At 60.6% G+C, this 56050-nt stretch carries 53 protein-coding genes and 1 tRNA gene (1 of these 54 cut by a window edge); 25 read left to right on the top strand and 29 right to left on the bottom strand.

Annotation, left to right across the window (positions count from 1 at the left end; all coding sequences use genetic code 11):
- Positions 1 to 148, bottom strand: partial view of a lipopolysaccharide biosynthesis protein gene (locus tag H621_RS0104255; RefSeq protein ID WP_319801981.1) — the 5' end (the start) only. It extends 701 nt beyond the left edge of the window; only the first 148 of its 849 coding nucleotides appear in the window; it begins with the start codon at positions 146 to 148; its stop codon lies beyond the left edge, outside the window.
- Positions 149 to 348: 200 nt separating this feature from the next.
- On the opposite strand from H621_RS0104255, the gene H621_RS0104250 reads away from it, so the two are divergent.
- Positions 349 to 1002 carry a glycosyltransferase family 25 protein gene (locus tag H621_RS0104250; protein ID WP_028942166.1) on the top strand — a complete coding sequence of 218 codons (654 nt, stop codon included), beginning with the start codon at positions 349 to 351 and terminating at the stop codon, positions 1000 to 1002.
- A gap of 72 nt (positions 1003 to 1074) precedes the next feature.
- The gene (locus H621_RS28440) at positions 1075 to 1236 is read left to right on the top strand and encodes a hypothetical protein (protein ID WP_156905598.1); all 162 of its coding nucleotides are present in this window, start codon (positions 1075 to 1077) and stop codon (positions 1234 to 1236) included.
- Positions 1237 to 1299: 63 nt separating this feature from the next.
- Here the strand turns inward: H621_RS28440 and H621_RS0104240 are convergent.
- The 5 genes from H621_RS0104240 to rpsU all read right to left on the bottom strand — a co-directional run bounded on the left by H621_RS0104240 (position 1300) and on the right by rpsU (position 9669).
- Positions 1300 to 1376 (bottom strand) — tRNA-Ile (locus H621_RS0104240).
- Positions 1377 to 1389: 13 nt separating this feature from the next.
- Positions 1390 to 5133 carry a bifunctional diguanylate cyclase/phosphodiesterase gene (locus H621_RS0104235; RefSeq protein ID WP_028942165.1) on the bottom strand — a complete coding sequence of 1248 codons (3744 nt, stop codon included), beginning with the start codon at positions 5131 to 5133 and terminating at the stop codon, positions 1390 to 1392.
- Between the two features lie 128 nt (positions 5134 to 5261).
- Positions 5262 to 7112: an RNA polymerase sigma factor RpoD gene (gene rpoD / locus H621_RS0104230; protein ID WP_028942164.1), complete on the bottom strand. Its 1851-nt coding sequence runs from the start codon at positions 7110 to 7112 to the stop codon at positions 5262 to 5264.
- A 67-nt stretch (positions 7113 to 7179) separates the two neighbouring features.
- Entirely contained in the window at positions 7180 to 9150 is a 1971-nt protein-coding gene (gene dnaG, locus H621_RS0104225; RefSeq protein WP_028942163.1) for a DNA primase, read from the bottom strand.
- A 303-nt stretch (positions 9151 to 9453) separates the two neighbouring features.
- Positions 9454 to 9669, bottom strand: coding sequence for a 30S ribosomal protein S21 (rpsU, locus tag H621_RS0104220; protein WP_002551877.1), 216 nt, complete (start codon positions 9667 to 9669; stop codon positions 9454 to 9456).
- A 202-nt stretch (positions 9670 to 9871) separates the two neighbouring features.
- On the opposite strand from rpsU, the gene tsaD reads away from it, so the two are divergent.
- Positions 9872 to 10897, top strand: coding sequence for a tRNA (adenosine(37)-N6)-threonylcarbamoyltransferase complex transferase subunit TsaD (gene tsaD, locus H621_RS0104215; RefSeq protein WP_028942162.1), 1026 nt, complete (start codon positions 9872 to 9874; stop codon positions 10895 to 10897).
- A 23-nt stretch (positions 10898 to 10920) separates the two neighbouring features.
- On the opposite strand, the gene plsY is transcribed toward tsaD, so the two are convergent.
- Entirely contained in the window at positions 10921 to 11490 is a 570-nt protein-coding gene (plsY, locus tag H621_RS0104210) for a glycerol-3-phosphate 1-O-acyltransferase PlsY (protein ID WP_028942161.1), read from the bottom strand.
- A 74-nt stretch (positions 11491 to 11564) separates the two neighbouring features.
- Between plsY and folB the strand changes: the two genes are divergently transcribed.
- Together folB and folK are read left to right on the top strand one after the other, a co-directional pair.
- Positions 11565 to 11918 carry a dihydroneopterin aldolase gene (gene folB / locus H621_RS0104205; RefSeq protein ID WP_028942160.1) on the top strand — a complete coding sequence of 118 codons (354 nt, stop codon included), beginning with the start codon at positions 11565 to 11567 and terminating at the stop codon, positions 11916 to 11918.
- Positions 11909 to 12418 (top strand): 2-amino-4-hydroxy-6-hydroxymethyldihydropteridine diphosphokinase, encoded by a 510-nt coding sequence (gene folK, locus H621_RS0104200; RefSeq protein ID WP_028942159.1) that lies wholly within the window; start codon positions 11909 to 11911, stop codon positions 12416 to 12418. The genes folB and folK overlap by 10 nt, the downstream gene beginning before the upstream one ends.
- 52 nt (positions 12419 to 12470) lie before the next feature.
- Here folK and H621_RS0104195 read toward each other — a convergent pair whose 3' ends face one another.
- The 11 genes from H621_RS0104195 to H621_RS0104145 form a co-directional block, all read right to left on the bottom strand.
- Entirely contained in the window at positions 12471 to 13688 is a 1218-nt protein-coding gene (locus tag H621_RS0104195; RefSeq protein WP_028942158.1) for a multifunctional CCA addition/repair protein, read from the bottom strand.
- 59 nt (positions 13689 to 13747) lie between these two features.
- Positions 13748 to 15310: a SpoVR family protein gene (locus H621_RS0104190; protein WP_028942157.1), complete on the bottom strand. Its 1563-nt coding sequence runs from the start codon at positions 15308 to 15310 to the stop codon at positions 13748 to 13750.
- Positions 15307 to 16578 carry a YeaH/YhbH family protein gene (locus tag H621_RS0104185; protein ID WP_028942156.1) on the bottom strand — a complete coding sequence of 424 codons (1272 nt, stop codon included), beginning with the start codon at positions 16576 to 16578 and terminating at the stop codon, positions 15307 to 15309. Before H621_RS0104185 ends, H621_RS0104190 begins: the two co-directional genes overlap by 4 nt.
- Before the next feature lie 103 nt (positions 16579 to 16681).
- Positions 16682 to 18604 carry a PrkA family serine protein kinase gene (locus H621_RS0104180; protein WP_028942155.1) on the bottom strand — a complete coding sequence of 641 codons (1923 nt, stop codon included), beginning with the start codon at positions 18602 to 18604 and terminating at the stop codon, positions 16682 to 16684.
- A 282-nt stretch (positions 18605 to 18886) separates the two neighbouring features.
- Positions 18887 to 19216, bottom strand: coding sequence for a thiosulfate sulfurtransferase GlpE (glpE, locus tag H621_RS0104175; RefSeq protein ID WP_028942154.1), 330 nt, complete (start codon positions 19214 to 19216; stop codon positions 18887 to 18889).
- Between the two features lie 14 nt (positions 19217 to 19230).
- Positions 19231 to 20106, bottom strand: coding sequence for a symmetrical bis(5'-nucleosyl)-tetraphosphatase (locus H621_RS0104170; protein WP_028942153.1), 876 nt, complete (start codon positions 20104 to 20106; stop codon positions 19231 to 19233).
- Positions 20106 to 20486, bottom strand: coding sequence for a Co2+/Mg2+ efflux protein ApaG (apaG, locus tag H621_RS0104165; RefSeq protein WP_028942152.1), 381 nt, complete (start codon positions 20484 to 20486; stop codon positions 20106 to 20108). Before apaG ends, H621_RS0104170 begins: the two co-directional genes overlap by 1 nt.
- A gap of 103 nt (positions 20487 to 20589) precedes the next feature.
- The gene (rsmA, locus tag H621_RS0104160) at positions 20590 to 21396 is read right to left on the bottom strand and encodes a 16S rRNA (adenine(1518)-N(6)/adenine(1519)-N(6))-dimethyltransferase RsmA (protein WP_028942151.1); all 807 of its coding nucleotides are present in this window, start codon (positions 21394 to 21396) and stop codon (positions 20590 to 20592) included.
- Entirely contained in the window at positions 21393 to 22382 is a 990-nt protein-coding gene (gene pdxA / locus H621_RS0104155) for a 4-hydroxythreonine-4-phosphate dehydrogenase PdxA (protein WP_028942150.1), read from the bottom strand. The genes rsmA and pdxA overlap by 4 nt, the downstream gene beginning before the upstream one ends.
- Positions 22379 to 23695, bottom strand: coding sequence for a peptidylprolyl isomerase (locus H621_RS0104150; protein ID WP_028942149.1), 1317 nt, complete (start codon positions 23693 to 23695; stop codon positions 22379 to 22381). Before H621_RS0104150 ends, pdxA begins: the two co-directional genes overlap by 4 nt.
- Complete coding sequence (locus H621_RS0104145; RefSeq protein ID WP_028942148.1) at positions 23676 to 26498, bottom strand: LPS-assembly protein LptD; 2823 nt, start codon at positions 26496 to 26498, stop codon at positions 23676 to 23678. Before H621_RS0104145 ends, H621_RS0104150 begins: the two co-directional genes overlap by 20 nt.
- A gap of 130 nt (positions 26499 to 26628) precedes the next feature.
- Between H621_RS0104145 and H621_RS0104140 the strand changes: the two genes are divergently transcribed.
- Genes H621_RS0104140 through H621_RS0104130 form a run of 3 tightly spaced genes read left to right on the top strand, consistent with a single transcriptional unit; the run spans position 26629 to position 29088 of the window.
- Entirely contained in the window at positions 26629 to 27654 is a 1026-nt protein-coding gene (locus tag H621_RS0104140; RefSeq protein WP_028942147.1) for an aminoglycoside phosphotransferase family protein, read from the top strand.
- Positions 27651 to 28322 (top strand): N-acetylmuramate alpha-1-phosphate uridylyltransferase MurU, encoded by a 672-nt coding sequence (murU, locus tag H621_RS0104135; protein ID WP_028942146.1) that lies wholly within the window; start codon positions 27651 to 27653, stop codon positions 28320 to 28322. The genes H621_RS0104140 and murU overlap by 4 nt, the downstream gene beginning before the upstream one ends.
- A 1-nt stretch (position 28323) precedes the next feature.
- The gene (locus H621_RS0104130) at positions 28324 to 29088 is read left to right on the top strand and encodes a TerB family tellurite resistance protein (protein ID WP_028942145.1); all 765 of its coding nucleotides are present in this window, start codon (positions 28324 to 28326) and stop codon (positions 29086 to 29088) included.
- Here H621_RS0104130 and H621_RS0104125 read toward each other — a convergent pair.
- Complete coding sequence (locus tag H621_RS0104125; protein WP_028942144.1) at positions 29085 to 30089, bottom strand: alpha/beta hydrolase family protein; 1005 nt, start codon at positions 30087 to 30089, stop codon at positions 29085 to 29087. The genes H621_RS0104130 and H621_RS0104125 overlap by 4 nt on opposite strands.
- A gap of 94 nt (positions 30090 to 30183) precedes the next feature.
- Here H621_RS0104125 and H621_RS0104120 point away from each other — a divergent pair, with 94 nt between their 5' ends.
- From H621_RS0104120 to H621_RS0104060, 13 genes are all read left to right on the top strand, one after another.
- Complete coding sequence (locus tag H621_RS0104120; RefSeq protein ID WP_028942143.1) at positions 30184 to 32574, top strand: PAS domain-containing sensor histidine kinase; 2391 nt, start codon at positions 30184 to 30186, stop codon at positions 32572 to 32574.
- A gap of 10 nt (positions 32575 to 32584) precedes the next feature.
- Positions 32585 to 33214, top strand: a complete 630-nt coding sequence (locus H621_RS0104115) for a response regulator (RefSeq protein ID WP_028942142.1) — start codon at positions 32585 to 32587, stop codon at positions 33212 to 33214.
- Positions 33215 to 33440: 226 nt separating this feature from the next.
- Entirely contained in the window at positions 33441 to 34565 is a 1125-nt protein-coding gene (locus H621_RS0104110) for an ABC transporter ATP-binding protein (protein ID WP_028942141.1), read from the top strand.
- A 40-nt stretch (positions 34566 to 34605) separates the two neighbouring features.
- Entirely contained in the window at positions 34606 to 35637 is a 1032-nt protein-coding gene (locus tag H621_RS0104105; protein ID WP_028942140.1) for an ABC transporter substrate-binding protein, read from the top strand.
- Between the two features lie 64 nt (positions 35638 to 35701).
- Positions 35702 to 36949 carry an ABC transporter permease gene (locus H621_RS0104100; protein WP_028942139.1) on the top strand — a complete coding sequence of 416 codons (1248 nt, stop codon included), beginning with the start codon at positions 35702 to 35704 and terminating at the stop codon, positions 36947 to 36949.
- 11 nt (positions 36950 to 36960) lie between these two features.
- Positions 36961 to 37788 (top strand): ABC transporter permease, encoded by an 828-nt coding sequence (locus tag H621_RS0104095; protein ID WP_028942138.1) that lies wholly within the window; start codon positions 36961 to 36963, stop codon positions 37786 to 37788.
- Between the two features lie 139 nt (positions 37789 to 37927).
- Positions 37928 to 38602 carry a ribulose-phosphate 3-epimerase gene (gene rpe, locus H621_RS0104090; RefSeq protein WP_028942137.1) on the top strand — a complete coding sequence of 225 codons (675 nt, stop codon included), beginning with the start codon at positions 37928 to 37930 and terminating at the stop codon, positions 38600 to 38602.
- Positions 38599 to 39417, top strand: a complete 819-nt coding sequence (locus H621_RS0104085; RefSeq protein WP_028942136.1) for a phosphoglycolate phosphatase — start codon at positions 38599 to 38601, stop codon at positions 39415 to 39417. Before rpe ends, H621_RS0104085 begins: the two co-directional genes overlap by 4 nt.
- 69 nt (positions 39418 to 39486) lie before the next feature.
- The gene (gene trpE / locus H621_RS0104080) at positions 39487 to 40968 is read left to right on the top strand and encodes an anthranilate synthase component I (protein ID WP_028942135.1); all 1482 of its coding nucleotides are present in this window, start codon (positions 39487 to 39489) and stop codon (positions 40966 to 40968) included.
- Between the two features lie 52 nt (positions 40969 to 41020).
- The gene (locus H621_RS0104075; protein WP_028942134.1) at positions 41021 to 41614 is read left to right on the top strand and encodes an aminodeoxychorismate/anthranilate synthase component II; all 594 of its coding nucleotides are present in this window, start codon (positions 41021 to 41023) and stop codon (positions 41612 to 41614) included.
- A 9-nt stretch (positions 41615 to 41623) separates the two neighbouring features.
- Positions 41624 to 42673 (top strand): anthranilate phosphoribosyltransferase, encoded by a 1050-nt coding sequence (gene trpD, locus H621_RS0104070; protein ID WP_028942133.1) that lies wholly within the window; start codon positions 41624 to 41626, stop codon positions 42671 to 42673.
- On the top strand, positions 42670 to 43506 hold the full coding sequence (gene trpC / locus H621_RS0104065; RefSeq protein WP_028942132.1) for an indole-3-glycerol phosphate synthase TrpC: 837 nt from the start codon (positions 42670 to 42672) through the stop codon (positions 43504 to 43506). The genes trpD and trpC overlap by 4 nt, the downstream gene beginning before the upstream one ends.
- A 53-nt stretch (positions 43507 to 43559) precedes the next feature.
- A complete protein-coding gene (locus H621_RS0104060) occupies positions 43560 to 44264 on the top strand; it encodes a lipoate--protein ligase family protein (protein ID WP_028942131.1) in 705 nt (234 codons plus the stop codon).
- On the opposite strand, the gene crp is transcribed toward H621_RS0104060, so the two are convergent.
- On the bottom strand, positions 44261 to 44905 hold the full coding sequence (gene crp / locus H621_RS0104055) for a cAMP-activated global transcriptional regulator CRP (RefSeq protein ID WP_028942130.1): 645 nt from the start codon (positions 44903 to 44905) through the stop codon (positions 44261 to 44263). The two genes, H621_RS0104060 and crp, sit on opposite strands and share 4 nt — an antisense overlap.
- Positions 44906 to 45095: 190 nt before the next feature.
- Here crp and H621_RS0104050 point away from each other — a divergent pair, with 190 nt between their 5' ends.
- Positions 45096 to 45518 carry an OsmC family protein gene (locus H621_RS0104050; RefSeq protein WP_028942129.1) on the top strand — a complete coding sequence of 141 codons (423 nt, stop codon included), beginning with the start codon at positions 45096 to 45098 and terminating at the stop codon, positions 45516 to 45518.
- Between the two features lie 63 nt (positions 45519 to 45581).
- On the opposite strand, the gene H621_RS0104045 is transcribed toward H621_RS0104050, so the two are convergent.
- The 6 genes from H621_RS0104045 to hemJ form a co-directional block, all read right to left on the bottom strand.
- Positions 45582 to 46622: a hypothetical protein gene (locus H621_RS0104045; protein ID WP_028942128.1), complete on the bottom strand. Its 1041-nt coding sequence runs from the start codon at positions 46620 to 46622 to the stop codon at positions 45582 to 45584.
- Positions 46623 to 46630: 8 nt separating this feature from the next.
- Positions 46631 to 47278, bottom strand: a complete 648-nt coding sequence (coq7, locus tag H621_RS0104040) for a 2-polyprenyl-3-methyl-6-methoxy-1,4-benzoquinone monooxygenase (protein WP_028942127.1) — start codon at positions 47276 to 47278, stop codon at positions 46631 to 46633.
- A gap of 65 nt (positions 47279 to 47343) precedes the next feature.
- Positions 47344 to 47682, bottom strand: coding sequence for a histidine triad nucleotide-binding protein (locus tag H621_RS0104035; RefSeq protein WP_028942126.1), 339 nt, complete (start codon positions 47680 to 47682; stop codon positions 47344 to 47346).
- 72 nt (positions 47683 to 47754) lie between these two features.
- Entirely contained in the window at positions 47755 to 48528 is a 774-nt protein-coding gene (locus H621_RS0104030; protein ID WP_028942125.1) for an SDR family NAD(P)-dependent oxidoreductase, read from the bottom strand.
- 45 nt (positions 48529 to 48573) lie between these two features.
- Positions 48574 to 49530: an NAD(P)H-dependent flavin oxidoreductase gene (locus tag H621_RS0104025; RefSeq protein WP_028942124.1), complete on the bottom strand. Its 957-nt coding sequence runs from the start codon at positions 49528 to 49530 to the stop codon at positions 48574 to 48576.
- A gap of 31 nt (positions 49531 to 49561) precedes the next feature.
- Complete coding sequence (gene hemJ, locus H621_RS0104020; RefSeq protein WP_028942123.1) at positions 49562 to 49987, bottom strand: protoporphyrinogen oxidase HemJ; 426 nt, start codon at positions 49985 to 49987, stop codon at positions 49562 to 49564.
- Positions 49988 to 50130: 143 nt separating this feature from the next.
- Here hemJ and argC point away from each other — a divergent pair, with 143 nt between their 5' ends.
- Together argC and erpA are read left to right on the top strand one after the other, a co-directional pair.
- A complete protein-coding gene (gene argC, locus H621_RS0104015) occupies positions 50131 to 51165 on the top strand; it encodes an N-acetyl-gamma-glutamyl-phosphate reductase (protein WP_028942122.1) in 1035 nt (344 codons plus the stop codon).
- A gap of 156 nt (positions 51166 to 51321) precedes the next feature.
- Positions 51322 to 51672 carry an iron-sulfur cluster insertion protein ErpA gene (gene erpA / locus H621_RS0104010; RefSeq protein ID WP_028942121.1) on the top strand — a complete coding sequence of 117 codons (351 nt, stop codon included), beginning with the start codon at positions 51322 to 51324 and terminating at the stop codon, positions 51670 to 51672.
- A 66-nt stretch (positions 51673 to 51738) separates the two neighbouring features.
- Here erpA and H621_RS0104005 read toward each other — a convergent pair whose 3' ends face one another.
- Positions 51739 to 52830: an anhydro-N-acetylmuramic acid kinase gene (locus H621_RS0104005; RefSeq protein ID WP_028942120.1), complete on the bottom strand. Its 1092-nt coding sequence runs from the start codon at positions 52828 to 52830 to the stop codon at positions 51739 to 51741.
- 3 nt (positions 52831 to 52833) lie between these two features.
- Complete coding sequence (locus tag H621_RS0104000; protein ID WP_028942119.1) at positions 52834 to 54267, bottom strand: peptidoglycan DD-metalloendopeptidase family protein; 1434 nt, start codon at positions 54265 to 54267, stop codon at positions 52834 to 52836.
- 210 nt (positions 54268 to 54477) lie between these two features.
- On the opposite strand from H621_RS0104000, the gene tyrS reads away from it, so the two are divergent.
- On the top strand, positions 54478 to 55677 hold the full coding sequence (gene tyrS, locus H621_RS0103995) for a tyrosine--tRNA ligase (RefSeq protein ID WP_028942118.1): 1200 nt from the start codon (positions 54478 to 54480) through the stop codon (positions 55675 to 55677).
- Between the two features lie 56 nt (positions 55678 to 55733).
- Here the strand turns inward: tyrS and H621_RS28850 are convergent.
- On the bottom strand, positions 55734 to 56050 hold a 317-nt coding region (locus H621_RS28850; protein WP_209420930.1), incomplete at its 5' end, for a hypothetical protein.

Raw genomic sequence — 56050 nt, 5'->3', positions numbered from 1 at the left:
TAAAGGCTGCACCTGAGCGGATATTCCGACAATCCTCGAAGTTGTGCGCAGTGAACCCCGCGTCAACGTTCAGTGGTGCTGTAGAGGTGCCCATTGTTGAAATCCTTAGAAGGCGTCTTCGATGAAGCAATGGCTCGGAACTCGCCAAAGTCCTCATGAAAAGTAGCCCCATTTTTTATTAGATTGTAATCAATTGTTAAAAAGTTTGACCCCGATCGCATAAAAACGGTTCCGCCAAGCAGTAGGGCGCTGACTAGTGGCTTTGTAATGGCAGTTGGTACGCGTAGAATCGCGACCTTTTCGGCTATGCCACACGGGAGAGCGGTTGGTGTTCAAAGGAAGTGCGTGGTGAGCAAGATCGAGTTCGACGTAGATGCCGTTTATTGCATTTCCCTCAACGAGCGACACGACAGACGGAAACTGTTCAGCCAGACCGTTGGCAGCCTGATTGGTAATCCGGTGACCTTTCACTTGGCCGAACGCTGCGGTGACCCGGTAAAGGGTTGTTATGAGTCGCACCAGGCGCTGGCGAAACTGGCACTGGATCAAGGCTTGCAGCGCGTGCTGATTTTCGAGGATGACGTCAAAGCCTATGAGCTCAAAGCGACACCGGTCCGTTGGATCAACCGCTTTATTCGCACGCGCAAGTTCGAGGCCTTGCACTTGGGCTACAGCATGGGCAAGACCTGGCTTACCTGGTTCCCGTACATCGCCCGCGGCCGCGTGGTAGCGCTTCACGCCTACATACTTTCACCCGAAGGCTGCCGGATCCTGGCCCAGACGCCTTACGACGGCACACCCGTGGATGTCGTGTTCAAGCAGCGGATCAAGCAGCATTGCGCATTCCCGATGCTGTTTCGCCAGCATGCGGCCTCAGCCACGGGCAGCGATATCGAAAGCGTGGTCCGAAACGAAGACGCGTTCTGGCAGCGCAACTGGGACAAACATCGCCTTTCGCCACTGAAGAACTTCTGGCGCACCGTATTGCGAGTGCGTTTCTGAGGGAATCGAACTAGAGTCTGGACATTGCCGGCGCAAGGAATGCCGTGCGGGCACCAACCCTCTGGAGTCGAGATGAGTCAGGAAAAGGCCGTTCGCGTTCTTCAATCAGTGAAAACCGTCGTGCTGAGCGCACTGGCAGCGCTCAGCCTGGTGCTGGTGCCGCTGGTATGGGTGCCGCTGATTGTGGGGGATTGGGTCTTGGAAAAGCTCAAGCGCCAGGGCCCGCATCGCTGATAGAAGCCGGGCACCTGGCCCTGATACAGGCAAAAAAAACCGCGCATAGCGCGGTTTTTAATTTGGTGGGCCCACACGGACTTGAACCGTGGACCAAAGGATTATGAGTCCTCTGCTCTAACCAACTGAGCTATAGGCCCCAGTGGTCGCGGATTATAACGAGGGTTTCCTGGCTGTGCCATCCGAAAGATCTGAAAGTGCTATGCGAAGAAATGTTGCGGCAAATTCCTCGGCCGACACCGGCAGGCTGACGATGTAGCCCTGGATCTGCTCGCATCCTTCGGCAGCCAGGAAGCGTTGCTGGGCCTGGGTTTCCACACCTTCGGCAATGATGGTCAATTGCATACTGCGCCCCAGGGCAATAATCGCCCTGGCAATGGCAACATCATGGGGGTCATCCGGCAGCCCGCGGATGAAGGACTGGTCGATCTTGAGAATGTCCAGGGGCAGGCGCTTGAGGTAGCTCAGTGACGAATAGCCGGTGCCAAAGTCGTCTATCGCCAGTTGCACGCCCAGTTGCTTGAGTTGGTGAAGAATGGCCAGGGCTTCTTCTGCCTGGCTCATGATGAAGTTCTCGGTGATTTCCAGTTGCAGGTCGCCGGCTTTCAAGTGGTGAGTCTTGAGCAGTTGTTCGATGCGCTTGACCAGGCTGGTCTGGCGCAGTTGAGCGCCGGCGAGGTTGACGGAGAGAGGGCCGAAGGCCAGGTAGTTTTTCTTCCAGTCCTGCATCTGCCGGCAGGCCTGTTCCAGTACCCAGTCGCCCAGTTGCAGGATCATGCCGTTTTCTTCGGCCAGGCCGATGAAGTGTTCTGGCGGTACTTCGCCAAGCAGTGGGTGTTTCCAGCGGATCAGCGCTTCGGCACCCACCAGGCTCTGAGTTTTAAGGCTGAATTTTGGCTGGTAGCTCAGGCTCAGCTCGTTGCGTTCTATGGCGCGCCGCAGCTCATGCTCCAGGGCGATGCGTTCGCTGGCCTGGGCGGTCAGGTCGCGGGTGTAGCACTCGACCCGGTTGCGGCCCTTGGCCTTGGAGCGGTACATCGCGGCATCGGCGTTGCGGATCAGCGAGGCGACATCGGTGCCGTCCTGTGGGTACAGGCTGGTACCGATACTGGCACTGGTGAAGAACTCATGCTCTCCCGCCTGGAACGGGGCGCTGAAGCACGCCAGCAGCTTGTTGGCGATAAGGCTGGCATCGCCGGGTTGGTGCAGGCCGGGCAGCAGAATGATGAACTCGTCACCCCCCAGGCGCGCCACGGTGTCTATGTCGCGCACCTGTTCCTTGAGGCGCTGGGCGATACCTTTGAGCAGCAAGTCGCCCACCGGGTGGCCAAGACTGTCGTTGATATGTTTGAAGCGGTCCAGGTCCAGGAACAGTACCGCCCCCTGGCGCCGGGAGGCCTGGGTACAGGTGAGTGCCGCCTGCAGGCGATTCTCGAACAGGGTGCGGTTGGGCAGGCCGGTGAGCGGGTCGTGATGGGCCTGGTAGTCCAGTTTGGCCTGGGCGTGCTTGAGGCTGGAAATGTCGGCGAACACCGCGACGAAGTGGGTAATGATCCGGTCGCTGTTGCGCACCGCACTGATGGTCAACCAGCTGGGGTAGAGCTCGCCGTTTTTGCGTCGGTTGTAGATTTCGCCTTGCCAATGGCCCTCCGCGGTCAGCTGGTGCCACATGGCGGCGAAGAACGCGCTGTCGTGCTGGCCGGAGGCAAGCAGGCGCGGTGTCTGGCCCAGGGCTTCAAATTCGTTGTAGCCGGTGATTTCGCTGAAAGCGCGGTTGACTGCGCTGATGCGTTGGTCGGTGTCAGTGATCAGTACGCCTTCCGCGGTATTCTCGAACACCGTTGCGGCCAGCTGCAGTTTTTCCTGCATCAGGTGGCGTTCGGTAATGTCCCGGGCAATGGTCAGCATGCAGTCGACACCGGCAATCGGCAGGGGGCGGGCCGACAGTTCACACAGACGGATCTGCCCGTCACTGCGGCGGATATGGCAACTGAAGTCGCGCACGAAACCATCTTTTTTGATCATCTGCAGCAGGCGTCGCCGCTCGTTGAGGTCGACCCACATCCCCAGGTCCAGTGAGGTCTGGTCCAGCGATGTGTGGCTGTCGAACCCGGTCAGGCGGCAGAAGCCCTCGTTGACTTCGATCAGCAGGCCATCGCTTTGCCGGGACAGCAGCAAGCCATCGGGAGAGGCATGGAAAGCCTTGGCAAACTTCTCTTCCGAGGTGCGCAGCTGTTCCTGGGTTTCCTTCAATTGACTGATGTCGCGTACCGCCACTACCAGCGCTGGGGTGCTGTCGAGCTCTATGGTCCCGGCTGAGATGAGGCCGGTGAACAGTTGGCCGTTACTGCGCTGGAAGAGTGTCTCCAGGTTGCGGATGCTGCCGGACTGCAACCGCTCAAGCAGTGTTGGACCAATACCGTCGATTCCCCAGATATTCAATTCGGTAGTGGTGCGGCCAACGACGCTGTCGGCGTCCAGGCCAATCTGTTCCTCGAAGGCTTCGTTGACTTCCAGCAAGCAACCATCGCTGAGGCGGGCGATCAGCAGGATGTCCGGGCATTGCTGGAAAACCGAGACGAACTTCTGTTCCGACAGGCGCAGGGCCTCTTCGGCATTCTTGGTTTCGCTGATGTCGATCATCAGGCCGCGCATCACAGGTTTGTGCCCGTGCTCGATCAGGCTGACGATGTCACGCACCCAGAGGCTGCGACCATCGGCGCAGATCACCCGGTAATCGAGACTGTGATCGCGCCCGGCGGCGGTTTCGCTGTCACAGTAGGCCTGGGCCCAAAGGGCATCGTCGGGGTGGATGATGCTGCGCCAGAAGCCTGGACGCAGCCAGTGGCTCAAGGGGTAGCCCAGCAGGTCTTCTGCATGGGGAGATACGTAGTTGTAGGTGAAGTCGTTGGCGTCTGCTTCCCAGGCAATCGCCGACAGACTCTCGACCAGGCCACGGTAGTGGTATTCGCTGCTGCGCAGTTCTTGTTCCAGGGCGACGCGGCGAGAAATCTCCGAGCTCAGGCGTCGATTGACCCGCATCACTGCCGCCAGGATCGTCACCAGCAGTAGTACCGCGGGAAGCCCATAGATGAGCAGGTCGTACCAGACCGTGCGATGGTCCAATACCTTGCCGACCCAGCGCTCCTGAATATCGCTGATCTCAGCGGGGCTCATGTCGGCCATGACCTTGTCGAGGATGCCGACGAGGATCTTCTGTTCTTGTGGTACCGCCATGGCCAGTTGATAGCGATAGGGCGTTTCGCCGCTGACATACATGCCTTCAAGCTTGAGCTGGCGCAGGCTCCAGATGCTCGACGCGAGATCGCCGACCACGGCGTCGACTTCATCGGTGGCCAACGCCTGCAGGGTCGAGCTGACATTGCGCATGGCGACCAGGTTCAAGTCGGGGTGGTGGGTGCGCAGCAGTTCGTGAGGCGCGTAGTTTTCCACCACGGCAATCTTCAGCCCGTAGAGGTCCTTGATGTTGCGAGGCTGTGCGCCACCCTTGTGGGCGAGGATGACAATCGGAAAGTCCAGGTAGGGGCGAGTGAAGGCAAGGAAGCCCTGGCGTTCGGGGGTCGACATGATCCCAGGCAGCACGTCCAGTTTGTTCTGGCGTGCCTGCTCCAGGACGGCTGTCCAACTGCTCGGTTCGACCGGCTTGAACGTAATGCCCAGTCGGTCCTGCATCAGGGCAATGTAATCGGCGGCCAATCCCTGGTAGCGGCCCTCCTGGTCACGGTACTCGAACGGTGGCCAGGATGCGTCGACGCCCACGCGCAGCTGCGGGTGGGCGCTGAGCCAGGCTTGTTCTTCGTCTGTCAGGGTCAAGGCGCCGGCCGCTGCGCTCCAGAGTGCCAGGAGCAGCAACAGAAGGGCCGGCAGTCTGGGCATAGCGGCCTCGTCACACATGTGGGTTGCATTCGAGTGTAGACGGGCAATTCGCCACCGGGGTAGTGGCGAAAGTCTTAAAGTTTTCGAGGGCACAAAAGAAAAACCCCGGCCTGGGCCGGGGTTCGTCATCACTCGTCGAGGAAGGAGCGCAGATGCTCGCTTCGCGTCGGGTGGCGCAGCTTGCGCAGCGCCTTGGCTTCGATCTGACGGATCCGTTCACGGGTCACGTCGAACTGTTTGCCGACCTCTTCGAGGGTGTGATCGGTGTTCATGTCGATACCGAATCGCATGCGCAGCACCTTGGCTTCGCGAGCGGTCAGACCGGAGAGCACGTCACGGGTCGCTTCCTTGAGGCTTTCGACCGTGGCGACATCGATTGGCGACTGCATGGTCGAGTCTTCGATGAAGTCACCCAGGTGCGAGTCTTCGTCATCACCGATCGGGGTTTCCATGGAGATCGGCTCTTTGGCGATCTTCAGTACCTTGCGGATCTTGTCCTCAGGCATTTCCATGCGTTCACCCAGCTCTTCCGGGGTCGGTTCGCGACCCATTTCCTGCAGCATCTGCCGGGAAATGCGGTTGAGCTTGTTGATCGTCTCGATCATGTGCACCGGGATACGGATGGTACGAGCCTGGTCGGCGATCGAGCGGGTGATCGCCTGACGAATCCACCAGGTGGCATAGGTCGAGAACTTGTAGCCGCGACGGTATTCGAACTTGTCCACCGCCTTCATCAGGCCTATGTTGCCTTCCTGGATCAGGTCGAGGAACTGCAGGCCGCGGTTGGTGTACTTCTTGGCGATCGAGATAACCAGACGCAGGTTGGCCTCGACCATTTCCTTCTTGGCGCGACGAGCCTTGGCTTCACCGATCGACATGCGACGGTTGATGTCCTTGATCTCGGCGATGGTCAGACCGGTTTCGCTTTCGAGGTCGATCAGCTTTTGCTGGCAGGCCACGATGGCGTCGCTCTTCTCACCCAGGGCGGCGGCCCATTTGGTGCTGCGCTTGGCCAGGTCGCTGGCCCAGGTCTGGTCGATCTCGTTGCTCGGGAACAGACGCAGGAAATCGGCGCGTGGCATACGTGCATCACGTACGCACAATTGCATGATCGCGCGCTCTTGCTGGCGCAAGCGGTCCAGGGCGCTACGAACACGCTCCACCAGGCCTTCGAACTGCTTGGGCACCAGCTTGATCGGCATGAACAGCTCAGCCAGGTCGAGCATCGCCTTGATGCTGTCCTTGTGGCTGCGGCCGTTCTTCTTCAAGAGTTTGAGGGTGGCGTTCAGTTGATCCTGAACGGCACCGAAGCGCTGACGAGCGACTTCAGGATCGGGACCGCTTTCGGTCTCTTCCTCTTCCTCGGCGCCTTCTTTCTCCTCGTCTTCATCCTCGTCGGCATCGGCCTTGGCCGGGGCTTTCGGGTCGATCGGCGGCGGCACTTCGGCAGGTGGCGCAATACCGTCGTCCGGGTCGATATAACCGCTCAGGACGTCGGACAGGCGGCCACCTTCGGTGGTGACGCGATCGTACTCGGAGAGAATGTGTTCGACGGTACCGGGGAAATGGGCGATAGCGCCCATGACTTCACGGATACCTTCTTCGATACGCTTGGCGATTTCGATCTCGCCTTCGCGGGTCAACAGCTCGACGGTACCCATTTCACGCATGTACATGCGCACCGGGTCTGTCGTGCGACCGATATCGGTTTCCACAGCCGCCAACGCTGCTGCGGCTTCTTCAGCTGCGGCTTCGTCGGTGTCGGCTTCGGCCAACAAAAGGGCATCCGCATCCGGAGCACTCTCGAATACGTTGATCCCCATGTCGTTGATCATGCGGATGATGTCTTCCACCTGCTCCGGATCTGAAATATCCTCTGGCAGGTGGTCGTTGACCTCCGCGTAAGTCAGGTAACCCTGCTCACGACCGCGGGTGATCAACTCTTTGATGCGAGACTGCTGTTGCGCTTTTCCGGACATAACACCCTATCCACTGAAGGTCTTGGCGGGCAAAAAACAAGCCGAGGATTATACCCGAGCTAGGACCTCACGCGCCAGTTGAGGTCGGGGTTTGTGCGGGAACATTCCGGCTTAGCAGGTCGCGCAGCTGATTTTTTTCTTCTGCGCTCAACTCACTTTGACGTGCTTTCCTGAGCAGATGTTCCAGGCTTCGCTCGCGTTGGCGAGCGGACAAGCTAGTTATGGTGTCGAAAAACTGTTGTTCAAGGTTGTCGGCATCGATCAGCCATTCCTTTTCCGCCAATGCCCGCAGCAAACGACCTTGTTCGGTGCCATGCCAGCGGGCGATCAGCTGTAGTGAGCGTAGCTCAGGATTCTTTTGCAGGGCTTCGAGCAGGGCTACCAGCAGTTGAGCGTAGACGTGTTCTTCGGCTGCGAAGTGACCGGCATCCTCGACTTTTTTAGCCAGCTGCGGATGGTGCAGCAGGGTGCGCAAAGCGCTCAAGGTCGGGGGTTCCACTGAAGTGGGTACCCGTGGTGGTGCATCCTGGCGTTGGCCGTTGCGCTCCCAGGGTTTGCCTTTCTTGTCCCACGGCTTGCCTTCCCATTTCTTCTTGCCACCCTTGTTCGGCGACCACGGCTGTTGTGGCGGTGCGTAGTCGGGCTGGTGAAAATCACCGTAGTCCGGGGTGTAGTCGGGGATGGCATCGTAGTCGATGCCCGGGTCATAGCTGGGCGGTGCTTCGGCTGGTGCGCTGTGGCTCAGTTGCTCGACCTGCTGGTTGTCGAGGCCGGTGATTTCCTTGAGCCGGTTGCGCATCAAGGCACGCAGGTTGGCACCCGGCACTTTTTCGATCAACGGTGCTGCGAGGGTGGCCATATGAGCCTTGCCTTCGAGCGATCGAGGATCGGCTTCTTCGGTCAGTTGCTGGAAAAAATAGTCGGCCAGAGGTTGAGCGTGCTGGTTGATGCGCGCGCGGAAGGCATCGGTGCCTTCCGCGCGGATCAAGGTGTCCGGGTCTTCGCCTTCGGGCAGGAACAGAAAGCGCGCCTTGCGGCCGTCCTGCAGGCTCGAAAGCGTGGATTCCAGCGCGCGCCAGGCGGCATTGCGGCCTGCCTGGTCGCCATCGAAGCAGAACAATACGCTGGGCACCACACGAAACAGGCGCTTGAGGTGCTCTTCGCTGGTGGCTGTACCCAGGGTTGCTACCGCATTGCGCAGGCCTTGCTGGGCCAGTGCAATAACGTCCATGTAGCCTTCGACAACGATGATTTCATCGAGATTCCGGTTGAACTTGCGTGCTTCGTACAGCCCGTACAGTTCCTGGCCCTTGTGGAACACCGGAGTTTCCGGAGAGTTCAGGTACTTGGGCTTGTCGTCGCCCAGTACTCGACCTCCAAACGCGATGACGCGACCGCGGCTGTCGCGGATCGGGAACATCACGCGGTCGCGAAAGCGATCGTAGCGTTTGCCGCTTTCGGCGTTCTCGATGAGCAGGCCGGCATCAATCATGGCCTTCTGCTGCAGGGTGTCGCTGCTCAGGTGCTTGAACAGGTTGTCCCACCCCGGCGGGGCGTAGCCCAGGCTGAAATCGCGAGCGATTTCACCGGACAGCCCGCGGCCCTTGAGGTACTCGACGGCCGAACGACGGGTAGGGTGGCTTTTCAGCGCCTGGCGATAATATTCGGCGGCGGCTTCCAGTAGCGGGTAGAGCGGCGAGTCCGTGGGTTGGCGGGGTTTTTGCCCGCGTCCGCCTTCTTCGCGTGGCACTTCCATGCCGGCGGCCTTGGCCAGTTCCTCGACGGCCTGGGGAAAGTCCAGGTTGTCGTGGTCCATGATGAAGCCAAGGGCGTTGCCGCCCGCGCCGCAACCAAAGCAGTAATAGAACTGCTTGTCGGGGCTGACGCTGAAGGACGGGGTTTTTTCTTTGTGGAACGGGCAGCAGGCAGTGAGGTTCTTGCCGGCCTTTTTCAGTTGCACGCGCGAACTCACCACATCGACGATATCGGTACGGTTGAGCAGGTCGTCAATGAAACTTTGGGGAATCAGCCCGGCCATGGCACTCTCATCATCAGGCGATAAACCAGTGTAATCGCTAATGCTGCAGGGACGGCTTCGCGTTCGAGCGATGTCGAATGGCGTAACACAAAAATAGGAAAGACGTGCTCGTCGGTAGCCGGTTAAGGCTCGTCAGTAATGACGTGCACAGCTGGCGTTGAGGCCAGTTCTGACGATTCAGGCAGGTTGTCCGCGTTTTGACAAACGGGACGCCTCAAGCACAAAGGCCAGAGGTTCAAGCAACTACTGCCGGCAGCCCGGCTTTGGGCCGGGCGAGGCAGAAGCTTGCGACGGACGTCTGTATTAGTACAGACGAACGGCGCGGCGCTGTTCGCGCTGAACTTTCTTGGCGTGACGTTTAACAGCGGCTGCTGCTTTGCGCTTACGCTCAGAAGTCGGCTTCTCGTAAAATTCGCGGCTACGAACTTCAGCCAGAACACCGGCTTTTTCGCAGGAGCGCTTGAAACGACGCAGAGCTACGTCGAAGGGTTCATTCTCTTTAACTTTGACGGCTGGCATCCAGAGCTACCTTCATTCATTACCGGGGGTCAACGAACTCGTGGCAAAACTGTGCACTGGAGAACGTCGGTTTTTAAGGGTTGCGGATGTTAACCCTTAGCCAGCCGGAATGCAAAGCCTCTGATCGAAAACCGCTGGTCGGCACCCGGAGTGGGGACTATCATGCGCGGCTTCAAATTCAGCCTCCACAAGGCGCAGACCCATGCTAGTACTGGGATTGGAAACATCCTGCGACGAAACCGGCGTCGCATTATACGACAGTGAACGCGGTCTTTTGGCCGATGCATTGTTCAGTCAGATCGACCTGCACCGCGTCTATGGCGGCGTTGTGCCAGAGCTCGCCTCCCGCGATCACGTCAAGCGCATGCTGCCGTTGATCCGCCAGGTCCTGGCCGAGGCCGACTGCGTGGCTACCGAGATCGACGCCATTGCCTATACCGCTGGCCCCGGGCTGGTGGGTGCGCTGTTGGTAGGTGCCTCGTGCGCCCAGGCGCTGGCCTTTGCCTGGGGCATTCCAGCCTTGGGCGTGCACCATATGGAAGGCCACCTGCTGGCGCCGATGCTTGAGGAGCAGCCTCCAGAGTTCCCGTTCGTCGCCTTGCTGGTATCTGGTGGGCATACCCAGCTGGTACGGGTGGATGGTATCGGTCGCTACGAGCTGCTGGGTGAGTCGCTTGATGATGCCGCTGGCGAAGCCTTCGACAAGACCGCCAAGCTAATGGGGCTCAACTATCCAGGTGGCCCGGAAATCGCCCGCCTGGCGACCCAGGGCGTGCCTGGCCGCTTTGTATTCCCTCGGCCGATGACGGATCGCCCGGGCCTGGACTTCAGCTTCAGCGGCTTGAAAACCTTCGCCCTGAACACCTGGCAGCAGTGCCAGAAAGCTGGAGACGACGGCGAGCAAACTCGTTGCGACGTGTCTCTGGCCTTCCAGCAGGCGGTGGTGGAGACTTTGACCATCAAGTGCAAGCGTGCCCTGAAGCAAACCGGCCTCAAGCGCCTGGTGATCGCTGGTGGTGTCAGTGCCAACACGGCGCTACGCGCTTCGCTGGAAGAAATGCTCGCGGGCATCAAGGGCAATGTGTACTACGCACGGCCACAGTTTTGCACCGACAATGGCGCCATGATCGCTTATGCCGGGTGTCAGCGCCTGGCGGCGGGGCAACAGGAGAGCTTGGCCATCAGTGTGCAGGCGCGCTGGCCGATGGAGCAGTTGTCACCGCTGTAATGAGCGACGCTCATGCAGCGGGTTCAGAAATGTCGTTCGCGGCCGGCAAAGAGGTCGCGTAGATTGCCACGGTGACGCCAGACGATCAGCACGGTCAGCACGCTGATCGGCAGTAGTGCTTCCGGCTCGCGCCAGGCCAGCAATGGCAGGGTCAGCGGTGTGGCGATCAGCGCTGCCAGGGAGCTGGTGCGGGTCAGGTAGAAAGTCAGCAGCCAGGCGCTGATGGCCAGCAGTGCCGCTGGCGGGTACAGCCCCAGCAGCATGCCGGCGGCGGTGGCGACGCCTTTGCCGCCGCGAAAGCAGAAGTAGATCGGGAACAGGTGGCCGATCACTGCGCACAAGCCTATCCAGGCTTGCTGTTGCAGGTCGAGCCCGGCAACACTGGCGACCAGCACGGGAAGAAGACCCTTGCACAGGTCGCCAAGCAAGGTCAGGACCGCCAGTTTGCGGCCGGCCAAGCGCAGCATGTTGGTTGCACCGGCATTGCCTGAACCGCTCATGCGTGGGTCCGGGCTGCCATTGAGGCGGCTCAGGACGATGGCAAAGGACAGCGAGCCGAGCAGGTAGGCGAGCAGTGCCAGTAACCAAAACATGCTAACTATTCCGGGCGAGGACGCCCTGATTCTAACGGCGCCAGTCGCCCTTGTCGTGCAGTGGAGAGAAGTGCTTGGACAGAGTGTTCATCGAAGGCCTGGAAGTTGATACCGTGATCGGTGCCTATGACTGGGAGCGCGGTATTCGCCAGTGCCTGCGTCTGGACCTGCGTTTTGCCTGGGACAACCGACCGGCTGCGGCGGGTGACGACCTCACCCTGGCGCTGGACTATGCCAGTGTGTCTGCACGTATCCAGGCGTTTGCCGAAGAGGCTCAGTACGAGTTGGTGGAAACCTTTGCCGAGCGTTTGGCGGCGGTACTGATGAGTGAGTTCCAGATTCCCTGGCTGCACCTGAAGCTGACCAAGCCCGGCGCCGTGCCGGCAGCCACTGGCGTGGGCGTGGAGATCGAGCGCGGATGTCTCTGAACAGGGTTTACCTTGGTCTTGGCAGCAATGTCGAGCGTGAGCGGCATCTGTGTGCGGGCCTTGATGCGCTGGCCGGGTTTCTTCAGGACATGCGCTGTTCGCCGGTGTTCGAGAGCCAGGCGGTGGGTATCAAGAGCGGTCCATTCTTCAATCTGGTGGTTACAGGGCTGACCGACCTGCCATTGATGGAGCTGGACCGCCGCCTCAAGTTCATCGAGGCGGACAATGGTCGCTATGCGCCCGAGCCCAAGGGCCTGCCGCTGGATATCGATGTGCTGATGTACAACGAACTGTGTGGCAGCTTCGACGGCTTGGTTTTGCCCCGGGCAGAGATTCTCAAGAACGCCTTTGTGCTTTGGCCGCTGTCATTGATTGCGCCGCAGTTGGTCCATTCGGGGGTGGGGAAGACCATGGCCCGGCTGTGGGCTGAGGCTCAGATTGCGCAGGTACTGGCTCCTGTATCGTTCGAGTGGCACGGGCAGCAGTTGACCAATATTTGAGCAAGCGCGGGACAAGCCTCTGCTGCAAGAGCAGGCTTGTCCCGCGATGGTTTTACCCTTTGTAGGTTTTCAAAGCCTTCAGCCGCTCGCCCTTGAGCGCTTCTCCCAATGCCTGGCCGGTCAGCCCTTGCTGCACCAGCGGCTGCACCTGTACGGCCCGCGCAGCTGCCACTGCGCCGCGCAAGTAGTCGGCCTGTGGATATTCTCTTTGTTCCAGACCCTTGCGGCCTCGTGCGTCCATCTCGCAAGCGCAAATGAACTCCTCGAAGCGCTGAGGCCTGCGGTACACATCGAAGCGCTGCAGGAGTTCGAGCAGTGTCGAGGCCTTGAGTTCCAGTGCCCGGTGGCAGTGAGTGTGGAACTCACCCACCAGCATCGCCAGTTCCTGGCAATCCCGCGGCACCTTGAAGCGCTGGTTGACGGCCTCGATCAACTGCAACCCACGATGCTCATGGGCAATGTGTCGTGGCCACTGCGCCTCCGGCGTTGTGCCCTTGCCCAGGTCATGTAGCAGGCAGGCCCAGCGCACCGTCAGGGGTTGTTGATGCCGGGCGGCTTGCTCGAGAACCGAGAGGGTATGGATACCACAGTCGATTTCCGGGTGGTGAGCCGCAGGTTGTGGCACACCGAACAGCGCATCGACTTCCGGTAGCAGCTCCTTGAGCGCGCCACACTCGCGCAGTACCTGGATGAACACCTGGGGGTGATCTTCCATCAGTGCGCGGGCAATTTCCTTCCAGCTGCGTTCGGCGGTGAGTGCCTGGAGTTCTCCTGACTCGCTGAGCTGGCGCATCAAGTCGATGGTTTCCGGAGCTACGCTGAAACCCAGGCTGGCATAGCGCGCGGCAAAGCGGGCAACACGAAGGACACGCAAGGGATCTTCGGTGAACGCCGGGGATACGTGGCGCAAGATGCGAGATTCTAGATCTTTTTGGCCGTGATACGGGTCGCTGACGATGCCTTGCTCATCTTCGGCCATGGCGTTGATGGTCAGGTCGCGGCGAATCAGGTCCTCTTCGAGCGTCACCTCGGGGCTTGCGTGGAAAGTGAAGCCGCCATAGCCGCGCCCGCTCTTGCGTTCGGTGCGGGCCAGGGCATATTCCTCACCGCTTTCAGGATGAAGGAATACCGGGAAATCAGCCCCGACCGGCCTGAAGCCCAGCGCCTGCATTTGTTCAGCCGTGGCACCGACCACGACCCAGTCGATATCACTGACCGGACGGCCGAGCAGGCGATCGCGTACGGCGCCTCCGACTTTGTAGATCTGCATGAAAAACCTCCGTTGATGCCACAGGATAACCTGTCTGGCAGCAACGGAGGGCAGGGGGACTAGAGGTGCACGACCGCGAGGTCCAGGCGACCGTACTCCGCTTCGCTGTGCTCGCCCTTGGGCGGTACGTGATGAGTTTTCATGATCTGGTCGCCCTGCAGCGTTTCCAGGTGGATATCGAAGCCCCAGAGGCGGTGCAGGTGCTTGAGCACTTCCTCGGTGGAGTCGCCCAGCGGTTTGCGGTCGTGTTGCTGGTGACGCAGGGTCAGGGAGCGGTCGCCGCGCCGGTCGATGCTCCAGATCTGCACGTTCGGTTCGCGGTTCCCCAGGTTGTACTGGGCAGCCAGGGTTTCACGGATGATCCGATAGCCGCTTTCGTCATGGATGGCCGGCACCAGCAGATCTTCGCGCTGGTCGTCATCGAGAATACTGAACAGCTTCAGGTCGCGGATCACGGTGGGTGACAGGTACTGCAGGATGAAGCTTTCGTCCTTGAAGCTGCTCATGGCGAACTTGATGGTCGACAGCCAATCGCTGCCGGCGATGTCGGGGAACCAGCGGCGGTCTTCCTCGGTGGGGTGTTCGCACATGCGGCGGATGTCGCGGTACATGGCAAAGCCCAGGGCATACGGGTTGATGCCACTGTAATAAGGGCTGTCGAAACCGGGCTGGAACACTACGCTGGTGTGCGACTGCAGGAACTCCATCATGAAGCCGTCGGTTACCAGGCCCTCGTCGTAGAGGTCGTTCATCAGCGTGTAGTGCCAGAAGGTGGCCCAGCCTTCGTTCATCACCTGGGTTTGGCGTTGCGGATAGAAGTACTGGGCGATCTTGCGCACGATACGCACGATTTCCCGCTGCCAGGGTTCGAGCAAGGGTGCATGCTTTTCGATGAAGTAGAGAATATTTTCCTGAGGTTCGGCGGGGAAGCGCGCATTGTCGCGCTCGCTATTCTTGTCGGCACCCTTGGGAATGGTGCGCCACAGGTCATTGATCTGCTTTTGCAGGTGTTCTTCGCGTTCCTTCTGCCGGCGCCGCTCTTCTTCCGCGGAAATCGGGTACGGCCGCTTGTAGCGGTCAACACCGTAGTTCATCAAGGCATGGCAGGAGTCGAGCAGGTCTTCGACCGCGTCGATGCCATGGCGCTCCTCGCATAGGGTGATGTACTGCTTGGCGAACACCAGGTAGTCGATGATCGAGCTGGCGTCGGTCCAGGTGCGGAACAGGTAATTGCCTTTGAAGAAGCTGTTGTGCCCATAGCAGGCGTGGGCAACCACCAGGGCCTGCATGCAGATGGTGTTTTCTTCCATCAGGTAGGCGATGCAGGGATCGGAGTTGATCACGATTTCGTAGGCAAGGCCCATCTGGCCACGGCTGTAGGATTTCTCGGTACTCAGGAAGTGCTTGCCGTATGACCAGTGGTGGTAGCCAAGGGGCATGCCCACGGACGCATAGGCGTCCATCATCTGCTCAGCCGTAATCACTTCGATCTGGTTGGGGTAGGTGTCCAGGGCATAGCGCTCGGCCAGGCGGCTGATTTCCCGGTCATAGGCCTGGATCAGTTCGAATGTCCATTCGGACCCGGTGGAAATGGGTTGGCGCTTCTGCTCTCTAGCGGTCATGTCACTAACCTGCGCTGGAAGAGTTCACGGAAGACCGGATAGATATCACCGGCCGACACCAGCTGCTGCTGGGCGAACGTATCGGCAAAGGCTTCACCGATGCGTTCATATTCGAACCACAATGCCTGATGTTCGCGGGGAGTGATCTCCACGTAAGTGTAGTACTGGACGAACGGCATGATTTGCTTGGTGAGGATCTCGCGGCAAATCGGCGAGTCGTCATTCCAGTTGTCGCCGTCGGAGGCTTGGGCGGCGTAAATATTCCATTCACTGGCCTGGTAGCGCTCGGCCATGATTTCCTGCATCAGTTTCAAGGCGCTGGAAACGATGGTGCCGCCGGTTTCCCGGGAATAGAAAAACTCCTCCTCGTCGACTTCGCGAGCACTGGTGTGGTGGCGGATGAAGACCACTTCAATCTTGTCGTAATTGCGCTTGAGGAACAGGTACAAAAGGATGAAGAAGCGCTTGGCGATGTCCTTGGTGGCCTGGGTCATGGAGCCAGAGACGTCCATCAGGCAGAACATCACCGCTTTTGAGCTGGGGTTGGGTTGCTTGACCAGCAAGTTGTACTTGAGGTCGAAGGTGTCGAGGAAAGGTACACGGTGAATACGGGCACTCAACCGTTCTATTTCCGCTTCTATTTCCTGAATATCGCCGAAGTTGTCGGGCTCTTCGCGCTTCAGGCGTGCCAGTTCCTCTTGGGCTTCGCGCAGTTTTGCGCGGCTGCTGCCAGACAGGGCGATGCGTCGGGCGTGTGCTGAGCGCAAGGTGCGGATGATGTTGATCCGTGACGGATTGCCTTCGTTGCTGATACCCGCGCGCACGGTCTTGAAGGTATCGGTGCCGGCCAGATGGCGTTTGACCAGGTTGGGCAGTTCGAGGTCTTCGAACATGAACTCAAGAAACTCTTCCTGAGTGATCTGGAAGACGAATTCATCCATGCCTTCACCCGAGTTACCGGCTTTGCCGCGTCCGCCTCCACCGCCTCCACCCTGGGGGCGGGCGATGTGTTCGCCAGCAGTGAACTCCTTGTTGCCGGGGTGGACGACTGTCTGCTTGCCGCCACGACCGTGGTGCAGCACCGGCTCGTCGATATCGCGACCGGGTATGCTGATCTGCTCGCCATGTTCCATATCGGTAATAGAGCGGCGACTTACGGCCTCCTCGACGGCTTTCTTGATGTGGTCACGGTAACGCCGCAGAAAGCGCTGGCGGTTGACCGTGCTCTTGTTCTTGCCGTTCAGGCGTCGGTCGATCACATAGCTCATAGGCCCCTCCGGGAGCTGAAGACTCAAGCTTCAAGCCGCAAGCCCTGCCAGGCAGACAGCAAATGCCTGGGATAGAGCCTGCGGCTTGCCACTTACAGCTCGGTCACTGCGATTTTCTGACGCGCAGGTACCATTCCGAGAGCAGCCGAACTTGTTTGTCTGTGTAACCGCGTTCTACCATCCGGGTGACGAAGTCGTTGTGCTTCTGTTGATCTTCTTTGCTGGCCTTGGCGTTGAAGCTGATGACCGGCAGCAGGTCTTCGGTGTTGGAGAACATTTTCTTCTCGATCACCACGCGCAGCTTTTCGTAGCTTAGCCAGGTCGGGTTCTTGCCATTGTTGTTGGCTCGGGCGCGCAAGACGAAGTTGACGATCTCGTTGCGGAAGTCCTTCGGGTTGCTGATGCCTGCCGGCTTCTCGATTTTCTCCAGTTCCTCGTTGAGGGCGATACGGTTGAGGATCTCTCCGGTTTCCGGGTCGCGGTATTCCTGGTCCTGGATCCAGAAGTCGGCGTACAGCACGTAGCGGTCGAAGATGTTCTGGCCGTACTCGCTGTAGGACTCGAGGTATGCCGTCTGGATTTCCTTGCCGATGAACTCGATGTAGCGCGGTGCCAGGTACTCCTTCAGGTAGCGCAGGTACCGCTCGCGTACCTCGGCCGGGAACTGCTCCTGTTCGATCTGCTGCTCCAGTACATAAAGCAGATGCACCGGGTTGGCAGCAATTTCGTGTGGGTCGAAGTTGAACACCTTGGAAAGGATCTTGAAGGCAAAGCGGGTCGAAAGGCCGTTCATCCCCTCATCCACACCGGCCGCGTCGCGGTACTCCTGGATCGATTTGGCCTTTGGGTCGGTGTCCTTGAGGTTTTCACCATCGTAGACCCGCATTTTCGAGTAGATGTTCGAGTTTTCAGGTTCTTTCAACCGTGACAGCACGGTGAACTGGGCGAGCATCTTCAAGGTGTCAGGCGCGCAATGAGCCTTGGCCAGCGAGCTGTTGAACAGCAACTTGTCGTAGATCTTGATCTCATCGCTGACCCGCAGGCAGTACGGCACCTTGACGATGTAGATACGGTCGATGAACGCCTCGTTGTTCTTGTTGTTGCGGAAGCTGTGCCATTCCGATTCGTTGGAGTGCGCCAGTAAGATGCCGGAGTAGGGGATGGCACCGAGACCTTCGGTACTGTTGTAGTTGCCTTCCTGGGTGGCGGTCAGGAGTGGGTGCAGGACCTTGATGGGCGCCTTGAACATCTCGACGAACTCCATCAGGCCCTGGTTGGCCCGGCACAGTGCGCCCGAGTAGCTGTAGGCATCGGCATCGTTCTGTGGGTATTCCTCGAGCTTGCGGATATCGACTTTACCGACCAGGGCCGAAATGTCCTGGTTGTTCTCGTCACCAGGTTCGGTCTTGGCCACGGCGATCTGGTTGAGGATCGATGGGTACAGCTTGACCACCTTGAACTGGCTGATATCGCCCCCGAATTCAGCCAGGCGCTTGGTCGCCCAGGGCGACATGATGGTATTGAGGTAACGACGCGGAATGCCGAAGTCCTCTTCAAGAATGGCGCCGTCCTCGGTGGCATTGAACAGTCCCAGTGGCGACTCGAACACCGGCGAGCCCTTGATGGCATAGAAGGGCACTTTCTCCATCAGCTGCTTGAGCTTTTCAGCCAGGGAAGACTTGCCGCCACCCACCGGCCCCAGGAGATAGAGGATCTGCTTCTTCTCCTCTAGCCCTTGGGCGGCATGGCGGAAGTAGGAGACGATCTGGTCGATGCATTCTTCCATGCCGTGGAAGTCTTCAAATGCCGGGTAGCGGCGGATCACCTTGTTGGAGAAGATCCGCGACAACCTGGAGTTGTTCGAGGTGTCGACCAGCTCCGGCTCGCCGATAGCCATCAACAGGCGTTCGGCCGCCGAGGCATAAGCGCTGCGATCACTCTTGCAGAGCTCAAGGTACTCTTGCAGCGAAAGTTCTTCCTGACGGGTGGACTCGAAACGTTGTTGGAAGTGGCTAAAAATACTCATGACGTCACCTCGCTCGATACGTGGAGCCGACGCCGGATCAGTCAGCTGATGCTGGCATGCAACCGGGACTACCGATTGCTGTATACCCCCCAGAACACCTGTAAATTCGCTACCGATGACCCGCACGCCGGTGTACCGGCTCTCCCCTTTTTGGATGGCCTGGGCTTAAGGATAGTTCGTTCTCGGGGAGGTCAAGGGCGGTTGGATGAATTGTTGATGGCGACCGTTCGTCAGGTCAGGCGCGAGCCCGCACAGGACGCGGGCTGCAGGAAATGAAAAAAATTATTCGGCAGTGCCCTGGGCGGTTTCCGCAGGGTAGGTGCCGCGCCACAGCTCGAAGCCACCGTCCAGGCTGTAGACGTCGGAAAAGCCCTGGCTGACCAGGTAGGCGGCGGCACTCTGGCTGGAGTTGCCGTGGTAGCAGACCACTACGGTCGGAGCGTCGAGATCTGCGCCACGAATGAAGTCGGCGACCGAATGATTGTCCAGGTGCTTGGAGCCTGCGATGTGCAAGGCGGCGTAGGTTTGCGGGTCGCGAATATCGACCACGACCGCACCTTGCTCCCGCAGGGCCTGGGCCTGCTCGGGAGGGATGCGTTTGAATTCGCTCATGGGAATGGTTTCCTTCAGGACTGGTCGTTCATTCTAGCCGGTTGTTCCAGCGCCGGCTGTGGGCGAGGTGTTCCTTCGTCGGTGCAGTCGCATCGGTGGAACACGCCACTGTCGACGTTGTACAGGGTCATGGCCCCGCCCCAGACGCATCCGGTATCCAGGGGGATGACCCCGGGCTCCTTGCAACGGCCTTCAAGTGCTGCCCAGTGACCGAAGATGATCTTCACGTGGCGTGAGCGGCGTCCCTTATGGGCAAACCAGGGTTTGTAGCCTGGCGGCGCGGTATCGGCGCCTTCCTTGCCCTTGAGGTCGAGCTTGCCTTCACTGGTGCAAAAGCGCATGCGTGTAAAGTAGTTGGTGATCACTCGCAGGCGGGTCACGCCACTGAGGTCCTTGCTCCACTTGTTCGGCTCGTTGCCGTACATGCCGTCAAGGTAGGGCTTGAGGCGATTGTCGTCGCGCAATACTTCTTCGACTTCGCCAGCCAGCTCGAGGGCTTTGCCCAATGTCCACTGGGGGGGGATGCCGGCATGTACCAACGCGACGCTGCGTTGCTCGTCGTAGTGCAAAAGCTTTTGTCGACGAAGCCAGTCGAGAAGTTCACCGGCGTCGGGCGCCTCAAGAATTTCCCGCAGGGTGTCGTGCTTTTTGAGGCGCTCGATGTTGTGCCATGCCGCCAGCAGGTGCAGGTCATGGTTGCCCAGCACGCAGGTCAGCGATTCGCGGATGGAATAGAGAAAACGCAAGGTTTCCAGTGATTCCGGGCCACGGTTGACCAGGTCGCCCACCAGCCACAGGCGGTCGGCTGCCGGGTTGAAATTGACTCGTTCGAGCAGGCACTTGAGAGGTTGCAGGCAACCTTGCAGGTCGCCGACTGCGTATACAGCCATCAGTGCAGGGCTCCTGGAACTGCCAGGCGGAACGGGGCAATGATGGCATCGAAGTGCTTACCGTCTTCGGCGAGCATCTGGTAGGTGCCCTGCATTGTGCCTACCGTGGTGCTGATGACCGCGCCGCTGCTGTAGGTGTGGCTCTTGCCAGGTTCGATCAACGGTTGCTGACCGATGACACCGGCACCACGGACCTCTTCGACCAGGCCGTCGCCGTTGGTGATCAGCCAGTGCCGGGACATCAGCTTGGCTGGCACCGTGCCGTTGTTCACTACGGTAATGGTATAGGCAAAGGCAAAGCGGTCGTTTTCGGAGTCGGATTGTTCTTTGAGAAAGCGGGTCACGACGCTGACGTCGATCTGGTAGCGAGGATCAGACATGCAAGGGGCCTTGGAAGCAGACGCGGATACGGCAATTGCACCAGTCTAGGCCATTGGCGGGGTTGCCGGCCAGTCATGCAACATGACTGGCCGTGTACGACTTTCAGTGGCTACCCTGTTGTTCGGCCAGCTTGTCGGCCAGGCGCACAAATGCCGCCAGGTCCAGCTGTTCCGGGCGCAGGCTGCCATCGACGCCAGCGGCTTCGATAGCGTCGCTGCTGAGTAGCGCCTTGAGGGTGTTGCGCAAGGTCTTGCGGCGCTGGTTGAAGGCTTCGCGGACAATGCGCTCCAGCAGGCGATGATCCTTGGCAGGATGGGGGAGAGTCTCATGGGGCGTCAGCCGGACAATGGCCGAGTCAACCTTCGGCGGCGGGTTGAACGCGCCAGGGCCGACGTTGAAAAGGTGCTCTACTCGGCAGTGGTACTGGACCATGATCGACAGGCGTCCCCAGTCACCACCGCCAGGGCCCGCGGCGAGGCGCTCGACCACTTCCTTTTGCAGCATGAAATGCATGTCGCGAATCAGCTCGGCATTACTGAGCAGGTGGAAGATCAGTGGCGTGGAGATGTTGTACGGCAGATTGCCGACCACGCGCAGGCTGTTTGGCGCAGCGCCCAGGCTGGTGAAATCGAATTTCAGGGCATCGCCCTGGTGCAGGCGGAAGTTGCCACGACCGGCGAACTGCTGGTTCAGGATCGGGACCAGGTCCTTGTCCAGCTCTACAACGTCAAGCTGTGCACCGCTGCCCAGCAGGCCCTCGGTCAGGGCGCCCTGGCCCGGACCGATTTCCAGCATGCGGTCGGTAGACTTGGCGTGAATCGAGCGCAGGATGCGGTCGATGACGCCGGCGTCGTGCAGGAAGTTCTGGCCGAAGCGCTTGCGCGCCCGGTGTTGGTATTGCTCACTCATAGTCGGGTCTCGGCCATCTGATAGGCGGTTTCCAGCGCGACCTGCAGGCTCCCGGTGTCGATCCGGCCGCTGCCGGCCAGATCCAGGGCGGTGCCATGATCGACCGACGTGCGGATGATCGGCAGGCCCAGGGTCACGTTCACTGCAGCGCCAAAACCCTTGTACTTGAGTACGGGAAGGCCCTGGTCGTGGTACATCGCCAGCACTGCATCGCAGTGCTCCAGATATTTGGGGGTAAACAGGGTGTCGGCAGGCAACGGGCCGCGCAGGTCCATGCCTTCGCTTCGCAGGCGTGCCAGTGTGGGTTCGATGGTGTCGATTTCTTCATGGCCCAGGTGCCCCCCTTCACCCGCGTGCGGGTTGAGGCCGCAGACCAGGATGCGCGGATTGGCGATACCGAACTTCTGTTGCAGGTCGGCATGCAGGATCCGCGTCACGCGCTCCAGGCGCTCCGGGGTGATGGCATCGGCAACATCGCGCAGGGGCAGGTGAGTGGTCACCAGGGCAACACGCAGGCCTCGGGTCGCCAGCATCATGACGACTTGTGCGGTGCTGGTCAGGTCGGCCAGGAACTCGGTGTGGCCGGAAAAGGCGATACCGCTCTCGTTGATCACCCCTTTGTGAACGGGGGCGGTGATCATTCCGGCAAAGTGCCCATCCAGGCAGCCTTGGCCGGCGCGGGTCAGGGTTTCCAGCACGAACGCGGCGTTGGCCTTGTCGAGCTGGCCGGCGACTACCGGGTTTTGCAGCGGTGTATCCCACACATACAGGCTGCCGGCAGGGGCTGGCTTGGCTGGGAAGGTCTCGGGGCTCACCGGCAACAATGTGACGGCCACACCTAGCTGCGTGGCCCGCTCGACGAGCAGGTCACGGCTGGTGATGGCAATCAGGGGGTGAGGCTGGGCTTGCGCGGCGAGCAGCAGGCACAGGTCGGGACCTATGCCGGCTGGTTCGCCGGGTGTGAGGGCGAAGCGTCTAGGTTTCACTGGGAGGCCTGATTGGCGCCAGGAAGCTTGATTTCAACGTAGGCTTCATCGCGGATCTGGCGCAGCCAGGTCTGCAGTTCCTCGTCGTATTTGCGATTACGCAGAACGTTCATTGCTTGTTGCTCACGCGCCTGCTCAGTGCTGTCGGTAGCGCGACGGCCGAGGACTTCCAGTACGTGCCAGCCGTATTGGGTCTGGAATGGCTTGGTCACTTCACCTTGGGGTGCATTGGCCATTTGCTCACGGAACTCAGGCACCAGCGCGTTCGGATCAACCCAGTTGAGGTCGCCGCCATTGAGGGCGGAGCCTGGATCTTCCGAGAAGCTTCTGGCCAACTCGCCGAAATCTTCACCGGATTTGATCCGGTCGTAGAGTTTCTCGGCCAGTTGCTTGGTCGCCGCTTCGCTGCGGATTTCGCTTGGCTTGATCAGGATGTGGCGCACGTGGACTTCGTCGCGGACCATGGTCTGGCCGCCGCGCTTTTCTTGCAGCTTGAGGATGATGAAGCCACCCGGGGTGCGGATTGGTTCGGTGACATCACCCACCGACATCGAGCTGAGCAGGCGATCGAAGGGCGGCGGCAATTGCGCGGCTTTACGCCAGCCCATTTCGCCACCTTCCAGGGCTGTTTCGCTGGCCGAACGGGCAATCGCCAGTTGGGCGAAATCGGCGCCTTGCTTGAGTTGCTGATACACCTCGCCCGCTTGTTTGGCGGCTGCCTGGATCGCGGCAGAATCGGCGCGTTCCGGGGTCGGGATGAGGATGTTGGCCAGGCGGAACTCTTCGGACAGCTGCATCTTGCCCAGATCTGATGCGAGGAAGTTCTTTACTTCCTGCTCCGATACCTGAATACGCTCGGCTACCCGGCGTTGACGCACGCGGCTGATGACCATCTCGCGACGGACCTGCTCGCGCGCATCATCAAACGACAGGCCGTCGCGGGCCAGGGCTGCGCGGAATTGCTCCAGGCTCATACCGTTGCGCTGGGCAATGGTACCGATGGCCTGGTTGAGCTCTTCGTCGGTGATGCGGATGCCGGAGCGCTCGCCGATCTGCAGTTGCAGGTTTTCGACGATCAGGCGTTCGAGCACTTGCTGGTCCAGTACGCCTGGGGGTGGCGCAGCGCCACCGCGCTTGGCGATGGTTTGCTCGACCTCGTGTACGCGCTGGTCCAACTGGCTTTTCATGACCACGTCGTTATCGACGATGGCCACGACACTATCCAGAGGCTGAACGGCGGCATGCGCCGCACCGCTCAGCAATACAGCGCCCAGCAATAGCGGGCGCAGACAATCAGTAAGCTTGGTCTTCACGTGTACGATAACCTTGAATGCCCTGGTCGAGGAAAGACTCGACCTTGTTGCCCACTACGCCGCCGAGGCCTTTCAGCACAATCTGCAGGAAGACGCCGTGGTCGCCTTTTTCGTTTTGCGGGGTTGCCTGGCTGAAGTCGTCGTAATCGATCCAGTAACGGTTGATCAGACGCAGCTTCCAGCAGCAGTTGTCGTACTCGAAGCCACCAAAGGCTTCCAGGGTACGGTTGCGGTTGTAGTCGTGCTGCCAGCGAGCGATCGCGGTCCACTGCGGAACGATCGGCCACATGACCGAGAAGTCATGTTGCTGGATCTTGTAGTAGTCCTTGATGTAGTTCGGATCGCCCGGGGTGCCGTAGTCACCGCCGCCGACTTGCCAGCGACCGGTGGTCTGGTCGTAGATGACCATATCGTTGCGGTAGCGGTAGCCGAGGTTGACGACCTTGTTCACGTCATCTTCAGGCTGGTAGTGGAACATCGCGCTGCCCGAGCGGGTGCTGCGGCTGTCTGGGTCCCAGTTGAAGTCGGAATTGAAGCGCCAGTCGCGGTTGAAGCGGTATTCGTATTCCAGCGCATACGGCGAGACGTCCGATTGGGCGTCGGCGCGGGTGCGATAGTCGATACCTGGCAGTTGGACTTTGCGATCTTTGAAATACAAGGCCTGGCCAATGCTGAAGCGCTGGCGCTGGAAGCCGTTTTCTTCGATCCAGCGGTTGGTCACGCCCAGCGAGAGCTTGTTCTCGTCTCCGATGCGGTCCGTGCCGGCGAAGCGGTTGTCACGGAACAGCGAGTTGTAGTCGAACAGTGTCTCGCCACTGTCGAAGATCGGGATGTCGACCTGATCTTCATATGGGACGTAGAGATAGAACAGACGCGGTTCGAGGGTCTGGCGATAGTTCTTGCCAAACCATTGGGTGTTGCGGTCGAAGTACAGGCCGCTGTCGATGCTGAAGATCGGCACGTTGCGGTTCTGGGTGCCACTGAACCGGCCGAGTACGTCCAGACTTTCCGGAGAGGCGCTGGCCAGATCGCTCTCGCCTTTGCTGTCCAAATCCAGATCGTAATGGGTGGTCACGTACTTGATAGAAGGGGTTACATAGCCGTAGGAAGCGGACAGAGGCAGGCTGATCTTGGGTGCAAAATTCAGCCGCGTGCCGTTCGAGCGCGCCACACCGAAAATGTTTTCGTCGAGCCGGCGACCCGGTGCGCCAGCACTGGCGTCAGGGTTGCCGTCTTCGTCCAGGACAAAGTCATCTTTCAGGTCACGGTCAAAGCGCACAGCCTCGGACTCATAACTGAAATCCAGGCCACCCGGATGATACGGCAGCATGCCGTTCAGGGTGAGCTGAGGCAGTCGGTCGTAAGGGGTGATCTGCGAGATGGTTGCGAGTTCATAGGCGTGGGCGTTCAACCGCGCTGTGTAGTTGTCCCCACGGTAGGTCAACGCACCCTGCTGGTTGATGAAGTCCTGGCTCTCGACACCAATCTGATCCGTCTCCAGGTCCTGGAAATAGAATGGGTCGCTGATGTCGGTGTAGTCGACCTCGGTCATCAGGCGAGAATCCAGACCGCCCTTGTGCTGCCAGTTGACCATCCAGCGTTTTTCTTCGTAGTCGGACTGCAGCTTGCGCTCGTCTTCCTTGTCGTTCAGGTAGGCGCCACCGAACTGTCCTTCGCTGGACTTGGTCAGGTAGCGGAACTCACCTTCCATCAACAGGCCGCGTTTGGCCATGTAGCGTGGATACAAGGTGGCGTCGTAGTTCGGCGCCAGGTTGAAGTAGTACGGTGTTACCAGCGTGAAGCCGGTGTCACTGCTGGTGCTGAACGACGGCGGCAGGAAGCCGGACTGGCGACGGTCGTCGATCGGGAAGTAGATGTACGGTGTGTAGAACACCGGGAAATCCTTGACCCGCAGGGTGACGTTGGTCGCAGTACCGAAGCCGGTAGCCGGGTTCAGGGTGATGTTGTTGCCCTTGAGCTGCCAGGCGTTGCTGTTCGGCTCACAGGTGGTGTAAGTACCATCCTTGAGGCGGATGATGGCGTTTTCAGCCCGCTTGGCGTACAGCGCGTTACCGCGGATGCGCGATTTATGCATCACGTATTCGGCGTTATCGACCTTGGCTTCACCGGTGTCGAGCTGGATGTCGGCGTGATCGCCCACGACCAGCGAACCGTTGTCGCGGATCTTGACGTTGCCGCTGAGTTCACCACGGTTCTCGGCCTGGTACAGGTTGGCCTCGTCGGCCTCTACCTGCATGCTGCCCTGACGCATGACTACGTCGCCGGCGAGAGTGGCGATCTGCTGCTCTTGCTGGTAGCGCGAAACCTTGGCGCCGATGAAGGTCGGTGCTTCGTCCTTCGGTGTGGTGTCATCCATGCCGGGACGGGCCGGCTCGATGTAGGCACCGGCGCAGTAAGGCCCGGTTTCGGCGAGCTGGGCGGGGGTGAGCTGATCGCGAGGGACCCAGTCCAGGTGGCTGTAGTCGGTGCTGCGGGTTTTCAGGCCACGGCCTTTGCTCTCGGTGACGAGCATCGGGCCTTTGCCGGCGTCTTCGACGGCTTCACCGGAGGCGTCGGACGTTTCGCCAGTCGAGCTGACAGCCGCACCAGCATGTACCGGGCGAGGAGGCAGGGCGGCAGCGTTGGTCTTGGGCTTGCAGTCCCAGCCTCCGGCAGCGGACACTTGGCAGTCGAATTGCTCTGCGGCGACCACGAATGAAGTGGTCAGAGGTTGCAGCGCCAGCAGACCGCCGGTGACCAGCAACGGGAATTTTTTACGAAACGCGGGGGATTTCAATGCCATCTTATTAGTCCGGGCTTCCTGCGTGCCATCTGCCCGCGTGTGGGGCCGCACGCCTCTCGATGGTCTGAAAAAGATGCTGGATAATAAAGCATGACCCGCTTGACGGCTAGGGCCGTCGGAGACCCTTGTAATGCCCGATCACGATGTACGCCTGCAATACCTTGAAGCCTGGCTCGCCGAACAACTGGCAAATCTGTTCCAGCAACACGGCTGGGGGGCTGTACCGACAGGTACCCTGACTGCCGCGAGCAGTGACGCAAGCTTCCGCCGTTATTTCCGCTGGCAGGCCGAAGGCCGCAGCTTTGTGGTCATGGATGCACCGCCGCCGCAGGAAAACTGCCGGCCTTTCGTCGATATCGCCCATTTGCTGGCCAGTGCGCACGTCAATGTACCGGTGATCCATGCCCAGGACCTGGAGCGTGGTTTCCTGTTGCTCAGCGACCTGGGCACGCAGACCTACCTGGATGTCATCGACGGCGAAAACGCCGATGGCCTGTTCGATGATGCCATCGAGGCGTTGCTGGCCTTCCAGCAACTGCCCGCGGACGCGCCGTTGCCCAGCTACGACGTGGCATTGCTGCGCCGGGAGCTGGAGCTTTTCCCTGAGTGGTATGTGGGCCGGGAACTGGGCCTGGGTTTCACGGACGCGCAGCTGGCCGCCTGGCAGCGCATCAGCACGCTGCTGATCGACAGTGCCTTGGCCCAGCCAAAAGTACTGGTGCACCGCGACTATATGCCACGCAATCTGATGCAGAGTGTGCCTAATCCAGGCGTGCTGGATTTCCAGGATGCGGTCTATGGGCCTGTCACCTATGACATCACCTGCCTGTTCAAGGATGCCTTCCTGAGCTGGCCGCAAGCTCGGGTGGAAGGTTGGTTGAAGGATTATTGGCAGCGCGCGCAGGCCAAGGGTGTTCCGGTCCAGGCGGACTTCGAGGGCTTCTGGCGCGCCAGCGACCTGATGGGGGTGCAGCGCCATCTCAAGGTCATCGGCATCTTTGCCCGCATCTGCCACCGCGACGGCAAGCCTCGCTACCTGACCGATGTGCCGCGTTTCTTCGCCTATATAGATGAAGTGATCGCCCGTCGTCCGGAGCTGGCCGAGCTGGATGAACTGATCGAGAGCCTGCAGGCCAGTGCTGGAGCGCGTCCATGAAGGCGATGATTCTGGCGGCCGGCAAAGGTGAGCGGATGCGTCCGCTCACCCTGCACACGCCCAAGCCCTTGTTGCCGGTAGCTGGTGTGCCATTGATCGAGTACCACCTGCGAGCCCTGGTGGCTGCAGGTTTCAAGGAAGTGGTCATCAACCACGCCTGGCTGGGTGCGCAGATCGAAGCTCACCTGGGAAGTGGCGCGGGCTGGGGGTTGAGCATCCGCTATTCCGCCGAAGGCGAGCCCCTGGAAACCGGTGGCGGGATCTTCAAGGCCTTGCCGTTGCTCGGCAGTGAACCCTTTGTCCTGGTCAATGGCGATGTCTGGAGCGATTACGACTTCACTCGCTTGCCACAAAAGCCCGAGGACCTTGCCCATCTGGTGCTGGTCGACAACCCAGGGCACCACGGCAAGGGTGATTTTTGCCTGCAGCAGGGCCGGGTAAGTGACGCCGAGGAAGGGCAGGCCACCCTGACATACAGTGGTATCGCGGTCATCGACCCACGTCTGTTCGACGGCTGTACCGCCGGTGCCTTCAAACTTGCGCCGCTATTGCGCCAAGCCATGGCGGCCGGCCTGGTTACGGGAGAGCATTACAGCGGGCACTGGGTGGACGTCGGTACGCAGGAGCGCCTGGCGCACGTCGAACAGCTGATCGCCGGGCGTCGCTGAGATGCTGTGGCCGAGCACGGTGATTGGCGCCGGGGCGGGCTTCGCCATCGCCAGTATTCCCGGCGCATTGCTGGGGGCATTGCTGGGTCAGGCGATGGACCGCCGGTTGCAGTTGCACAGTTGGGCGCACCTGCGTGAGCGCCTTGGTGGGCGTTCGGTGTTGCGCGATGACGAGGTGCTGTTCGTGCTGCTCGGGCGCCTGGCCAAGTGTGACGGGCGAGTGGCGGATGGTCATATCCAGCAGGCGCGTCTGGAAATGCAGCGCCTGGAAATGAACGATACCGCACGACGTCGGGCAATTGCCGCCTTCAACCGCGGCAAGAGCGGCAAGGAACGCCTGGGCGGTTACCTGCGCCGGCTGAGCCTGCAACCCCATGCTGCCGAGGGCATGCTGCGCGCGTGCTGGCGCATGGTCTGGGCCGATGGCCGGGCCGGGCGCCAGGAACGCGAATTGCTGCTTGACTGGGGGCAGCAGTTGGGATGGTCAGCAACCAGGGTCCAGGCCCTGGCGCTGGAATACGAGCCGCCAAGGCCAGCGCTGACCAGTACTGGCCTGGGCTACCAACAGGCGCTGCGGATGCTTGGCGTCGCCGCCGAAGCAGAGCCGGGCCAGATCAAACAGGCGTATCGGCGACTGCTCAGCCGTCATCATCCCGACAAGCTGGTCGGCAGTGGTGCCAGCCCGCTCCAGGTGCGCGAAGCTACCGAGCGCACGCGCGAGTTGCATCAGGCGTACGCCATCATCCGCAAGCGTCGCGGGTTCTAATCGGTCCTTTCCGGGCTCAGCCAGCCACGGATCCGGCGGAACAATTGCTCTTGTTCCGCCGCCCCGTTACCGGGCAAGGCAGCCAATCCCACCTGGCGGTAATTGCTGTCCTTGAGCCGTTTGCTGGCTTGCAGGCGAAGCTCGGCTGCCCGTCGGGCCTGGGGTTGGCTGGTGTAGAAAAAGTCGGCGGTGGGCACCTTCAATGCCGTCGCCAGGCTGTCCAGGCTGTGATCGACCTGCGCCGGCGTCTGCGCGGCGACCATGACCAACTTCTGGATCTGGGCAGGATGCCGTTCGCTGATGTACCGGGCGGCCCAGTAAGCGCCGCTGCCGTTGCCGAGCAAGACGATGCTGCGGGCATTGTGTTGCTGGGCGTAGGCAACAGCGGCCTCCAGGCGGTCGAAGATGCGCTCGGCGTCGGCCGTGTCATCGGCACCTGGTCCTTGCAGCGGCGATGGGGCGTCGCTGGTTTCGTTCTCGAGCGAGGTGGCTTTTTCGACGCTGGCATTGGCGTCGTCAGGGGTGTCCTTGGCGGGGGCTGTCTGACCTTGAGCGACGGTTTCACTGGCCGCCGGCGCGGTATCGATCCGCGCTTGCGGGCTGTCGGTCAGCAGGTCGGGCAGGCCCAGGCTGAGGGTATGCCAGCCAACATCAGGAAACTTGCGGCGCAGTGGGCCGACGGTCTTCGGCCAGTCGGCCGTTTCACCGGCACCGGCGAGAATGATCAAAGCGCCCTCAGGTTCGCTGCTATTGGCCGGCTTCCACAAGGCCAGGAAGGTGTCGTTGCCCGCTTGCAGCATCTGCTGTTCGGCCTTGGGAACGTGACGCTCCAGAGCCAGGGCGTCCTCCTGGCTGCGCTCGGCCAGGGGCTGGCGCTGCAAGGCGCGGGGTGGAGTGTCGGCAGAGTTTTCTGGCGTTTCACCAGTGGCCGCTTGTACGGTACAAGGAAGAATCAATGCAAGGCCTAGCGCAGGAAGCGCCGTGCGATAAAGTGCGAACATGGAGTGATCCAGGCCAGAGTATTCCCGGCAGCCTAATAGTATTTTTCCGGGACGGCCATGCTCGGTGGCCATCCATCCTATGAAGAGCGTGTAGATGAAGTCATTGCGCTGCCTGTTGGTTATCGGCTGTATCTGCTTGCCCTTGATGGCGCTGGCGGTACCTGCGGCGTTGCCGAACACCGTTACCCTGGAGCCGGCGCAGCAGCAATGGCTTGAGCAGCACCGCAGCCTGAGGGTGGGACTGGTGCTGCAGGCGCCCTTTGCACAATTCGACCGACGCCTGCAGCAGCTCTACGGTGTCAACGTCGAGCTGATGAACTGGTTGGGGCGCTCATTGGGACTGGACCTGACCTGGCGTAACTTCCCGGACCAGGCCTCGCTGGAGCGGGCGCTGGTCGCGGGTGAGGTCGACTTGGCCCCAGGTTTGACCCAGACGCCCGCGGGGCTGCGTCTGTGGTTGTTCAGTGACCCCTACATGCGCGTGCCGCAATTGATCGTCGGGCCCCGTACCGGTGCGGTGGCGGTAGACCTGGAGAAACTCACCAGCAACGAACGGGTGGCGGTGCGCATGCCCAGTGCGGTGGCCGACTATTTGCGCGCAACCTACTCGAACCTCAACTTGCAGGGCGTTCCCCAGGAGCGCCAGGCGCTGCAACTGGTGCTCAGCGAGCAGGCCCGCTATGCCGTGGTGGATGAAGCACAACTGAGCCGGTTGTCCCGCGAGAGTGAATTCAGCGACCTGGCAGTGGTTGGCGATATCGGCTTGCCCCAGTTGCTGCGTGTTGCTTCGCGGCGTGACTGGCCGCAGTTGGCGGACATTATCGAGCGGGGCCTGCAGGCCATCCCGGCCAAGGACCTGGAGCAACTCCATCAGCGTTGGCTGGAGCCCAAGTACCCACGCTTGAGCGAATCTCCGGGCTTCTGGCAAAACCTGGGACTGCTGCTCGCCGCCTTGTTGTTCAGCAGCATGGCCATCGTGGTCTGGCAGCGGCGGCAGTTGCATCAACTTGAGCACAGCTTGCTGGTGGCACGGGAAACCATCAACCAGCGCCAGGCACGGGAGGAAGCGCTGCGCCTGAGCCAGTTCTCCATCGACCAGAGCACGGTGGGCATTCTCTGGGTCAACTGGGACAGCCATGTGCGTTATGCCAACCGGGCTGCCGAGAGCATGCTGGGGTATGCCGAGGGGGCGGTGGTCGATCGGCCGCTGATCGACTTTGAGCCCAACTTGCACATGGATCGCTGGTTGGAACTGTGGAAGCGTGCCCGGGCCAGCAACGATGGCGCCCAGCATTTTGAAACCCAGTGCCTGCGCGCCGATGGCAGCCTGCTGCCGGTGGATGTGTCACTGAGTTTCCTGCGCTTTCGCGATGCCGAGTACCTGGTGGTATTTCTCACTGACGTCACTGAACGCCGCCGTGCCCTGGCAGCCCTGCGCGAGAGCGAGGCCCGGCTCAAGGGGATCGCCGGTAACGTACCCGGTCTGGTATTCCGGCTTGAGCGCAACCCGGCGGAAGGCGAGCTGGAGTTTCCCTATATCAGCGAGGGCAGCGAGGCGTTGGTCGGCTATTCGCCAGCGGCATTGCAGCGCCCGGACATGGGGCTGCGCAACCTGGTGCACCCCGATGACCGCGCGGACTACCACAAGGTCCAGGACCTGGCCCTGGCCACCGACCAGGACTGGTCCTGGCAGGGACGGATCCTGACCCGCGAAGGCGAACAACGCTGGGCCGATATCAAGGCCAGTACCCGTATGCTGGGCAATGGCCGCGTGGTCTGGGACGGAGTGGTCTGGGACATCACTCAGAGCAAGCGCGCAGAGCTTGCGCTGGAGCGTTCCCAGGAACAATTGCGCGAACTGTCGGCGCACCTGGAAAGCGTGCGGGAAGAGGAAAAGGCCCGCATTGCCCGGGAAGTGCATGATGAACTGGGACAGATGCTCACTGTGCTCAAACTGGAGACGTCCATGTGCGAGCTTGCCTACGCTGATCTTGATCCCGGCCTGAACGAGCGTCTGGCCAGCATGAAGCGCCTGATTGCCCAGTTGTTCCAACTGGTGCGCGATGTCGCTACGGCCTTGCGTCCGCCGATTCTGGATGCCGGCATCGCCTCGGCGATCGAGTGGCAGGCGCGGCGATTCGAGGCGCGCACACAGATTCCCTGCCTGGTACAAGTGCCGGAGAATCTACCGCCCTTGAGCGATGCCAAGGCCATTGGCCTGTTCCGCATCCTGCAGGAGGCACTGACTAACGTCATGCGCCACGCCCAGGCGCATACTGTGCAGATCAGCCTGAGCCTGGATGGCCGGACATTGCGCCTGACGGTTATTGATGATGGCATCGGCTTTGCGTTGGACGAGAACCGACCGACCTCATTCGGGCTGGTCGGGATGCGTGAGCGGGTGTTGATGCTCGGCGGGCAAATGACCCTGGAGAGCGAGCCGGGCGAGGGCACCAGTCTGAGCGTGGGTATTCCCCTGAAATAGGAGCGGCAACGTGATTCGAGTTCTGGTGGCCGAAGACCACACCATCGTCCGTGAAGGCATCAAGCAGTTGATTGGCCTGGCCAAGGACATGCAGGTAGCGGGGGAGGCGGGCAACGGCGAGCAACTGCTGGACACCCTGCGCCATACCGAATGCGAGGTGGTCCTGCTGGATATCTCCATGCCCGGCGTCAATGGCCTGGAGGCCATCCCACGGATTCGCGCGTTGAGCAATCCGCCGGCAATCCTGGTGTTGTCGATGCATGACGAGGCGCAGATGGCGGCGCGGGCCCTGAAGGTCGGCGCAGCGGGTTATGCGACCAAGGACAGCGATCCGGCCTTGTTGCTGACCGCCATTCGGCGGGTGGCTGGCGGTGGCCGATATATCGACCCCGAGCTTGCCGACCGGATGGTCTTTGAAGTCGGTCTGACCGATGCGCGGCCACTGCATTCGCTGCTTTCGGAGCGCGAGTTCTCGGTGTTCGAGCGCCTGGCCCAGGGCGCCAACGTCAACGACATTGCCCAGCAGTTGGCGCTGAGCAACAAGACCATCAGTACCCACAAGGCGCGACTGATGCAGAAGCTCAATGTGAACTCGTTGGCGGAGCTGGTGAAGTACGCCATGGAGCACAAGCTGCTCTGAGTGTTCTGATTGCGACATCAATCGCGGGGCAAGCCCGCTCCTAACCGTAGGAGCGGGCTTGCCCCGCGATTGGCATCCGCATATCCAAAAACGACAGTCCTGTAGGGCAATCCCTACCCCAACCCTTCCACGCGGCTGATATCAATCTCTCTCCACCCCCGATTTGCGTCGGCTTTCACCTTCACTAGGCTGTAAACACGCAGTCATCCAACAAGAAGGTACGGGTATGAGTGAGGTGAATTCGAGCGCTGCAGCCAGCGAAGTGCTGGTCAGCTTCCGTGGTGTGCAGAAGAGCTACGACGGCGAATCGCTGATCGTCAAAGACCTCAATCTGGATATTCGCAAAGGCGAGTTCCTGACCTTGCTCGGCCCCTCCGGCTCCGGCAAGACCACCAGCCTGATGATGCTGGCCGGCTTCGAGACGCCGACTGCCGGCGAGATCCAGTTGGCGGGCCGCTCCATCAACAACGTGCCACCCCACAAGCGCGACATCGGCATGGTGTTCCAGAACTATGCGCTGTTTCCGCACATGACCGTGGCCGAGAACCTGGCCTTCCCCTTGAGCGTACGCAACCTGAGCAAGACCGACATCAGCGAGCGCGTAAAGCGCGTGCTGAACATGGTCCAGCTCGATGCCTTCGCCAAGCGCTACCCCGGCCAGCTGTCCGGCGGCCAGCAGCAGCGGGTGGCCCTGGCCCGGGCATTGGTGTTCGAGCCGCAGTTGGTGCTGATGGACGAACCGCTGGGTGCCCTCGACAAACAGCTGCGTGAACACATGCAGATGGAAATCAAACACCTTCACCAGCGCCTTGGCGTCACCGTGGTGTATGTGACCCATGACCAGGGCGAAGCGCTGACCATGTCCGATCGGGTGGCGGTGTTCCATCAGGGCGAAATCCAGCAGATCGCCGACCCGCGCACCCTGTACGAAGAGCCGAAAAACACATTCGTCGCCAACTTCATTGGTGAAAACAACCGGATCAATGGTCGCCTGATCAGCCAGGACGGTGAGCGCTGCCAGGTGCAACTGGCGCGCGGCGAGAAAGTCGAGGCGCTGGCGGTGAATGTTGGCCAGACCGGCGACCCGGTGACCTTGTCGATCCGTCCCGAGCGCGTGCGCCTCAACGGCCACAGTGAAAGCTGCGTCAACCGCTTCTCTGGCCGCGTAGCCGAATTCATCTATCTGGGCGACCACGTACGGGTTCGCCTGGAAGTCTGCGGCAAGGCCGATTTCTTCGTGAAGCAGCCGATTGCCGAACTCGACCCGGCCCTGGCCGTGGGCGATGTGGTACCGCTTGGCTGGGAGGTTCAGCACGCCCGCGCGCTCGATCCGATCCTGGAAGCCAATTGAAGGTTTGCTTCACCAACCCTGCACTGTGGAGAGAATAACAATGCTCAAACACTTGAAGTTGACCGCCCTGACAGTGGGTATGTTTGCAGCGGCCCAGGCCATGGCCGCCGACCTCACCGTGATTTCCTTCGGTGGTGCCAACAAGGCCGCCCAGGTCAAAGCGTTTTACGAGCCATGGGAAAAGGCAGGTAACGGCAAGATCGTCGCCGGCGAGTACAACGGTGAAATGGCCAAGGTCAAGGCGATGGTCGACACCAAGAGCGTGTCGTGGAACCTGGTCGAGGTCGAGTCGCCAGAGCTGGCCCGTGGTTGTGATGAAGGTATGTTCGAGGAGCTCGATCCTGCGCTGTTCGGCAACGAAGCTGATTATGTTCCGGGTGCTATCCAGCCTTGCGGTGTTGGCTTCTTCGTCTGGTCCACGGTCATGGCCTACAACGCCGACAAACTGAAAACCGCGCCGACCAGTTGGGCTGACTTCTGGGACACCAAGCAGTTCCCGGGCAAGCGGGGCCTGCGCAAGGGTGCCAAATACACCCTCGAATTCGCCCTGATGGCCGACGGCGTAGCGCCCAAGGATGTGTACAAGGTGCTGGGCACCAAGGAAGGCCAGGACCGCGCCTTCAAGAAGCTCGACGAACTCAAGCCGAGCATCCAGTGGTGGGAAGCCGGCGCCCAGCCGCCGCAGTACCTGGCTTCGGGTGACGTGGTCATGAGCTCGGCCTACAACGGTCGGATCGCTGCGGTGCAGAAAGAAAGCAACCTGAAGGTGGTCTGGAACGGTGGCATCTACGACTTCGATGCCTGGGCCATTCCAAAAGGTGCGAAGAATGCCGAAGAGGCCAAGAAGTTCATCGCCTTCTCGGTCAAGCCTGAGCAGCAGAAGATCTACTCGGAAAACATTGCTTACGGACCGGCCAACGCCACCGCGGTGAACCTGCTCTCGGCCGAGGTCAAGAAGGACATGCCGACCACCCCGGAAAACATTGCCAACCAGGTGCAGATCGACGTTGCTTTCTGGGCTGACAACAGCGAACAGCTGGAACAACGCTTCAACGCCTGGGCTGCCAAGTAAGGTCGGCTGATGGAGCGTCGGCGCATAGCCGACGCTTCCTGTTCTCAAGATTTCGGAGTTCGCTATGGCCATCGCAGTGCCCCTCAAAGAAGGCGCCGGTTCCAACCTCAAGCAGCGTCTTGCGCGAGCAGAGCGGGTCAACCGCTGGAAAGCCCAGGCCTTGATCGCGCCGTTGGCGCTGTTCCTGTTGCTGGTTTTCCTCGTGCCCATTGCCGCGCTGTTGTACAAGAGCGTCGGTAACCCGGAGGTCGTGACCGGCCTGCCGCAGACCGTGACCGCCGTGGCCGCTTGGGATGGCAAGGGCCTGCCAGGTGAGTCGGTGTACAAGGCACTGAGTGAAGACCTGGGCCAGGCGCGCAAGAACCAGACCCTGGGCGACACGTCCAAGCGTTTGAACATGGAACTGGCAGGCTACCGCAGCCTGTTGGCCAAGACTGCCCGAGCCCTGCCGTTCAAGACCGAGCCGGCTTCATATAAAGAAGCGTTGCAGGAACTGGATGAGCGCTGGGGCGATCCGGCGTACTGGCAGGCGATTCGCCGTAACACCAGTAGCGTCACCCCGTTCTACCTGCTGGCAGCCCTGGACCATCGTATCGATGACCTGGGCGAGGTGGCCAAGGCCACCCCGGACCAGGCGATCTACCTGGACATCTTCACCCGCACCTTGTGGATGGGTTTTGTCATCACCGCGATCTGCCTGGTGCTGGCTTATCCGTTGGCCTACCTGCTGGCCAATCTGCCGACCCGCCAGAGCAATCTGCTGATGATTCTGGTGCTGCTGCCGTTCTGGACGTCGATCCTGGTGCGGGTCGCTGCCTGGATCGTGCTGCTGCAATCGGGCGGATTGATCAACAGTGCGCTGATGGCGGTGGGGATCATCGACAAACCGCTGGAGCTGGTTTTCAACCGCACCGGTGTGTACATCTCCATGGTTCACATCCTGCTGCCGTTCATGATCCTGCCGATCTACAGCGTGATGAAGGGCATTTCGCCGACCTACATGCGTGCAGCCATTTCCCTCGGCTGCCATCCATTCGCCAGTTTCTGGCGGGTGTACTTCCCGCAGACCTACGCCGGTGTGGGCGCAGGTTGTCTGCTGGTATTCATCCTGGCCATCGGCTACTACATCACTCCGGCACTGCTGGGCAGCCCGAATGATCAGATGGTCAGCTACTTCGTGGCGTTCTACACCAACACCAGCATCAACTGGGGCATGGCGACCGCGTTGGGCGGCTTGCTGTTGCTGGCGACCGTGCTGTTGTACTTGATCTATAGCTGGCTGGTCGGCGCCAGCCGCCTGCGTCTGAGCTGAGGAGCGTTGTCATGCTGAGCCCCTACATGTCGCCCGTCGAGCGGGTCTGGTTCTACAGCTTGCGCATCCTTTGCGGGCTGATTCTGTTGTTCCTGGTGTTGCCGGTGCTGGTGATCATTCCGCTGTCGTTCAACTCGGGCAGCTTCCTGGTCTACCCGCTGCAGGGTTTCTCGCTGCAGTGGTACCAGGACTTCTTCGCCTCGGCCGAGTGGATGCGGGCCCTGAAGAACAGCATCATCGTTGCCCCAGCGGCAACGGTGCTGGCGATGATCTTCGGCACCCTGGCTTCGATCGGCCTGACTCGTGGCGACTTCCCCGGCAAGTCGCTGATCATGGCACTGGTAATTTCGCCCATGGTGGTGCCGGTGGTGATCATCGGTGTGGCCAGTTACCTGTTCTTTGCACCCCTGGGCCTGGGTAACAGCTTCATTTCGCTGATCCTGGTCCATGCAGTGCTGGGCGTGCCGTTCGTCATCATCACTGTGTCGGCAACCCTGCAGGGCTTCAACCACAACCTTGTGCGGGCGGCGGCAAGCCTTGGCGCCTCGCCACTGACGACCTTCCGTCGGGTGACGTTGCCGCTGATTGCGCCCGGGGTGATTTCAGGTGCCTTGTTCGCCTTTGCTACCTCGTTCGACGAAGTGGTAGTGACCCTGTTTCTGGCGGGCCCTGAGCAGGCCACCTTGCCACGGCAGATGTTCAGCGGCATCCGCGAGAACCTCAGCCCGACCATTGCGGCGGCAGCGACATTGCTGATCGCGTTCTCGGTGGTGCTGTTGCTGACCCTGGAATGGTTGCGCGGGCGTAGTGAGAAATTGCGCACCCAGCAGCCAGGTTGATGTTCGTGGGGCAAGCCCGTTCCTGGTGTAGGAGCGGGCTTGCCCCACGATCCCGTCGCCGGATTTGATACCGGTCAGCGCCAGACCGATTCACTGAGGTACAATGCGCGCCACCGTGATTCTGCCCTACAGGTGCGCCATGCAGCCCTACGCTATTGCCCCCTCCATTCTCTCTGCCGATTTCGCTCGCCTGGGCGAGGAAGTCGACAACGTCCTGGCCGCTGGTGCCGACATCGTCCACTTCGACGTGATGGACAACCACTACGTACCCAACCTGACCATTGGCCCGATGGTGTGCACCGCGCTGCGCAAGTACGGCATCACCGCGCCGATCGACGTGCACCTGATGGTCAGCCCGGTCGACCGTATCATCGGCGACTTCATCGAAGCGGGCGCCAGCTACATTACCTTCCATCCGGAAGCCAGCCTGCACATCGATCGTTCGCTACAGTTGATTCGCGACGGTGGTTGCAAAGCGGGCCTGGTGTTCAACCCGGCAACCCCGCTCGACACCCTCAAGTACGTGATGGACAAGGTCGACATGATCCTGTTGATGAGCGTCAACCCAGGCTTTGGTGGCCAGAAGTTCATCCCCGGAACCCTCGACAAGCTGCGTGAAGCGCGTGCGCTGATCGACGCCAGTGGTCGTGATATCCGCCTGGAAATCGACGGTGGCGTGAACGTGAACAACATTCGCGAAATCGCCGCTGCTGGCGCCGATACCTTTGTGGCTGGCTCGGCGATCTTCAATACGCCGGACTACAAGGAAGTCATCGCCAAGATGCATGCCGAACTGGCCCTGGCCCGCGCATGAGTGGCTTCGAGCAGCTGTTCCCCGGCGCTCTGCCCAGGCTGGTGATGTTCGATCTGGACGGTACCCTGATCGATTCGGTACCAGACCTGGCCGCGGCGGTGGATCACATGCTGCTCGAATTGGGTCGCAAGCCCGCAGGCCTTGAGGCGGTTCGCCACTGGGTCGGCAATGGTGCCCCGGTATTGGTGCGCCGGGCGCTGGCGGGCGGCCTGGACCACGCCGATGTCGATGACGACGAGGCAGAAAAGGCCCTGGAGCTGTTCATGCAGGCTTACGCCAGCAGCCATGAGCTGACCGTGGTCTACCCCGGTGTGCGCGATACCCTCAAGTGGCTGCACAAGCAGGGTGTCGAAATGGCCCTGATTACCAATAAGCCAGAGCGCTTTGTCGGCCCCTTGCTCGACCAGTTGAAGATTGGTCGATATTTTCGCTGGATCATCGGTGGCGATACCCTGCCACAGAAAAAGCCCGATCCGGCCGCCCTGTTGTTCGTGATGAAGATGGCGGGTGTACCGGCCGAGCAGGCGCTGTTCGTCGGCGACTCGCGCAGTGATGTGCTGGCGGCCAAGGCAGCTGGCGTCAAGTGCGTGGGCCTGACCTATGGCTACAACCACGGTCGCCCCATCAGTGAAGAAACACCGTGCCTGGTCATTGATGACCTGCGTGCGCTGTTGCCTGGTTGCTTAGATCCGGCCACTGGGATAACGTTGGCTGACGTTAAATCCCCCTCAGATCGAGATTCCATCGTGGCGGTTACCGGCAAACTCTGGATGAAAGTCATCAAGGCCTTGGCCCGTTGGCGTTGGCGCGCCTGACTTTTATCTGCCGGCCGTTGCCGGCCCGTTTGCCTGTTCGACCCTATTGCTGCTTGCCACGAGGCTATCATGACCCGCGAAGAATTCCTGCGCCTGGCCGCTGAAGGCTACAACCGCATTCCCCTGGCCTGCGAGACCCTGGCCGACTTCGACACGCCGCTGTCGATCTACCTGAAACTGGCTGATCAACCCAACTCCTACCTGCTCGAATCGGTGCAGGGCGGCGAAAAGTGGGGGCGTTACTCGATCATTGGCCTGCCATGCCGCACGGTCATGCGCGTACATGATCACCAGGTGCGGATCACCCACGACGGTGTGCAGATCGAACAGCACGAAGTCGAAGATCCGCTGGCGTTCGTCGAAAGCTTCAAGGAACGCTACAAAGTGCCGACCATTGCCGGTCTGCCGCGTTTCAACGGTGGTCTGGTCGGCTACTTCGGTTATGACTGCGTGCGTTATGTGGAGCGGCGCCTGGGCAAGTGCCCGAACCCGGACCCGCTGGGCGTACCGGATATCCTACTGATGGTCTCGGATGCGGTGGTGGTGTTCGACAACCTGGCGGGCAAGATGCACGCCATCGTGCTCGTCGACCCGGCTCAGGAAGGCGCCTACGAAAACGGTCTGGCACGGCTGGAAGGCCTGCTTGAGCAACTGCGCCAACCGATCACCCCGCGTCGCGGCCTGGAACTGGGTGGCCCGCCTGCACCGGAGCCGACGTTCCGCTCAAGCTTTACCCAGAGCGACTACGAGCGTGCGGTCGATACCATCAAGGAGTACATCCTCGCCGGTGACTGCATGCAGGTGGTGCCGTCCCAGCGTATGTCGATCGACTTCAAGGCCGCGCCCATCGATCTGTACCGGGCGCTGCGCTGCTTCAACCCGACGCCGTACATGTACTTCTTCAACTTCGGCGACTTCCATGTGGTCGGCAGCTCGCCTGAGGTGCTGGTACGGGTCGAAGACAATCTGGTCACCGTTCGCCCAATTGCAGGTACCCGTCCACGTGGTGCCACGGAAGAAGCTGACCGGGCACTGGAAGAAGACCTGCTGTCGGACGACAAGGAAATCGCCGAGCACCTGATGCTGATCGACCTGGGGCGCAACGATGCCGGTCGCGTGTCGGCGACGGGTACCGTCAAAGTCACTGAGAAGATGGTGATCGAGCGCTACTCCAATGTCATGCACATCGTTTCCAACGTCACCGGTGAATTGAAGGAAGGCCTGAGCGCGATGGATGCGCTGCGCGCCATCCTGCCGGCTGGGACCTTGTCCGGGGCGCCGAAGATTCGCGCCATGGAGATCATCGACGAGTTGGAGCCGGTCAAGCGCGGAGTCTATGGTGGCGCCGTCGGCTATTTTGCCTGGAACGGCAATATGGACACCGCCATCGCAATCCGTACTGCGGTCATCAAGGATGGCGAGCTGCACGTACAGGCCGGTGGGGGTATCGTCGCCGACTCGGTACCTGCACTGGAGTGGGAAGAAACCATCAACAAGCGCCGGGCGATGTTCCGGGCGGTAGCGTTGGCTGAACAAACGCCACGCAGCTGATCGAAACCACGCCTGTCCACCCGGCGAAATTGATTCTAGAGGTTGAACCCAGATGCTACTGATGATCGACAACTACGACTCCTTCACCTACAACGTCGTGCAGTACCTCGGCGAGTTGGGTGCAGAGGTCAAGGTCATTCGCAACGACGAGCTGACCATCGCCCAGATCGAAGCCCTGAACCCCGAGCGCATTGTGGTTTCTCCCGGCCCTTGCACGCCGACCGAAGCGGGTGTTTCCATCGAGGCCATCCTGCACTTCGCCGGCAAACTGCCGATTCTTGGCGTGTGCCTGGGCCACCAGTCCATCGGCCAGGCCTTTGGCGGCGATGTGGTGCGTGCCCGCCAAGTGATGCACGGCAAGACCAGCCCGGTTTTCCATAAGGACCTGGGCGTGTTTGCCGGCCTGAACAACCCGCTGACCGTGACCCGCTACCATTCGTTGGTGGTCAAGCGCGAAACCCTGCCCGAGTGCCTGGAGCTGACCGCCTGGACCGCACTTGAAGACGGTTCGGTGGATGAAATCATGGGCCTTCGCCATAAAGAACTGAACATCGAGGGGGTGCAGTTCCACCCCGAGTCGATCCTCACCGAGCAGGGCCACGAGCTGTTCGCCAATTTCCTCAAGCAGACCGGCGGCCGCCGTTAAGGATTGATCATGGATATCAAGAGTGCGCTCAACCGCATCGTCGGCCACCTGGACCTGAGCACCGAAGAAATGCGCGACGTGATGCGCGAGATCATGACCGGCCAATGCAGTGAAGCGCAGATTGGTGCGTTCATGATGGGCATGCGCATGAAGAGCGAAAGCATCGACGAGATCGTCGGTGCGGTTTCGGTGATGCGCGAGCTGGCCGACAAAGTCGAACTCGACACCCTCGATCAAGTGGTCGATGTGGTCGGCACCGGTGGTGACGGTGCCAACATCTTCAACGTGTCCACTGCTTCTGCCTTCGTCGTTGCCGCCGCTGGCTGCACCGTGGCCAAGCACGGCAACCGTGCGGTCTCGGGCAAGAGCGGTAGCGCCGACCTGCTGGAAGCGGCCGGCATCTACCTGAACCTGACCCCTGTGCAGGTGGCGCGTTGCATCGACAGCGTCGGCATTGGCTTCATGTTCGCCCAGACCCACCACAAAGCGATGAAATACGCCGCTGGCCCACGCCGTGACCTGGGGCTGCGTACCCTGTTCAACATGCTTGGCCCGCTTACGAATCCGGCCGGTGTGAAGCACCAGGTGGTCGGCGTATTCACCCAGGCCCTGTGCCGCCCATTGGCCGAAGTGCTGCAGCGCCTGGGCAGCAAGCATGTGCTGGTGGTGCACTCCAAGGATGGTCTGGACGAGTTCAGCCTGGCTGCGCCTACCTTTGTCGCCGAACTCAAGAATGACCAGATCACCGAATACTGGGTCGAGCCAGAAGACCTCGGCATGAAGAGCCAGAGCCTGCACGGCCTGGCGGTGGAAAGCCCAGCCAAGTCCCTTGAGCTGATCCGCGATGCCCTGGGCCGGCGCATGACCGAAAACGGCCAGAAAGCGGCCGAGATGATTGTGCTCAACGCCGGTGCAGCGCTGTATGCCGCAGATCATGCGATGACTCTCAAGCAAGGTGTCGAGCTTGCACACGATGCCCTGCACACCGGCCTTGCCCGGGAAAAACTCGAAGAACTGGGCGCGTTCACCGCCGTATTCAAGCAGGAGAATGAAGGATGAGTGTGCCAACGGTTCTGGAAAATATCCTGGCGCGCAAGGTTCAGGAAGTTGCCGAGCGCAGCGCCCGGGTCAGCTTGGCCGAACTGGAGCGCCTGGCCGCTGGTGCCGATGCGCCACGTGGCTTTGCCAAGGCACTGATCGAGCAGGCCAAGCGCAAGCAGCCGGCGGTGATTGCCGAAATCAAGAAAGCCTCCCCGAGCAAGGGCGTGATCCGCGAACACTTCGTCCCCGCCGAAATCGCCGACAGCTACGAAAAGGGTGGGGCAACCTGCCTGTCAGTTCTGACCGATGTCGATTATTTCCAGGGCGCCGACATCTACCTGCAGCAGGCCCGCTCGGCCTGTACGCTGCCGGTGATCCGCAAGGACTTCATGATCGACCCCTACCAGATCGTCGAGGCCCGCGCCCTGGGTGCAGATTGTGTGCTGTTGATCGTTGCGGCGCTGGACGATGTGAAAATGGCAGAACTTGCGGCCACGGCAAAAAGCGTAGGTCTTGATGTGCTGGTCGAAGTGCACGACGGCGACGAACTGGAACGCGCATTGCGCACCCTCGATACCCCGCTGGTAGGCGTCAACAACCGTAACCTGCACACCTTCGATGTCAGCCTTGAGACCACCCTCGACTTGTTGCCACGCATTCCCCGTGATCGCCTGGCCATCACCGAGAGCGGCATTCTCAATCGTGCCGATGTCGAGCTGATGGAAATCAACGAGGTGTATTCGTTCCTGGTGGGTGAGGCCTTCATGCGTGCCGAACACCCGGGCCTGGAACTGCAGCGTCTGTTCTTCCCCGAGCGGGCGGTGCAGAATCCGGTGCAAGGACTGGACTGATTCAACGTTGAAGCCGGCATTGCCGGCTTTTTTGTACCTACAAGGTTATCGCAATGACTGATCAACTAATGGATGTGACTGTCGAGGCCGGCCTGCATGCCGAGCAGGAATTGCTGGCGGCGGTGTGCAAGGGGGAAAAAGACAACGGCGTGTTGTTCTGGCGCCCCACCGACCATGCCTTGGTCATGCCGCGGCGCATGAGTCGTCTGGAAGGATTCGAAGCGGCCTGCGCAGAACTGGCGATTGCCGGCTGGCCGGTACTGCTGCGTGAAACCGGCGGCGAGCCGGTACCGCAGTCGCCCGCGGTGATCAATATTGCCCTGGTGTATGTAGCGCCGCGTAGCGAAGGCGATCACGGTCGTATCGAGAATGCGTACGAACGTCTGTGTTTGCCAGTGTGCGAGGTATTGCGCGAGTGGGGCGGGCTGGCTTCGGTGGGCGAAATCGAGGGCGCGTTCTGCGACGGTCGCTACAACGTCAACCTCAACGGCCGCAAGTTGGTGGGGACAGCCCAGCGTTGGCGCCAGGGGCTGGGTGGCAAGCGTCCCGTGGTGTTGGTTCACGGTGCCTTGTTGCTCGATAACCAACGCGAGTCGATGGTGGCGGCGGTCAACCGCTTCAATGAGTGTTGCGAACTGGAGCAGCGCTGCCAGGCCGACAGCCACATTGCCTTGCACGAAGTGGTTCCCGAGGCGCCGTTGCTCGAACGCCTCGGCCAGGCTTACGCCGAGGTGATCAAAGGCATCGCCCGGGACTAGCGGGTGCCATAGACCACCATGGTCTTGCCCTTGACGTGGACCAGGCTGCGTTCTTCAAGATCCTTGAGCACGCGGCCGACCATCTCCCTTGAACAGCCCACGATTCGACCGATCTCCTGGCGGGTGATCTTGATCTGCATGCCATCGGGGTGGGTCATGGCATCGGGTTGCTTGCACAGTTCCAGCAAGCAACGCGCGACGCGTCCAGTGACATCGAAGAAGGCCAGGTCACCGACCTTGCGTGTGGTATTGCGCAGGCGCTGGGCCATCTGGCTGCCCAGGGCATAGAGAATCTCCGGGTCCTGGCGCGCCAGTTCGCGAAATTTTTCGTAGCTGATTTCCGCCACCTCACATTCGCTCTTGGCCCGTACCCAGGCACTGCGCTGTTGCTCCTGCCCAGATTGTTCAAACAGGCCCAGCTCGCCAAAAAAATCGCCGCTGTTGAGGTAGGCGATGATCATTTCGTGGCCGTCATCGTCTTCGATCAGGATGGTCACTGAGCCCTTGACGATAAAGGACAGCGTCTCGGCTTTGTCGCCGGCGCAGATGATGTTGCTTTTGGCCGCGTAGCGGCGCCGCTGGCAGTGGGCGAGCAGCTTGTCGATGTTCTTGATCTTGGCCGAAAGGGCTGATGCAACCATGGCTGAATCCCGGTAAGAGGCAACGCGTGAACACTTTTATAGGTAGTCTGGCCAAAGGTGCCAGTGATTTGGCGTCAGCTTATCAGACACTTATTGGTGTATCGGCAGAATTCATCGTGCGCTTGAGCTTTTCCACCAGCCCTTCTGGGTCTAAGCTGGCAGCCTTTTTTCTAGCAAGGGAGTCCGGATGATGAAGGCACGTATCCAGTGGGCAGGCGAAGCCATGTTTCTGGGCGAATCGGGTAGTGGCCATGTCGTGGTCATGGACGGTCCACCCGACGCAGGTGGTCGCAACCTGGGCGTGCGGCCCATGGAAATGCTCTTGCTGGGCCTGGGTGGTTGCAGCAACTTCGATGTGGTCAGCATCCTGAAGAAGTCCCGCCAGGCAGTGGAAAGCTGCGAAGCCTTCCTCGAGGCCGAGCGTGCCAGCGAGGATCCGAAGGTATTCACCAAAATCCACCTGAACTTCGTGGTCAAAGGTCGTGGCCTGAAGGATGCTCAGGTCAAGCGTGCGGTTGAGTTGTCTGCGGAGAAATACTGCTCGGCTTCGATCATGCTCGGTCGGGCAGGGGTGGAAATCACCCATAGCTACGAGATTGTTGAGTTGGGGTGAGTGGAAAGCATCGCGGGGCAAGCCCGCTCCTACCAGTAGGAGCGGGCTTGCCCCGCGATCTGGTTAACGGCGCAGCCCCGGCAAAAGCTTCAGCAAGCCACTGGGTACGCACGCGCGCAAGCGCGCACTCAATCCCTCGCGATGTATCTGGTACTGCATTCCCAGCCCTATGACGCCCAGGCCGATCAAGGTCAGCACCACCGGGAACAGCAGCGACTCGGCAAATACCTCATAAGACAGGTAGCCCAGGTAAGCGGCCACCCCCATCGCTCCGAAGACCATGAACATGGGTCTCCTTAACAACACTGCCAAGCCCATCAGGCCGAGATTGATCAGGCAGTAAAGCGCCTTGTTCAACTCGCTGTCGCTCTCCATCAAGCTCAGTCCCAGCCAGAACGCCAACAAGCCTGCCATATAGCCCCAGAAGGCATAGTCCTGGCGGGTGCGGCCGTCGATTACCAGGAAGACCAGCAGCAATGCCAGGCCGAACCACAGTGAGACGGTCAGGCGTTGATCCCAGTTGAAGGCATCGCCGTAGACCCACTCGCTCAGGTCCATGGACATGAACCACAGCGCTCCGGCAATCGGCATCACGATAAAGGGGAACGGAATCAGACGCAGCATCAGCAAACCAGCAGCAACCGTAGCGGCTTCCATCAACAACCAGCCGCCCTGCACATAGGTGTAATAGTTGTGGTAGTTGCTCTGGCTGTCGTCCAGCGGCCAGAAGCCGGTGAGCCGCTCCACGGCAAACACGGCCAGCGGCACGATGCTCACTGCAACAGCGGCGAGCACGCCAGCAGGAATCACCTGGCCACGTCGCTGCAGCAGAAGCCCGGCCAGGGTCAGGCCGCCAATATAGAGAAGGGCGATGATCAGCAGGGCGCTGTCGCCTATGCGCATCCAGGCTTCACTGAGCAGCCAGCCCAGGGCGCCCATGATCAGCAGGGCGCCAAAGTAGAAGGCCACATGGGCCAGCTGGAAACTGGCGCGAGTCGCTGGCTGGCGCTTGAGAAACTCGAGCAGGGCCTGGTCCTGGCCGGGGTTCAGAACGCCTGCGCTTACAGCGCGGGCCAGGTCCTTGGCATCGAAGCGTTCCGTCATGGCGTGTCCTAGATACGGTAGGTGCTCTTGGTCATGACCTTGGCCATCAGGCTCATCCCAAAGCGCACGGGAGCTGGGAAACGGAATCCGCCAGCCTCCAGGGCCGACTCGGCGTGTTGTTGTTCGTCAACGCGCATCTGTTCAAGGATAGCCCGGGATTTTTCATCCTCGGCCGGGATCTGCTCCAGATGTTCGTCCAAGTGCTTGCACACCTGATGCTCGGTAGCGGCGACGAACCCCAGGCTGACTTTGTCGCTGACCAGGCCTGCCAACGCGCCAATGCCGAACGACATGCCGTAGAACAGCGGATTGAGCACGCTTGGATGACTTCCCAGCTGGCGGATGCGCTGTTCGCACCAGGCCAGGTGGTCGATTTCTTCTTCGGCGGCATGTTCCATGGCCTTGCGTACCTGCGGCAGCTTGGCGGTCAGGGCCTGGCCCTGGTACAACGCCTGGGCGCAGACTTCACCGGTGTGGTTGATACGCATGAGCCCGGCCACGTGGCGGGTTTGGGTATCGTCCAGGTCGACGTCCGGCTGGATGATGGCCGGCGAGGGGCGGGAAGGTTGGCCGCTGAAGGGAAGCAAGGTGCGCATGGCGGTATCGGCCTGCAGCAACAAGCGGTCGAGCGGCGAATAGTGACGTTCGGTAGCCATCGGGCACCTCCGCAAGAATGTGCCCGACAGTTTACCGCAATCAGGTTGATCGGGCTTGCCCTGGATCAGCCCGGTGGCCAGTGCATCTGGCGCTGACCCAGCACGTGCATATGAATGTGGTAGACGGTCTGGCCACCCAGTTCATTGCAGTTCATGACCACGCGGAAACCGTCTTCACAGCCCAGTTCCTTGGCCAGGCGCTGGGCGGTGAACAGGATGTGTCCGGCCAGGCCTTTGTCTTCTTCAGTCAGGTCGTTGAGCGTACGGATGGGCTTTTTCGGGATAACCAGAAAATGCACCGGCGCCTGTGGGGCGATATCGTGGAAGGCCAGAACCTGGTCGTCCTCGTAGATGATCTTGGCCGGGATCTCCCGGTTGATGATCTTGGTAAACAGAGTTTCCACTACGGTTGCTCCATGATGGGGGTCGGGCCTGAGTGTACTCAGGCTGTGAGTCGGCGCCCAGCCCTTGGCGGGTCAACGTGGGCAATAGGCCCGGTTGATCGCCCCGGCCAACTTGCGTGCCACCCAGCGTGAGAGCAGGCGTGGGCTGCAGGCCAGCCAGCGGTTGCGCCGACCTGGAATGATCAGGGCGCGGTTTTTCTCCAATGCGCGCACGGTGTACAGCGCCACTTCCTCCGGGCTCAGGCAGCGCTGGCCTTTCTCCAGGCGGGGAATGCGGCGCAGCGGCGAGTGAACCGGGCCCGGGCACAGGACAGACACCTTGATGCCAGTACGCTTGAGCTCCTCGCGCAAGCCCTCGGAAAAGCTCAGCACATAGGCCTTGCTGGCCGCATAGCTGGTCATCCAGGGGCCGGGGGCGAAGGCGGCCAGCGAGGCAACGTTGAGAATCTGGCCGCCTCCTTGGACCGCCATGGCATTGCCCAGTGCATGGCACAGACGTGTCAGGGCCAGAATATTGACCTCGATAAGGTCTTGCTCATCCCCCCACTCCTGGGCCAGGAACGGGCCGTAGGTGCGGATACCGGCGCAGTTGACCAGCAAGTCGATCTGCCGCTCGCCTTCTTCCAGTTCCAGCAAAAAGCCGGAAAGGCGCAAGGGTTCACCCAGGTCGCAAGCGCGAAACAGCACCTCTACCCCAAAGCGCTGGGTCAGCTCGATGGCAATGCTCTCGAGCAGGTCGCGTTGACGTGCCACCAGAATCAGATTGCGCCCCCGGCGTGCCAGTGCTTCGGCCAGTGCCAGGCCCAGTCCGCTGGAGGCACCGGTGATCATGGCGTAACGGGTCATGCAGTTCTCCAGTGGGCTAGGGGCAGGGCGCAGAGTTTACAGGAGTCAGCCGGGCCAGCGCTGGCTCAGGGATGCGGCAGAGGCTTGGGCCTGGCGGTATTCGGCGTCCAGGCGGGCGATCAATTGCTCGGTGGAGCACAGCGCGTCGATGGCACCGACACCTTGCCCGGCAGACCAGACGGTTTTCCAGGCTTTGGCTTCGTCATCAATGGGTTTGAGCTTGGTTTCGACATTGGCGCGCAGGGCTGCCATGTCGAAGCCGGCGTTTTCCAGGCTCTGGCGCATGAAGCTGGCAGGTACTCCGGAAACCGCAGCGGTGTGGATGATATCGGCTGCCTTGGCACCCAGCATCATTTCTTTATACGCATCCGGGGCGCGGCTTTCGTGAGTGGCGATAAAACGCGTACCGAGGTAGGCGAGGTCTGCGCCGAGCAGTTGCGCTGCCAGTATCTCGTGGCCCCGGTTCAGGCAGCCGGCCAGCAGCAGGGTCTTGTCGAAGAACTGGCGGATCTCGGCAATCAGTGCGAACGGGCTCCAGGTGCCGGCATGGCCACCAGCGCCGGCAGCCACGGCGATCAGGCCATCGACGCCTGCCTCGGCGGCTTTCTCCGCGTGCCGGCGCGTAGTGACGTCGTGAAACACCAGCCCGCCATAACTATGCACGGCATCGACCAGCTCTTTCACCGCGCCCAGGCTGGTGATCACGATCGGTACCTTGTGTTCTACACAGATAGCGAGGTCCGCCTGCAGGCGCGGGTTGCTCTGATGGACGATCAGGTTGACCGCGTACGGGGCAGGCTTGTCCAGGGATTCAAGGCCTGACTCGATCTCCTCGAGCCAGGTCTTGAAACCGGCGCTATCACGCTGGTTCAGCGCCGGGAAACTACCGACCACACCGTTGGCACAGCAGGCCAGCACCAATTGCGGGTTGGAGATCAGAAACATTGGCGCCGCAACCACTGGCAGGCGCAAGCGTTGTTCGAGCAGGGCAGGCAATGACATGACAGGTTTCCCGAGGCTGAGTGATAAGGGATCAGAACGGTTTGACCACCACCAGAATGACGATGCCGAGCAGGATCAGCACCGGCACTTCGTTGAACCAGCGATAGTAGACGTGACTGCGGGTGTTTTCACCGCGGGCGAAGCGCTTGAGCTGAGCACCGCACATGTGGTGGTAACCGGTGAGCAGGACAATCAGGGTGAGTTTGGCGTGCATCCAGCCCTGGCTCAGGAAGCCCGGGGTCAGGCTCAGCAGCCAGATACCAAAAATGAAGGTGGCAATCATTGCCGGGCCCATGATCCCGCGGTACAGCTTGCGCTCCATGGTAATGAAGCGCTCCTGACTAATGCTGTCCTGGCTCTGGGCGTGATAGACGAATAGCCGTGGCAGGTAGAACAGTCCGGCAAACCAGCAGACCACGCTGACGATGTGCAGGGCTTTGATCCAGAGAAAAAGCATGAGGTTGAGTTCCTTCAGGGTTCACGGTCGTCAGATAGTAGAGGCTAGGCACCTGGCGGGCCATCTCAACAGTTGTGAGGGCAGTGCCACGGCCCTTATTATCGTGGGCTTTCCAGTCGGTTCGTTGATAAGGGGCACGCGTTATGGTCAAGGTCGGTATCGTCGGCGGCACGGGTTACACCGGGGTCGAACTGCTGCGTCTGTTGGCACAGCATCCACAGGCTGAGGTGGCTGTCATCACCTCGCGCTCCGAAGCCGGCCTGGCGGTCGCTGACATGTACCCGAACCTGCGCGGCCACTACGACGGCCTGGCGTTCAGCGTACCGGACGTGAAAACCCTGGCTGCGTGCGACGTGGTCTTCTTTGCCACGCCCCATGGCGTTGCCCATGCACTGGCCGGTGAGCTGCTGGCTGCGGGCACCAAGGTCATCGACCTGTCCGCCGACTTCCGCCTGCAGGATGCTGATGAGTGGGCCAAATGGTACGGCCAGCCCCATGGCGCGCCGGAACTGCTCAAGGATGCGGTCTATGGCTTGCCTGAGGTCAACCGCGAGCAAATTCGCCAGGCGCGCCTGATTGCCGTTCCGGGTTGCTACCCGACAGCCACCCAACTGGGTTTCCTGCCGCTGCTGGAGGCTGGTATTGCCGATGCTTCGCGCCTGATCGCCGACTGCAAGTCGGGTGTCAGCGGTGCCGGCCGTGGCGCCTCGGTCGGCTCGCTGTTCTGCGAAGCCGGCGAAAGCATGAAAGCCTATGCGGTCAAAGGCCACCGCCACCTGCCGGAAATCACCCAGGGTTTGCGCCGGGCTGCCGGGGGCGACGTCGGCCTGACCTTCGTTCCGCACCTGACGCCGATGATCCGTGGTATCCACTCCACTCTGTACGCAACGGTCGCCGACGCCTCGGTCGACCTGCAGGCATTGTTCGAGAAACGCTACGCCGATGAGCCGTTCGTCGACGTAATGCCGGCCGGCAGCCACCCGGAAACCCGTAGCGTGCGTGGCGCCAACGTATGTCGCATTGCCGTGCACCGGCCACAGGGTGGCGACCTGGTAGTGGTGTTGTCGGTAATCGACAACCTCGTCAAAGGCGCCTCTGGCCAGGCTGTGCAGAACCTCAACATCCTCTTCGGCCTGGACGAGCGCGTGGGCCTTTCCCATGCCGGCCTGCTGCCTTAAGCCACAAGAACACGCTGCAAGCCAGCCGATCAGCTATCTGCTTATAGCTTGCAGCTAACCCCATGCAGCTTATGTATTGTTGACCGCTTTTCTCGGAGAAGCGGATAATGCGCGTCATCACGCATTATGGCGGCATAGCGCCGGGAGATAGTCAGCATGAGCGTCGAATCCTTCACCCCAGTGGCTTTGCAGTTCACAGAGGGTGCAGCGCACAAGGTGAAGACCCTGGTCGATGAAGAAGGCAACGATCGCCTGAAGTTGCGAGTGTTCGTGACGGGTGGCGGTTGCTCGGGTTTTCAGTACGGTTTCACTTTCGATGAAGATGTTGCCGAAGACGACACCATTGTCGAACGCGAAGGCGTGGCTCTGGTGGTCGATCCGATGAGCTTCCAATACCTGGCAGGAGCCGAAGTGGATTACCAGGAAGGCCTGGAAGGCTCGCGTTTCGTCATCAAGAATCCGAATGCCAGCACCACGTGTGGTTGCGGCTCATCGTTCTCGATTTGATCGCAGGGTAGGGTACAACGCAAAACGCCGCGCATTCGCGCGGCGTTTTGCGTTGTACGGGTAGGGTCAGGCCGGGTAGATGGCGCCAAGCACCCGCAAGCCACTGGCAGCGGTGACGCTGGGACGATTGGCCGGAATGCCTTGCAGGCAGCAGTGGGCTAGCCAGGCGAAGGCCATCGCCTCGACCCAGTCAGGGTCAACACCATGGGCAGCGGTACTGTCGACCTGAGCGGCAGGCAGGAGCGCGGCAAGGCGGCGCATCAGTGCGCTGTTGTGGGCACCGCCACCGCACACCAGTAGTGCCTGGGTTTCCTGCTGGGCGGCCTGCAGGGAGTTGACGATACTGTGAGCGGTGAGCTCGAGCAGCGTTGCCTGGACGTCCACTGCGGCGATGGCTGGTAGTGTTGCCAGATGCCGCGTGAGCCACGGCAGGTTGAACACTTCACGTCCGGTGCTCTTGGGGCCGGTGCCGGCGAAGAATGGATCACTGAGCAGTGCGGCGAGCAAGCCGGGATTGACGTTGCCACTGGCGGCCCAAGCGCCGTCGGCGTCGTAGCTATGGCCTTGTTGCTCATTAATCCAGGCGTCCAGCAGTACGTTGCCAGGGCCGCAGTCGAAACCACTGACCGGCTTGTCCTGCTCTATCAGGCTGAGATTACTGAACCCACCGACGTTCAGCACCGCCAGGCGCTGCCCCTGATGCTCGAACAAGGCCTCATGGAAGGCCGGGACCAGCGGTGCGCCTTGGCCTCCGGCTGCCACGTCGCGGCGACGAAAGTCCCCCACCACACAGATACCGCTGAGTTCGGCAAGTAGCGCCGGGTTGCCGATCTGTACGGTAAACCCACGCGCGGGCTCATGGCGGATGGTCTGGCCGTGGCTGCCAATGGCGCGCACATCTGCAGGCTTGAGGTTTTGCGCGGTCAGCAAGTGCTGGATGCCTTGGGCTGCAAGGCGTACCCATTGATTTTCGGCAAGGGCGGCGCGGGCAATTTCGTCGGCACCGCTGGCGCACAGGGCCAAAAGGTCCTGGCGCAGGCTGGCGGGCATGGGGATGTAATGGGTGGCGAGCAGCCGGGTATGCTGCTCTTGCTCGATCAATGCGATGTCCAGGCCATCAAGGCTGGTCCCGGACATCACTCCCAGATAAAGAGCCATCGCTTAGCGCTTGTTGGACGCGAGCATGGTGGCCTTTTCCTGGTTCATGCGTGCAACCAGGGGCTGGCTCTGCTGCAGGAAGCGCTGGCGCTCAGCCTTGGCGATGGGGTCGGCCATCGGCAGCTTCTGGCCCAGGGGATCGACGTGGACGCCATTGACCTGGAACTCATAGTGCAGGTGCGGGCCGGTCGACAGGCCGGTGGTGCCGATGTAGCCGATCACCTGGCCCTGTTTCACGGTGCCGCCGGTCTTCACGCCTTTGGCGAAGCCCTGCATGTGCCCGTACAGGGTCTGGTAGCGGTTGCCGTGCTGGATGATCACGGTATTGCCGTAGCCGCCGCGACGTCCGGCCAGCAGCACCTTGCCATCGCCGGCGGCCTTGATTGGCGTGCCGCGCGGCGCTGCGTAGTCGACGCCTTTGTGGGCGCGGATCTTGTTGAGGATCGGGTGCTTGCGGCCCGCCGAAAAGCGCGAGCTGATGCGGGCGAAATCAACCGGGGTACGGATGAAGGCCTTGCGCATGCTGTTGCCGTCAGCGGTGTAGTAGTTGGTGTTGCCCTGCTTGTTGGTATAGCGAACGGCAGTGAAGGTCTTGCCGCGGTTGGTGAAGCGGGCAGAGAGGATATTGCCTGTGCCGACAACCTTGCCATCCATGACCTTCTGCTCGTAGATGACGTCAAACTCATCACCTTGGCGGATGTCTTGGGCAAAGTCGATGTCGTAGCCAAAGATCCGCGCCATGTCCATGGTCAGGCTATGGGACAGCCCGGCGCGCTGGCCGGAGGCCGATAATGAGCTCTTGATCACGCCGTGTGCGTAGGCTGAGCGTACAACCGGCTTGCTGATCTCGCGATTGAAAGCGTAACCGTTTGCGCTCCTGGTCAGGCGAATGGTTTCAAGGTTGCTGACCTTGCTGTGCAGGCTGGCCAGTTGACCGCCCTTGTCCAGCTCGATCTCCAGTACCTGGCCGCTTTTGAGCTGGCTGAACTGCTTGGCTTGCTTGTTGCTCGCCAGTACTTCATGCACCGCGGAGGAGGGCAGGCCTACTTTGGCGAACAGGGTCGACAGGGTGTCGCCGCGGCTGACTGTGACTTCGCGGTGGCTCGGGTCCTTGGCAGGGGCAGCTTCCGGTGCGGCAGTTGGCGCAGGTGCAGGCTCGACCTTGGCAGTCTCTTGCGCAGGCGTAGCGCCATCTTCGATCTGGGCGAATGGGGAGGTCTCACCAGCGCTGGCGCTTTGGGTCAGCGGTGCTTCCGGCTCCTGCTTGAGTTGCTCGGCAGGGCTCTCCAATTCCAGGTTAAGGGTGGTCTTCTTGGCTTCTACTTCGCTGGAGGGGAACACCAGCAAGGCCAGGCTGAGCAAGGCGGCGATGCCGCTGGCCGCCAACAGATGGCTCTTCGGATAAAGCGGGGGCGCTTTAGGCGGTTCGTTGGTCATAGATGAATTGACTTTGAAATAGATGAATTGGAAAAGATGAATGACATGATGAAGATGAAATAACTGTATAAAATATAACCAAATCCCCTTCGGCGCAAGCGCGCAGACGTCATCAGTCGGCTTCGGGGTCACATCCGGGGCAAAAACTTGTAATTGATGGCTGATCTTGTATGGTTGGGGCCCTTTGAATCTGAGCCTTGCGGGTCTGTTATGAAGTCGGTTGAAGAGCAGCTAGCGCTGATCAAGCGTGGTGCGGAAGAGGTACTGGTAGAGTCCGAATTGGTCGAGAAGCTCAAGCGTGGGCAGCCGCTGCGGATCAAGGCGGGTTTCGACCCGACCGCGCCCGATCTGCACTTGGGGCACACCGTCCTTATTAACAAGCTGCGCCAGTTCCAGGATCTGGGGCATCAGGTCATATTCCTGATCGGCGATTTCACCGGCATGATCGGTGACCCGAGCGGCAAGAGCGCCACGCGTCCGCCGCTGACCCGCGAGCAGGTGTTGGATAACGCCGAGACTTATAAGCAGCAGGTGTTCAAGATTCTCGACCCGGCCAAGACCGAGGTTGCCTTCAACTCCACCTGGATGGACAAACTGACCCCGGCTGACTTCATTCGCCTGGCGTCGCAGTACACGGTGGCGCGTATGCTCGAGCGCGATGATTTCGACAAGCGCTACACTACCAATCAGCCGATCGCCATTCATGAATTCCTCTACCCGCTGGTGCAGGGGTACGACTCTGTCGCGCTCAAGTGTGATGTCGAGCTGGGCGGTACCGACCAGAAGTTCAATTTGCTGATGGGGCGCGAGCTTCAGCGTGCCTACGGTCAGGAAGCGCAGAACATCGTGACCATGCCGCTGCTCGAGGGGCTTGATGGCGTCAAGAAGATGTCCAAGTCGCTGGGTAACTATGTAGGCATCCAGGAGGCGCCGGGGGTGATGTACAGCAAGCTGGTGTCGATCCCGGACACGTTGATGTGGCGCTACTTCGAGCTGCTCAGCTTCCGCTCGATGGAAGAGATCGATGCGTTGCGTGCTGATGTGGCGGCGGGTGCGAACCCCCGTGACATCAAAATCAAGCTGGCTGAAGAGATCGTTGCGCGCTTCCATGGTGAAGAGGCGGCGGCCAATGCTCACCGTGCTGCGGGCAACCGCATGAAGGAAGGCGAGCTGCCGGAAGTTCTGCCGGAGGTTGAAGTGCTGGCAAGCGAAGAGATGCCAATCTCTGCTGTCCTTAACAAAGCGGGCCTGGTGAAGAACTCGGCGGCGGCTCGCGATTTGCTCGCGGCGGGCAGCGTTCGCGTTGATGGCGAAGTGGTTGATCGCGGTTTCGTGTTCGCGTTGGGCGCTACCCATGTTTGTCAGGCGGGCAAGAAAGCTTTCGCGCGTATTACGCTGAAGGCTGAGTAAGTTACCTATATATAGAGGGGCGCGTAGCGCCCCTGCTTTTTACTTGCTGTTTATAGTCAAAACGCCGCTTCTGAAACAAAGTTGAAATAAGTCCTTGACGCCCCTGTGGATCTGTCTATAATTCGCCCCACTTCCGGCGTAGTCGGAACCGAAAACTCCTTGAGTTTCAAAGGGTTAGCGGTTTCAGGTGGTGCTGGAAGTGCTTCGGTCGAAAGATCGGCAGCGGTGAAAAAGGTGGTTGACAGCGAATTGAAACGCTGTAGAATTCGCCTCCCGCTGACGAGAGATCGCAGCGAGTTAAGCGGTTGAAGTTGAAAGAGAAATTCTGAAAACTTCAAAATAAACGCTTGACACACTCTGAGGAAAGCGTAGA

It is taken from the genome of Pseudomonas vranovensis DSM 16006 (assembly GCF_000425805.1).
Lineage (GTDB): Bacteria > Pseudomonadota > Gammaproteobacteria > Pseudomonadales > Pseudomonadaceae > Aquipseudomonas > Aquipseudomonas vranovensis.
Note: the sequence above shows the minus strand (reverse complement) of the source record. Positions and strands in the feature narration are given on the sequence as shown.

Excerpts from the sequence above, each read along its gene's own strand:
- trpC (WP_028942132.1), top strand. The coding sequence starts at position 42,670 with ATGAGTGTGCCAACGGTTCTGGAAAATATCCTGGCGCGCAAGGTTCAG.
- H621_RS0104180 (WP_028942155.1), bottom strand. The coding sequence starts at position 18,604 with ATGAGTATTTTTAGCCACTTCCAACAACGTTTCGAGTCCACCCGTCAG.
- erpA (WP_028942121.1), top strand. The coding sequence starts at position 51,322 with ATGAGCGTCGAATCCTTCACCCCAGTGGCTTTGCAGTTCACAGAGGGT.
- H621_RS0104170 (WP_028942153.1), bottom strand. The coding sequence starts at position 20,106 with ATGGCTGTATACGCAGTCGGCGACCTGCAAGGTTGCCTGCAACCTCTC.
- argC (WP_028942122.1), top strand. The coding sequence starts at position 50,131 with ATGGTCAAGGTCGGTATCGTCGGCGGCACGGGTTACACCGGGGTCGAA.
- H621_RS0104000 (WP_028942119.1), bottom strand. The coding sequence starts at position 54,267 with ATGACCAACGAACCGCCTAAAGCGCCCCCGCTTTATCCGAAGAGCCAT.
- dnaG (WP_028942163.1), bottom strand. The coding sequence starts at position 9,150 with ATGGCCGGGCTGATTCCCCAAAGTTTCATTGACGACCTGCTCAACCGT.
- H621_RS0104190 (WP_028942157.1), bottom strand. The coding sequence starts at position 15,310 with ATGACCGCTAGAGAGCAGAAGCGCCAACCCATTTCCACCGGGTCCGAA.
- H621_RS0104075 (WP_028942134.1), top strand. The coding sequence starts at position 41,021 with ATGCTACTGATGATCGACAACTACGACTCCTTCACCTACAACGTCGTG.
- H621_RS0104120 (WP_028942143.1), top strand. The coding sequence starts at position 30,184 with ATGAAGTCATTGCGCTGCCTGTTGGTTATCGGCTGTATCTGCTTGCCC.
- crp (WP_028942130.1), bottom strand. The coding sequence starts at position 44,905 with ATGGTTGCATCAGCCCTTTCGGCCAAGATCAAGAACATCGACAAGCTG.
- H621_RS0104105 (WP_028942140.1), top strand. The coding sequence starts at position 34,606 with ATGCTCAAACACTTGAAGTTGACCGCCCTGACAGTGGGTATGTTTGCA.
- tyrS (WP_028942118.1), top strand. The coding sequence starts at position 54,478 with ATGAAGTCGGTTGAAGAGCAGCTAGCGCTGATCAAGCGTGGTGCGGAA.
- H621_RS0104095 (WP_028942138.1), top strand. The coding sequence starts at position 36,961 with ATGCTGAGCCCCTACATGTCGCCCGTCGAGCGGGTCTGGTTCTACAGC.
- H621_RS0104005 (WP_028942120.1), bottom strand. The coding sequence starts at position 52,830 with ATGGCTCTTTATCTGGGAGTGATGTCCGGGACCAGCCTTGATGGCCTG.
- H621_RS0104045 (WP_028942128.1), bottom strand. The coding sequence starts at position 46,622 with ATGACGGAACGCTTCGATGCCAAGGACCTGGCCCGCGCTGTAAGCGCA.
- rpe (WP_028942137.1), top strand. The coding sequence starts at position 37,928 with ATGCAGCCCTACGCTATTGCCCCCTCCATTCTCTCTGCCGATTTCGCT.
- glpE (WP_028942154.1), bottom strand. The coding sequence starts at position 19,216 with ATGAGCGAATTCAAACGCATCCCTCCCGAGCAGGCCCAGGCCCTGCGG.
- plsY (WP_028942161.1), bottom strand. The coding sequence starts at position 11,490 with ATGTTTTGGTTACTGGCACTGCTCGCCTACCTGCTCGGCTCGCTGTCC.
- rsmA (WP_028942151.1), bottom strand. The coding sequence starts at position 21,396 with ATGAGTGAGCAATACCAACACCGGGCGCGCAAGCGCTTCGGCCAGAAC.
- coq7 (WP_028942127.1), bottom strand. The coding sequence starts at position 47,278 with ATGGCTACCGAACGTCACTATTCGCCGCTCGACCGCTTGTTGCTGCAG.
- H621_RS0104025 (WP_028942124.1), bottom strand. The coding sequence starts at position 49,530 with ATGTCATTGCCTGCCCTGCTCGAACAACGCTTGCGCCTGCCAGTGGTT.
- trpD (WP_028942133.1), top strand. The coding sequence starts at position 41,624 with ATGGATATCAAGAGTGCGCTCAACCGCATCGTCGGCCACCTGGACCTG.
- H621_RS0104195 (WP_028942158.1), bottom strand. The coding sequence starts at position 13,688 with ATGCAGATCTACAAAGTCGGAGGCGCCGTACGCGATCGCCTGCTCGGC.
- H621_RS0104140 (WP_028942147.1), top strand. The coding sequence starts at position 26,629 with ATGCCCGATCACGATGTACGCCTGCAATACCTTGAAGCCTGGCTCGCC.
- trpE (WP_028942135.1), top strand. The coding sequence starts at position 39,487 with ATGACCCGCGAAGAATTCCTGCGCCTGGCCGCTGAAGGCTACAACCGC.
- hemJ (WP_028942123.1), bottom strand. The coding sequence starts at position 49,987 with ATGCTTTTTCTCTGGATCAAAGCCCTGCACATCGTCAGCGTGGTCTGC.
- folK (WP_028942159.1), top strand. The coding sequence starts at position 11,909 with ATGTCTCTGAACAGGGTTTACCTTGGTCTTGGCAGCAATGTCGAGCGT.
- H621_RS0104110 (WP_028942141.1), top strand. The coding sequence starts at position 33,441 with ATGAGTGAGGTGAATTCGAGCGCTGCAGCCAGCGAAGTGCTGGTCAGC.
- H621_RS0104050 (WP_028942129.1), top strand. The coding sequence starts at position 45,096 with ATGAAGGCACGTATCCAGTGGGCAGGCGAAGCCATGTTTCTGGGCGAA.
- H621_RS0104125 (WP_028942144.1), bottom strand. The coding sequence starts at position 30,089 with ATGTTCGCACTTTATCGCACGGCGCTTCCTGCGCTAGGCCTTGCATTG.
- H621_RS28440 (WP_156905598.1), top strand. The coding sequence starts at position 1,075 with ATGAGTCAGGAAAAGGCCGTTCGCGTTCTTCAATCAGTGAAAACCGTC.
- H621_RS0104030 (WP_028942125.1), bottom strand. The coding sequence starts at position 48,528 with ATGACCCGTTACGCCATGATCACCGGTGCCTCCAGCGGACTGGGCCTG.
- H621_RS0104185 (WP_028942156.1), bottom strand. The coding sequence starts at position 16,578 with ATGAGCTATGTGATCGACCGACGCCTGAACGGCAAGAACAAGAGCACG.
- H621_RS0104235 (WP_028942165.1), bottom strand. The coding sequence starts at position 5,133 with ATGCCCAGACTGCCGGCCCTTCTGTTGCTGCTCCTGGCACTCTGGAGC.
- rpoD (WP_028942164.1), bottom strand. The coding sequence starts at position 7,112 with ATGTCCGGAAAAGCGCAACAGCAGTCTCGCATCAAAGAGTTGATCACC.
- rpsU (WP_002551877.1), bottom strand. The coding sequence starts at position 9,669 with ATGCCAGCCGTCAAAGTTAAAGAGAATGAACCCTTCGACGTAGCTCTG.
- H621_RS0104145 (WP_028942148.1), bottom strand. The coding sequence starts at position 26,498 with ATGGCATTGAAATCCCCCGCGTTTCGTAAAAAATTCCCGTTGCTGGTC.
- H621_RS0104130 (WP_028942145.1), top strand. The coding sequence starts at position 28,324 with ATGCTGTGGCCGAGCACGGTGATTGGCGCCGGGGCGGGCTTCGCCATC.
- murU (WP_028942146.1), top strand. The coding sequence starts at position 27,651 with ATGAAGGCGATGATTCTGGCGGCCGGCAAAGGTGAGCGGATGCGTCCG.
- tsaD (WP_028942162.1), top strand. The coding sequence starts at position 9,872 with ATGCTAGTACTGGGATTGGAAACATCCTGCGACGAAACCGGCGTCGCA.
- H621_RS0104060 (WP_028942131.1), top strand. The coding sequence starts at position 43,560 with ATGACTGATCAACTAATGGATGTGACTGTCGAGGCCGGCCTGCATGCC.
- apaG (WP_028942152.1), bottom strand. The coding sequence starts at position 20,486 with ATGTCTGATCCTCGCTACCAGATCGACGTCAGCGTCGTGACCCGCTTT.
- H621_RS0104100 (WP_028942139.1), top strand. The coding sequence starts at position 35,702 with ATGGCCATCGCAGTGCCCCTCAAAGAAGGCGCCGGTTCCAACCTCAAG.
- H621_RS0104085 (WP_028942136.1), top strand. The coding sequence starts at position 38,599 with ATGAGTGGCTTCGAGCAGCTGTTCCCCGGCGCTCTGCCCAGGCTGGTG.